Below are 53,330 nucleotides of genomic sequence, written 5' to 3' on the forward strand. Positions count from 1 at the left end.
AGGTCGCCAGCGCGCAGCAGGACGTCCAGGACGAGCGCCAGGACCTGGCCGAGGCCGAGGCTGATCGACGGGCGGACCTGAATGATGACATGGCCCTGGGTGGCTCCGGCGCGGCGGGTGCCACCGCTGCCGCGAGCAGCGTCACTGGCCGCGTGCTCTCCACCGGCAGCGATGAGCTGACCGTGGTCGACACCAGCAACAACAAGCAGATCGAGCTGAAGACGAACGACCAGACGCGCATCCTGCACAACAACCAGCCGCTGAAGCTGGATGACATCGAGGAGGGTGCCCAGGTCCGCGCCTCGTATGTCCAGGACGGTAAGGACATGGTGGTTCGCGAGCTGACCGTGACGCAGCCGGTGCAGAAGAAGAAGTAGTCAACGCGTCGAGCGCAGCGGGCGTCTCGTTTCCTCACGGACCGCTCAGGGACGGCCTCCGCTTCGGCGGGGGCCGTTTCCTTTTTTCCCTGAATCCGTGCTGGGAGGTTGGAAGGGTGTGTCGGACGTGGGTGGTAGGAGGGATGCGTGAGGTTTTCTCACGCCTTCCCAACCCAGGGGAGGACTTCCTGCCCAGGAGGCATCACCCGAGATGTCCACTCACCCCCCAGAGCCACCCGCTTCAAAGCCGTTCATCCTCTTCACAACCGGGGCCACGGCGTATGAGTTGATCCGCTACCTCGGGGCACGGGGCTCCGGAGAGCTGCTGCTCGCCCGGCGGCACTATGCGGGCGTCCCCGGCGACCTCGTGCTCATCAAACGTTTGCAGGACGTCGGCGACGCGCAGGGGCGCGCGCGCCTGCGCGAAGAGGTCAAGCTGCTGATGCGGCTCAGCCACCCGGCCATCGTGCAGGTGTTCCTGGTGCGGGTGCATGAAGGATTGCCCCACCTGGTCATGGAGCACGTAGACGGAAAGTCGCTGGAGACGCTCATCAGCTACGCGGCCCTGCGGCGCCGGCCCTTCTCGGAAGCGTTCGCCGCCTACGTGGGCGCGGAAGTGGCGGATGCGCTGCACCATGCTCATGCACTGGAAGACGCCCGGGGCCGTCCGTTGGGCATCGTCCACCGGGATGTGTCGCCGCGGAGCCTGCGTCTGGACGCGCGGGGCCATGTGAAGCTGTCTGACTTCGCCATGGCCTGGGCGAAGCTACCGGGGCGCATCGTCACGGAGACCCATGTCGTCCGGGGCGACCTGGCCTACGCCTCACCGGAAGCGCTGGCGCGAAAGCCGCTGGACGGCCGCGCCGACCTGTTCTCCCTGGGGGTGGTGCTGCTGGAGGTGCTCACCGGCTTGCACCTGTTGGATCTGGAGGACGTGGAGCGGGCCGCGCTTGCCGCGGGGCCGCTGCCTGACGCGGAGGTGCTGCTGGCGGAGGTGCCCAGCTGGCTGCCCGCGCCCTTGATGGCCGCGCGCATGGCGTGTCTGGCTCCGGCGCATGTGGAACGCGCCACCCAGGGATTGTCCCCGGCCATGCGGGCCATCCTCGGCCGGCTCTTGCGCCGGGAGCCTTCAGAGCGCTTCCAGTCCGGGCAGGAACTGGCGGACGCCCTGCGCGCCGTGTTGGCCGGTCAGGGGTACGCCTACGGACCGACCGAAGCCGCGCGGGAGGCCACCCAGGTCCGCCGCGACGCCCGCTGCCGCCGGCAGATGGCGGATGTGCTGCGCTGGGAGGACTCCGTGCGTCCGGAGGCCCCGCCGCGCACGACATCCGGGTCGGGGCCTTGAGGGAAGGCGGGGGCAAAAGGGTCGGGGCAGGGACCTTGACTGGGCACTGGGACGCGGGTGGTGCTTGTTTCGCGCACGCGGGTGGGCAGACTTGCGCGCATGGGTGACGTGAAAGAGTTCCACCAGCGGTGGTGCATCGCGGACGGCCATGCGGATTCCCTCATGTGGAACCGCGACCTGTGTGCACGCTCTGAAGAGGGCCATGTGGACTTCCCCCGCCTGCGGGAGGCGGGGGTGAAGCTGCAGTGCTTCACCATCGTCACCCGGGGCTTCCCCTTCATCGGAGGCTTCCCGGTGTTCGCAGCGTGGCGTGGGTGGCCCCGGGAGGCCCGGGCGAGCGAGTGGACCCGGGCGCTCTGGCAGATTGAACAGATGGCATCCTTCTGTGCGCGCTCCGGGGATGCCGCCCGCATCACGACCACCGGCGCCATGCTGGAGGACAACCTCGCGCAGGGGCGGCTGTCCGCGGTGCTGGGCGTGGAAGGGGGGCACGCCATCGAAGGCCAGGTGGCGCGCCTGACGGAGCTTCACCAGGGTGGGGTGCGCTTCATGGGCCTCACCCACCTGTCCAACAACGACCTGGGCGGCTCTTCCTTCCCGATGATGGGCAACCGGGGCCTCACACCGCTGGGCCGGGATGTCATGGAGGAGATGGCCCGGCTGGGCATGAGCGTGGATGTGGCGCATGCCTCGGAGTCCACCCTCAAGGACCTCTTCACCCACCCCTCGGTCCGGTTCTTCTGCTCGCACACGGGCGTTCGCGCGGCGGGCGGCGGCTGGCGCAACCTCTCCGACGAATCCCTGCGCTTCATCGCGGACCGGGGCGGGGTGGTGGGCATCATCTTCGCCCCCGTCTATCTGGGCGGTGACACCGTGGATGACGTGGTCCGGCACATCGAGCACGCCGTGGACGTCATGGGGGGGGGCGGGGTGGGGTTGGGCTCCGACTACGACGGAATGGTGCCGCTTCCCCGTGGCATGAAGGATGTCACCGGGTTGCCTTTGCTCACCGAGGCGCTGTTGCGCCGCCATCCACCGTCCTGGGTGGAACGCGTCATGGGTGGAAACTTCCGTCGTTTCTTCCAGGAGACACTGGGTGGTTGACCGGCGGCGGGACGCTCGAAATATTGGCTGGTGCCCATGAACCGCTCACTTCTCGCACTCGTCCCGTTGGTTGGCACTCTGCTCCTCGCTGGTTGTGGCCCGAGCGCGGGAGGCGACTGCGACGGAGGCGGCTTCGTTTGTCAGGAGCGGGTGCTGGCGCTGGAGTGCCGGGGCGGCACCTGGCGTGAGTTGCCCTGCCGGGGCCCGTTGGGGTGCCGTGAGTCGTCGGAGGCCGTGCGGTGTGATACGTCCAACAACGTCGCGGGGGACGCCTGTGCCTCCAGCGCCGAGGGCACGGGGCTGTGCCGCGCGGACGGCCAGGCCGTGTTGGAGTGCCGCCAGGGCGTGTTGACGGAGACGGCCACCTGCTCCGCCTGCACCGTGGAGAACAGCCAGGTGACGTGCCAGCCCTGAGGTTGGCGCTGGCCGGGGTGTCAGTCCCCTCGCCTCGAATCGTGTGGTAGCCTCGGCGCGCCGCTCGCGGGACTCCGATGCGACTTCCGATTCAAGCCTTTGGAGCCTGACCCGCGGTCGTTTCACTCTTCCCCGAGCGGCGCTTCCTTTCCCAAGCCCGGGCGCCCGGGGAGGACGTGCACACGATGGCCGCACTGGCGGAAGTCCGCGTCGAACAGGTCGCCCGCGAAGACCTGGTGATGTTCGTCAACGCCTGCTTCTCCTGCACGGGGCAGCGGGAGTTCTACGGCGACGCGCGCGGCCAGTCCGTCTCCATCGAGTTCCTGCACCAGTACATCCTGGGCAACTACCGCCGGCTCTACGCGCGAACGCTCGCGGCGGGCATCAACCACTTCAATCAAGCGCAGATCATCCTCAACCTGCTCGCCAGTGGCAGCCCAGCGGATGCCCGGGACAAGGCGGAGGAGGGCGCGCTCATCGCCGCCGCGCTGCGCGCCCTGCCGCCCCAGCGGGCCTTCCGTGTCCTGGAGTCCCTGCGCGGCCGGCGCATCAACAATCGCCGGGCGCGGGCGATTGTTCGGGACTACGTGCACGGTCGCGCCAACCTGGCCTTCGACGCCGTGAAGTACCGCTCCAAGCTGCGCGCCGCCGTGTCCCACGGACACCTGAAGCTGGAGGGAGAGCTGGGGCCGTTCCTCTTCCGTGGCTGGAAGAAGCGCTCCTTCACCCAGCCCTTGCTGGAGACCTTTCGCCGCGCGCACTACACCCACGAGGCTCTGTACGAGCTGCCCTACACGGTGGCGGAGGGCCTGGCGGTGAAGCACGGCATCTCCCGCGAGGTGTTCCTCCGGCGCATCGAGCCGCGCCTCACGGCGGCGGAGCGCCTGCGCCTGCAAGAATCCGCGGCGCGCGAGCGCGGGACTCCGCCCCCGGTGGACCTGGGGCGGGCATCCCTGACGAAGCTGGCGCTGTATGTCCTGGCCCTGTCGCTGGAGGTTCGCCGGGAGCGCCACGCGGAGCTGCACGCCGCGCTGGAGCAGGCCGCGGCCCGCGTCCTGCGCAGGGCCCCGTCGCCGTTGCAGCGGGTGGCCGCGATTCTGGACAACAGCTATTCGTCGTCCGGGTCGCTGGAGAAGCGCCGCCGTCCTCTCGGTGTGGCACTGGCCACGCACTACCTGCTGTCCGCTGCCGCCCGGGAGTACCGCGCGTGGTGGACGTGCCCGGTGGAGGAGCCGCTGCTCGTCAGTGCACGAGGGCAGACGGACATCGCCACGCCGCTGTTGGAGGCGTTGGCCTGGGGCGCCGACCTGGTGGTCATCGTCTCCGACGGCTACGACAATGATCCGCCCAAGGCGGTGGCCGAGCTGACGCGCGTGTTCCGCTCGAAGCTCGACCCGGAGCGACACACGGCACTGGTTCATGTCAATCCGGTGTTCGATTCGGAGGGGTATGCCCCCCGTTCCTTCGGTGCGGCCGTGCCCACGGTGGGTGTCCGGGACGCGGAGGACGTGCCCACGGTGCTGGGCTTCGCGCGCTTCGCGGAGGGGGTGGCGTCGCTCTCTGAGCTGGAGGCCTACCTCGCGTCGCGCGTGGGCGCGATGTTGCAGCGGGACGCCGGGGGTCGGCAGGGCCATGACGAGGGGCGCCGTCAGGATGCGCCGCCGGCGGAGGAGGGCGAATCATGACGGACGCACGGCTCATTCAACGGCTGGAGCCCGCGGGCCTGCGGTTGGCTCCGTCTCAGGTCTGGGGCGGCATCCGGTTGGTGCCAGTCTTGAGGGACGAGGTGCGTGGCGATCTCCGCATGACCTTGCGGACGTACGACGACGTGGCCGCGGTCGTCTCGGTGAAGGGTGGGCTGAAGGAGCCAGGCCTCAAGTACATCTCGTATGTTCCTCACGGCCTGGTCATGACGTGGGGAAACCGTCAGGCGGAAGCCGTCTATGGAACGCAGCTGCAAGCCGTGGACGGGAAGAGCCTGAGGGCTGGCCCCTTCTCCATCCGGCTGCTGCACCGGATGGTGCACCGAGAGGACCGCCGCCAGCTTCGGATGCTCCCGTTGCATCTGGCCATGGAGGGCTTCCTGGCCTTGCAGTTCGGCGGGCCGGAGATTGCCTGGGCCGAGTATTCACGCGAGGGCCTCTCGCGAGGCCTGGACCCGCGCTCCGAGAGCTCGGTCCCCGGGTGGGCTTCGCCCATGCTGGATGGGGCGCTGCGCACCTTCGAAATCCATCCGCGGCAGGTGGGCCTGCTGCTGTTCAACGCGGACGTGTTGCTGTCGGCCTTCGTCGTCGCGCACCCGGATGACTACCGCGCGCTCCACAGGACATTGGTGGAGGACTTCTATGGCGACCTGCTGCTCCAGTACGGATTCCTGGGGGACGCGCCCGAATTGGGGCTCACCCTGGATGACGCCCGGGTGTCCAGCTTGGAGGACTTGCGCAACGAGGTGCACCGCATGCGCCAGGACTGGGCCGACTTCCACGGCTTCATGGCCGGGAGCCTCTTCGGTGCCAGCCTGTCGTCCACCCCTGTCTACAAGGCGGGCGGTTTTCTCCTCCAGCGCTTCCACACCTCGCTGGACCCGGCAGAGGAGAACCACATCGGCGAGGCCATCGTCGGTATGGACGGCACCCTGGAGTACCTCAAGACGTATCGCTTGTCGGCGGCCCAGACGCGCCGGGCTTACCTCTTGTCACAGCTTGCCCAGTGCGACTGGCATCTGGAGGACACGGCGGAGCGTCTGCGCACCACGGCCAGCGACCTGTCCCTCCGCCTGCGAAACGCCGGATTCGGCTATCTCCTCAAGGACTCCGTCCTCGAAGCCGCCCAGCGGAAGCATCGCCGCTGAGCGCTCGCGCGGCGGTGTTACTCCTCGGGCTTCGCGGGTGGCAGCGGCGCATAGCCTGTGGCGGCCATCCGCTGCCCGCTGCGCTGATACATCTCCGCGGGCATGTCCTGCACGCCGGTGCCGTCAATCCATCGATTGTAAAAGTTGAAGAGCGCGCACACCGTCACGGTGTCGAAGAGGGCTTCGTCCGTCCACCCGGCGTCCTTCAAGCGTGCGATGTCCTCCCGTCCCACCTGCGCCGCACGGTGGTTGAGGGTGTCCACGAAGGCAAAGAGCGCCTTCTCGGCCTCGGAGATGGGGGCTGTCGCCACGTCCTCCAAGACTGCTTTCACCATGTCGGGATTGCCCAGCAGCTCCGCCGCGACCGCGGCGTGAGAGCCCGTTCAAAACAAGCATTGGTTGCCGCGCGATGTGTACGCGGCAATCAGCTCTCTCAGTCCGGGCGATAGCGGGGAAGGGCCCCGCATGACTTCATGGGTGAAGCGGGACAGGGCCTCGCCCAATCGCGGCTTGTACGCGAACAGGTGCCAGATCTGCGGGACGGGAGAGCCCACCTCTCGGGCCATGCGAATCAGCCGGCCGTAGTGGCCATCGGATTCGCGGTCCTCGACGTCCTTCAGATGCATGCGGTCCACGGCACCCTCGGCGGCAGCGGGCTGGAATGTCCAGCCCGCATGCTCGCATGGGCCACGGTGTGCCACCAGCCTTCGCTCAGGCGCTGGGCCCCTGAAGCGACGTCAGGAAGGCATCCAGCACGGCGTTGACCCGATCGGGCTGTTCCTGGTTGGCCAGGTGCCCCGCATCCGGAATGACCTCCAGCTTCGCTCCGGAGATCAATCCGGCGATTTCCTTCGCCTTGGCCAGCGGAGTGAGGGCGTCGTGCTCGCCCACGACGACCAGTGCCGGGCCCGCGTACCGCGCCAGCATGTCCTTGCTGTCCGGACGCAGGGCCATGCCGCGCAGCGCGGCCGCGACGCTCGCGGGCGAGGCCGCGCGCATCAGTGCCGCCACTTCCTGGGCCACCGGTGAGTCCGGTCCCGCGGCCACCATCTTGGGAAGCATGGCCTGGATGATGGGCTCCACGCCGGCCTCCAGCGCCTGGGTCGCGGAGGTCTCCCGGCGCGCCTTGCCCTCCGCGTCGTCCGCGGTGGCCTGCGTATCCATCAACACCAGCCCGCTGACGCGGCCCGCATCCTCGCGCAGCAGGGCCATGGCGGCGTAACCCCCCATGGACACGCCACCCACCACCACGGTGTCCAGCTTCAGCGCGTCCAGCAGCGCCAGCGCGTCACGCGCGATGCGGGACATCTCCGTGGGGCCGTCGCCCAGCGCGCTCTCACCGAAGCCTCGGATGTCCGGGATGATGAAGCGGTAGCGCCCCGACAGCGCCTTCACCTGTTTGTCGAATGTGCTGCCATTCAGCGGAAACGCATGCAGCAGCAGCACGGGCGGGCCCTTGCCCTCGTCCCGGTAGTGCAGGGGGACGCCATCCACGGCGACGGTCAGCATGTTTCCTCTCCTCGCGAAAATGTCAGAGCCACTCTTTGTGCTTGAACCAGAAGATCATCCCCACCGGCAGCGCGAGAATCGACGCCCACATCAGGTACCAGGCGCCGTTCGTGTAGAGCCGGTCGAAGTTCTGCCCGAAGAATCCGACGATGCAGGACAGCGGCAGGAAGATGGTGGCGAAGATGGTGAGCTGCTTGGAGATATCGTTCGTTTTGTTCGCCACCATGGACAGGTAGCCGTCAATCACGTTGCCGATGATGTCGCGCCCGGCATCAATCTGCTCGTACAGCCGCACCAGATGGTCGTACACGTCACGGAAGTAGAGCGTCGTCTTCTCGTGGACGTGGGGGATGCCTCGCCGGGACAGCAAGCCCACCACGTCGCGCTGGGGCGACAGCACTCGCCGGAACGTCACCAGCATCCGCTTCATGGCGAAGATGCGTTGCAGGTGGGACTTCTCCGGCTTGTCGAAGATGGCGATCTCCAGGTCCTCGAGCTCATCGCTGAACGCGTCGAGGATGGGGAACTGCGCATCCACCAAGGTGTCCGCGAGCATGTAGAAGACGAAGTCCGTCCCGCGGATGAGCGTCGCCTGCGGGTCGTCCTTCACGCGGCGCACCACGGTGTCGTGGCCAGCGAAGGGGAGCTCGTGGACGCTGATAAGCCAGTCCTTCGCCAGGAAGAAGTGGTGCTCGTGCAGCGTCAGTTCGCAGATGTCCTTGCCCGTGACGGTGAATCCCTGGAGTACGACGAACTGGTGGTTGGGGTATTCCTCCAGCTTGGGCCGCTGGTCCAGGTGGAGGCAGTCCTCCACGGCCAGCTTGTGCAGACCGAACCGCGCGGCCAGCCGGGCCAACACCTCCTCGGTCGGATGCAGGACGTCGATCCACTTCCGGCCTTCCTCGCCCAGCAGCTCTTCACCACCGGTGAGAAGTTGACCGTCCTTCACAAGACAGACCTGAATCATCCCGTAGCGCTCCCAAGCCAGCGGCATGGCCCGCATGCGAGTGCTAGAACTCCCCCGCGCGGAAGTCGAGCGCTAGAGTGTGACACCCGTGTCTGAAGCCGCTGAGACCCCCCAGGCCTCGCTGTCCGCGAGGCTCGAAGAAATCCTCCAGTCCCATCCGGATCCGGCGTTCGCCGGCCGCCTGCGCAAGGTGTACGTCGCCACCGCGCACGCCATCTCCCGGCTGAGCGACCTCGACCTGGTGCGGTACGAAACGCCCGTCGTGGATTCCTCGCCGGACCTCTCCTTGTGGGAAGAGATGGCGCCCGTCATCCGTGACACGGTGATGGACGTCAACGGCCTGCTGAACGTCATCCGGGAAGAGTTCCCCGTGCCGTCCCCGGGCGGCGCGAGCGCGCAGGCCCCCGTCGGCATCCTCCAGGATGCGATGAGCCAGATTGCCCAGGGCATCACCCAACTGGGCGAGGCCATGCGCAACCCGTCGGTCGTGAGCGACCGGTGGACGCTGCTGGCGGAGATTCAGCGCATCCGCGCGCGCTTCCGCGAGCAGATGAGCAACCTGGTGTTCGAGTCCGCGAGCCTCCTGGGCGAGGTGACGCGGGCGCAGGTGGTGCCGGGCTACGCGGCGGAGGTGAAGGCCGCGGTGACGGTCCGCGCCATCACCGCCGACCTGGGCCGCATCCTCACCGCGCGCCTGAAGAAGGTCAGGGATGCGGAGGCGCAGGACGTGCAGTGGAACGCCCAGCAGCTCCAGACGGAAATGGACGCCTTCGGGCGCACGGCCGCGTACCGGAATCTGCGCGCGCAGGACAAGCGGCACATCGTGGAGATGCGCGCCGAGGTCGGCCGCCTGGCCATCCTCCCGAACCCGTCCCGCGCGGAGCTGGTGACGGTGGTGGAGGCCCTGGACACCTTCGTCCAAGGCCTGTCCGCGGTGAACCAGCGACAGCTGCTCATCATCCATGACCGCGAGGTGTGGGCGTCGTGCGGCGTCCGGCTGGAGCGCGCCATGTCGCTGGTGGGCTCTGACCCCGCAGGCGCGGCCCGGGCCCTGGCCGAGGCGGCCGGCAGCGGCCAGTCCCTCTACGGCCGTGCGACGGAGCTGGATGCCTTCCTGCGCAAGGCGCGCAAACTCCAGGTGGGCCAGCTCCCGCCAGACGAGCTGCGGTCCACCATCGTCACCTTCCAGGGCCTGCTCGCCGGTCTGGACGTGATGTGATGAAGGCGCTCCTGAAGGCGCGAGTTCCGCGCCCGCTTCGCGAGGCCGACCTGTCCCGCGTGGAGGGCATCTTCACCGACGTGGATGGCACGCTGACCACGGGCCACAAGCTGCGCTCGGACACGGTGCGGGCGCTGGAGCGCCTGGCGTCCGCGGGCCTGCGCGTGGTGCTGGTGAGTGGCCGCCCGGCGGGCTGGGGAGAGGCTTGGGCGCGGCAGCTCCCCGTGGACGGCGTCATCGTGGAGAACGGTGGCCTGTTCTTCCTGAAGGGCGCGCATGGCCGGCTGCGGAAGGTCTACGCGGAGGCGCCGGCGGAGCGGGTGGCGAACCGGCGGAGGCTCCAGTCCGAGGTGGCCCGGGTGCTCAAGAAGGTGCCCGGCGCGCGGCTGTCCATGGACAGCGCGTACACGGAAGTGGACCTGGCGGTGGACTACAACGAGGAGGCCCGCCTGGGGGACGCGGGGGCGGACCGCATCGAGTCCCTGTTGGTTGCGCGAGGCGTGACGGCCGTGCGCTCGTCGGTCCACATCAACTGCTGGCTGGGCCGATTCGACAAGCTGAGCGCCACGCGGCGCTTCTCGCGGGCGGCGTGGGGCGAACGGCTGGACCCACGTGACGGCCGTTATGTATACGCGGGGGATTCTTTCAACGACGCCCCGATGTTCGCCGCCTTTGGACTGGGCGTGGGCGTGGCCAACGTGCGGGCCGTCCTGGACCGCATCGAGGCGCCACCTGCTTTCATCACCCGGGCGCCCGAGGGGCGGGGCTTCGAGGAACTGGCTCGCGCCATCCTGGCCCGGAGGGGCCGCGGCGCGGCCCGTGAGGAGTGACACCGTGAATGTCGTGAAGCTGGAGCTGGCGCGCGGACTGGGGCGACACCTGCGCGCGGGGCACCCGTGGGTGTTCCGCAAGGCGCTGGAGCACGTGCCGAAGATTCCGGCCGGCAGCGTGGTGGACCTGACGGAGAACGGGAAGTTCGTGGCGCGCGGGTATTACGACCCGCACTCGGCCATCGCCGTGCGCGTGCTCACGCGCGACTCGCGCGACACCGTGGATGCGGGCTTCATCACCCGGCGGGTGCGTCAGGCCCTGTCCGAGCGCACGGCCCTCATCGACCTCACCGACACGGACAGCTACCGCCTGATTCATGGCGAGGGCGACGGCCTGCCGGGCGTGGTGGTGGACCTGTACGCGGGCTGGGCGGTGATGAAGCTGTACTCTGCGGGCCTCACGCCGTACCGGCCGCTCCTCATCGAGGCGCTGAAGGCCGGCGTGCCCGGGCTCAAGGGCATCATCGGCCGTGATGAGGTCGGCCGCGACGACGTCGATGAGGACGAGGGCCGCGGCTCCGGGAAGATGCTCTACGGCCACGAGGCGCCGGAGCTGATTCCCATCCGCGAGCGCGGGGCCACCTTCCTGGTGGACGCCTGGAAGGGGCAGAAGACGGGCTTCTTCCTCGACCAGCGGGAGAACCGCTACCTCATCCGGCGGCTGGGCAAGGGCCGCGACGTGCTCAACTGCTTCAGCTTCAGCGGCGGCTTCTCCGTCAATGCGGCGCTGGGCGGGGCCAACAGCGTCTTCTCCGTGGATCAGGATCCGGACGCCATCGCCCTGGCCCGGGAGAACTTCACGCGCAACGGCATCGCCGCGGAGAAGCACGACTTCCTGGCGGCGGACGTCTTCAAGATCATCCAGTCCTTCAAGGACGAGGGCCGCACCTTCGACCTCATCATCTTGGACCCGCCCGCCTTCGCGAAGACTCAGCGCGCGGTGCAGGCGGCCATCGACGGGTACGCGTCCCTCAACCGGCAGGCGCTGGGCATCCTCCGGCCGGGCGGGCTGTTGGCCACTGCGTCGTGCTCGGCGCGCGTAAGCCCGGAGGACTTCATGGGCGCGGTGCGCGAGGCGGGCTTCAAGGCGGGCGTGGACCTGGCGCTCGTCGAGGAGCGCTACCAGCCGCCGGACCACCCGGTGCGCCTGCAGTTCCCGGAGGGGAAGTACCTCAAGTTCTACGTGCTGCAGTCCGTGTAGCCCGCCGACGAGAAGCGCGCGCTGAAACGCAAGAGGCCACGAGGTTCATCACCTCGTGGCCTCCGCTGTTTCCCGGTAGGGAAGGGTGCCTCAGAAGTTGCCGGCTCGGCCCTCTTCGAACGGGACGCGGTGGTTCAGGTACGTCTCCGTCAGCGAGTGGGCGCCGCTGAACATGCCCTTCTCGGAGAAGTGGTGGACCTGCGCGCCCTTGCCAGCGTCGCGGAACAGGTCACCCGGCGTCCAGCCCTTGCTGCCCTGGCCGAAGATGACGGGCACCGGGTCCTTGTTGTTGACGTAGTGCACGTAGTTGGGGCCGTCCGGGTAGGTGGTCGCCGCCGCGCCGAAGGTCTCCACGTTGACGCGGCTGAGCAACTGCTCCACCTGCGCCTTGGACATCCCATCTTCGATGCGCAGCCGGTTGCCGACATCCTTCAGCGCGCGCGAGGTGATGAGGCCGCCGTGGCTGTAGCCCACCAGGTGGATGTCACGACCCGCCTTCAGCTCGGAGTAGACGATGTCCGACAGCGAGTCGACCGCGGGATTCTTGCCCTTGTTCAGCTTGTCCTTCGCGGCCTGGATGACGTCCGCAATCATGCCGGACGTGGCGTTGTGCACGCCGATGGCGCGCATGCCGGTGCTGTTCGCGAGGGCCTGCAGCTCGCGCGCCTGGCCGTCCTTGTTGGTGCTGATGCCGTTGACGTAGACGACCGTCGCCGTGGCGTTCGGGTTGTTCGCCGGAACGAAGGCGGGCACCTGGTTGAGCGGCGTGTTCGGCTCGAACGTCTGGCCGCCAGCGCCCACCAGCTTGCCGTCGAAGACCTTGTCCTTGGAGCCCGCGGGCGCGGTGAAGACGCCACCGACGGCTTGCGTCTGCGCGGAGCGGCTGTCGAAGCCATCCACCACGACGCCGCGCTGAGCGGCGCCACCCGTCACGGGAGGCTGCACGGTGTTGGTGGCAGGTGAGCCACTTCCACGAACGCGGTCGGCGGTGCTGCGAGAGGTCTGCGCGATGCTGTTCCGTCCGCGCTGGATGGTGCTCATGGGGTGGGGGCTCCTGCGGAATCTGGGGGTGTTTCCGCATTGTCCTCGAATCCACCTGGAAGTTTCCTGCTGGCGAAGATTTTGCGTGAAATCGTGTGTGGGTTTCTGTCGGATGGTGCGTGTGGGCGGGTGCGCAAGGGGGTAGGGGTTAAGGTGGGGCAATGGTCCAGAAAGGTCAGTTCCTCGAACGCGCGACGCTGGTGCCGGTGGGCTCGGAGGTCATGGAGGGCACCACGCATCGGGGAAGCCGGGCGCCGCCGCTGCTCGTGATTCCGCCCCGGCCGGACGAGGGGGGCGGCATGGATCACGTCATCGCGGCAGAGCTCGTCTGGGCGGCGGCGAACGCGGGTTTTCCGACGCTGCGCTTCAACCACCGGGGGGTGGGGGCCAGCCAGGGCAAGCGGGGCAGGGACTTGGAGTTGCTGGCGGACGCGGAGGCAGCCATGCGGATGCTGCTGGAGAACGCCGGGGTCAACGCGCTGGCGGTGGCGTCACTCCACGGGGGCGCCCAGGTGGCCCTGGCGCTCCAGGCGAAGCACCCCGCCGTGGGAGGCCTGTGTCTGGTGGCCCCGGCCCTGGTGGCGCCGGAAGTTCTGTCCCGAGTGACATGCCCGCTGCTGGTGGTACAGGGCGAGGAGGACTCCCGGTTGCCTCGGGCCGCCGTCTCCGCCGCTGTCGCTCGGGCAGGAGGCGACTTAGAGGTCATCGACGATGCCGGACCTACCTTCCAGCGGAACCTTCCTCAGGTCGGCCGAGCTGTCGCGGCTTGGCTACGGCGGCTCTCCGGCGGATGACCGATGTAGCGCAAACCATCGTATTTCATCACGTTTCTCCTCCCTGCCGCCCTTGCACGCAGGGAGAGGGGACATCCAGACTGTCGGTGCAGACCCAATCGTTGCGACGTTCGTTCGTAGGGGTCTTCCAGACGCGTGTTTCGTTTCTCAAGGAGTGGCCTGATGCGGAAGGTGCGATGGACCCTGGGTGGCGCGGCGCTGGCCCTGACGCTGACGGCCGCCTGTGCGTCCGCTTCTCGTGAGCAGGACACGCCTCCCCCCGCGAATCTGCGGACGCTCGATGCCCGGGACGTGGTGGCGAGCGCCATCGTCGTGGACTTCAAGGACGGCACGACGAAGGCGGAGTTCGACGCCTGGGAGACCGACTGGGGCGTCGACCTGGAGCTCAACTCCGTGGAGAGCGCCGACGAGGCCCTCACGGTGGCGGTGGGCGTGGACGACGTGGACGGGGTGCTCGAGCGCATCCGCCAGCATCCGGCCGTGGAGGCCGCCGAGCCACTGATGGAGGTCCGCGCCAGCTTCACGCCGAACGACCCGCACTTCGCGCAGCAGTGGAACCTGCGGATGATCGACATGCCCAAGGCCTGGGAGCGAAACCGGGGCAAGGGCGTGGTGGTGGCGGTGCTGGACACCGGCATCGCGTACGAGGACCACGGCGACTTCAAGCAGGCACCGGACCTCAAGGGCGTGAAGTTCGTGAAGGGCTTCGACTTCGTCAACGACGATGAGCACGCCAACGACGACCACGGGCACGGCACGCACGTGGCGGGCACCATCGCCCAGGCCACCAACAATGGCGAAGGCGTGGCGGGCGTGGCCTTCGAGGCGACGCTGATGCCCGTCAAGGTGCTCAACCACTTCGGTGGCGGGAACACGGCGGACATCGCGGACGCCATCCGCTTCGCGGCGGACAAGGGCGCGAACGTCATCAACCTGTCCCTGGGCGGCGGGGCGTACTCGCAGGTGATGGCCAGCGCGGTGGAGTATGCGCGCAAGAAGGGCGTCACCGTGGTGGCCGCGGCTGGCAATGGCGGGCGGGCGACGGTGGAGTTCCCCGCGGCCTACCCGGGCGCGGTGGCGGTGTCGGCCGTGGGGCCGGACGGAATGCTGGCGCCGTACTCCTCCTACGGCAAGGAGCTGGATATCGCCGCGCCGGGTGGCGACAAGCGCCGGGGCGACCAGGGGGGCATCCTCCAGAACACCCTGGACCCGCGCGATGTCTCGCGCTTCGTCTACGCGTCATACCAGGGCACCAGCATGGCCACGCCGCACGTCGCGGCCGTGGCGGCGATGCTCTACGCGGCCGGCGCCAAGGGACCGGACGAGGTGGAGCAGGCCCTCTACGCGGGCGCGAAGAAGTCTGCGGACCAGGCGTGGAGCGAGCAGTACGGCCACGGCCTGCTCAACGCGGAGGCGTCGCTCGCGTCGCTTCGCGGCGGCGGCTCGGCGCAGTGGCCGCCGCTGTACTGGGCGCTGGCGCTGCTGGCGTTCGTGCTGCTGACGCTGCGAGGTCGTGCGCGGCCGGGCTACCTCAACGTGCTGGTGCGGCCCGCCTTCCTCATCCCGCTGTTGCTCTCGACGGTGGGCGCCTTCTTCCTGCGCGGCTGGTTCGGGGGCGCTGAGGGGGCCGCGGGGGACGTGGTGCAGGTGGCGTCGCTGCCCCTGCCGGACTGGGAGCGCATCATCTTCGGCCGGGGCCGGACGGTGAACCCGCTGTTCTACAGCGCGCTCATCCCGCTGCTCCTGTCGCTGCCGGCCATCAAGTGGCGTGGGCTGCGGTCGGCCATGGGGGGCCTGGCGCTCGGCTTCGCGGGCTTCCTGGCCTACACGGCCTGGGCCGGGGCGCCGGCGCTGGCGTGGCTGCCCTTCGCGTTCCTCGCCAAGCCGTGGCTGGGCTTCAACACCGTCATCTGCCTCGTCATCGCCCGCGCGATGCTCCAGAAGGAGGACGCATGAAGCTCACTGGCCGCGTCGTCTTCCGTGACATCGAAACGGGCGTCTGGGTGCTGGAGGGCGACGACGGCACCACGTACCAACTCGCTGGCGGGGACCGGAAGCTGAAGAAGGACGGTCAGCGCATCGAAGCCGAAGGCAGCGTGGACGGGGACACGCTCACCAGCGCCATGGTGGGCCCCATCTTCCACGTCAGCACGTACCGCTTCGTCTGAAGCGGCACGTCGCGGGTCAGGGCTTCAGCCCTGGCCCGGTTTGGATGCGGTGCGCGCGAATCTGCCGCTCCCGCTCCTCGTAGTAGGCCTCCATGGGTAGCTCCCCTCGGCGCGCCGAGGCGCGGAGCGCGCTCAACGCCTTGCGCTCCGCATGCAGCGCGGGGGCCTCGGGGGACTCCAGCGTCGGAAGCGGGTGCTGCGCGTCGTAGAAGTTGAGGGCCAACCCTCGCGAGTCCACGGCCACCAGCAGGCCCAGTGACACCGTGGCCCCCACCACCCAGGGCAGCAGCAGTCGCACCAGGGAAGGCGTGGGGCCGGGCTCCTGGGCCTCCTCGTCGCTGGCGCGTGCGCCGGGACCCCAGACGCCAGGCTGCCGCCGCGCGTAGGAGAGCAGGGCGCTCATGCCCGCCCAGCCCGCCGCGGCGAGCACGAGCACCAGGCGGGGGTCTGTCGCTTCAGACGTCGCTTCGGAGGCATCCGTGCCCAGTGCCTTGGCGGACAGGAAGAGCACCGAGGACACCAGGTTGTTGGCCGCGTGGGCGCCAATGGCGGGCCACAGCGAGCCGGTGCGCAGGTAGAGCCACCCGAAGAGCAGGCCCAGTTCCGTGCGAGCCAGGAATCCCACCGGGTCCAGGTGAAAGGCGCTGAACACCACGGCGGAGATGACCAGGGGCGCGGTGGTGGGCGCGGGTGCCGGTGGGGTGAGGCCTCGCTGGAAGATGCCGCGGAAGAAGAACTCCTCGCAGAAGGGCGCGGCCACCGTCACACCCGTGAGGATGATGGCCAGCTCCAGCGGCGTCTGATCCGCGAACAGCTTCGAGCTGTCGAACATCCGCGTCAGCCACTCCGGCGCCACCGACTGGGCCAGGAACTGGATGGGGACCACCACCGCGAAGAAGTTCGCCACGCCCAGGAGGAAGCCGAAGACGGTGGCCGCTCGCGGCGCTGGCAGCAGCCCCGTGTAGAGGACAGGGCGCCAGCCCGCGTTGCGCAGCATCACCCAGCCCAGGCCCAGGAACACGACCAGCTCGGTGAACCAGATGCCGAAGGCTGGGTTCGCGAGCTGGACGGTGCCGCCCACGAGGATGAACGCGCCGAGTGCAAGCGCGGCGCTCACCACCGCGAGCCATTTGGGGCTCGTGCTGAAGCGGGTGCCAGAGGGCGGCCCCGGTGGAGGGGGCGCAACGTCGCTGGGGGTGGCGTCTTCCAACGGGCTTTCTCCTATTTCTATCCTGTTCGAACCTTGACGTCCTTCATCCTGGCTCGAACAGCGCGGCGGACGTGGAGGAGTGGCTTTCGCGTCCTGGGCGTCCTGGGGGGCTTGGGGGCGGGCACGTCGCACGCGGCGGCGTTCCAGGTGGAAGCCCGCACCGAGGCGCAGGCGTACCAGATTCGCGCGTGGCGTGGCAGCACGCCGGAGAGTCCGGTGCTGTTGCCGCGGCGGCGAATCGTCCAGTACCTGGGGCTCAACGCCTTCGAACTCGTCACCGGCGAGGACATGGGCTTCGAGTCCAACCTCCGCATCTGGGCCGATTTCGGGCTGCCGCGAGGCGAGGCGGCGCTGGTGGGCGGCTGTTGCTGGAGGATCTGGGCGGCTTCAACGCGGCGGCGGGGTATCGCAAGGCGCTGATGGAGGGGAAGACGGACCTGGAGCGAGCCGCTGTCCATCCATCCCAACGACTACCTGACGCTGCATCCGGTGCAGGCTCGGACGAACTCGCCCCGCTGTGAGCGCTGCCACCGGGTGCAGTCCTTCTGCGTCGCCTGTCACGAGCGCACGGGCGTGGGCATGGATGCGACGGCTCCAGCCTGGGCGGTGTCGTGCTCACTGGTGTGGCCGCGTGCCTGGAACCAGGAGCCCCGCTCTACGCCGGCCGAGGTCCGCGCGGAGTTCATGACGCAGCCCTGATGGCCAACGGGCCCGCCGTCTCCAGGGCTTGAAGGGGACGCCAAGGTGCGCAGGGCCAGTGCACACCGGCCTACCACCTTGCCCCCCGCCCGCGGGCGCGGACGGGGCCAGTGAGGGCCTGTGGCTCAGCCGCGCTTCAGGTAGCCACGGATGTCGTCAACGAGCTGTGTGCGGGCCTGCTGCTCGCTGGCGGCGGGGCCCAGCGTCAGCTTCTTGTCTGACTCGATGAGCAGCTTCTGGTCCAGGAGGAACGCCACCGCGTTCTCCAGCGTCACCTTGGCCAGGGATTCGGAGGCGGTGATGCGGCCGGCGTGGTACTCCGCGCGGCCCGTCTCCAGGGCCATCTTCACGAAGGACTTCCGGTCCGCCGCGGCGCCGTTGGCCACGTCCTGGAGCGTCATGGCCGCCAGCAGGTAGGCCTCCAGGTAGTCGCGCAGCATGTCGGCCAGGAATTCCAGGTCCGGACGCGCGTGGGCCTCGGGGGCGACGCGAAGCGTCTCGTTCTCCTCGAGCACCAGACCCATGCGCTCCAGCCGCTCCACCGTCTCCGCGAAGATGGAGTCGAACGTGGTGCCCACCCGGTAGATGAACTCCACCTTGAAGAGGCGGGACAGGAACAGTGCGCGCTCCTTCACGGTGTCGTAGGGCGCGGGGCTCCCGCTGGCCAGCATGGCGTTGGCCACGAGGCTCCGGGAGGCCACCAGGTTCATCAGCGTGTTCTTGTAGAAGGACAGTTCCGGGCGGCGTGCCTCCTCCGCCTGGTAGATGACCTCGCCACGCGCTTCCTGGGTGCGCACCATCTCGTCGGAGATGAACGTGCGCATGGCGTCCTGGATGGGACCCATCGTCTCCGGGTTGCTGGGGGCGTTGCGCATCTCCACTGACTGCGGCGAGCCCTCCTCCACGGCGATGCGGCGCAGGATGTTGATGCGGTCCGCCATCTCCCGCTGCGTCAGGCCGCGGCGCCGGTGCGAGAGCAGGGCGGTGCTGACCAACGCGTGCGGCGTCACCGTGGACACCTTGCTGATGCCGTACATCACCCGGTTGCCCAGCGCGCGGACGAGCCCCTTCTTCTGCTCGTCCGACACCGGCTCGTCCGGGTTGATGCCGCGCGCCTGCATGAACGCGCGCAGGGAGATGGGCTCATCGAAGCCCAGGTGGATGCGGCCATATCGCGCCGCCAGCACCTTGGGCGTGCTCAACAGGGCCTTGAGGTCCTCGGGCTTCTTCTCGCCGCCGGCCAGTTCCTTCGAGTAGCTGCTGGACTCGACGACCTTCTCGTAGTCGATGGCCACCGGCACGAAGATGAGGTCATCGCGCGCGCCCTCCAGCACGGACTCCACCTGCCAGGTGAACATGCCCAGCTTGGGCAGCAGCAGCTTGCCCGTGCGCGAGCGGCCGCCTTCCGGGAAGAACTCCTGGTGGATGCCGTCGTGCACCAGCTTGCGCACGTAGGCCTTGAAGGACGCGGCGTAGACCTTGTCGCCCTTGAAGGAGCGCCGGAGGAAGAACGCGCCGCAGCGGCGGAAGAACGTGCCCAGGGGCCAGAAGGAGAGGTTGGCGCCCGCGGCCACCAGGGGCACCGCGTAGCCCCGGTTCCACAACACCCAGCTCATCACCAGGTAGTCGACGTGGCTCTTGTGGCTGGGGCACAGGACGATGGGCGCGTGGCTCGCGGCCTTGAGCGCGCGGTGGAGGCCGGCCTCGTCCACGTGCATGCCGTCGTAGATGCGGTTGAACACCCACTCCAGCACGGGGGAGGTGAACGCCAGCGCGGTGGGACTGGGCTTGGCGGCAATGGCCTCCAGGTTGCGGCGAGCCTCACGCAGGACGCTCTCCGGCTTGCGCCCGGATTCAGCCGCGCACTCCTCCACCACCTTGCGCAGGGACCTGTCGCGCAGCGTCTCGTCGATGACGCGCGAGGCGGGCTTCACGGGCGGACCGAACACGGCCCGCGTTTCGCGCGCGAGGTGGACGTGGAGACTGCTGCGCACCTTGCGGGCCAGCAGCTCATCCGAGTCGCGAGGGTTCTCCGCGACGAAGCGCTGCAGGTCGATGGGCTCGCCCACGCGGAACTGCGCGCGCTTGTAATTGCGGAAGAAGGCCAGCATCGAGTGCAGGAAGCCCGGTGCCTCCGGGCTCCCGAACACCACGTCCACCCAGTTGGGCTTCAGACGCGCGGGGCGCTTCTCCCAGACGAACAACTCCGGCACCAGGTACACCGGCTTGTCGGACTGGCGGGCCATTGCCACCAGGGCGGGGAAGGGGTCCTCGCGCGTCTCCTTGCCGGACGGACGGAGCAGAGCGGTGCGGCGCAGGAAGACCAGTCCGCTGCCCCCCGTCTGCCGGGCGTGCTCGAAGCGCTGCGTGAAGTCACCGCTCTGTTTCGCCTGTCGCCAGGGTCTGGTGAACCACGGCCGCAGGTTCACCACGGCGCGCACGGGCGGCAGCGCCCGGCGCACCATGGCCCACGTCAGGTAGAGGAAGTTCACCCAGGCGGTGGTGCGCATGACGTGCACCACGAAGCCCTTTGCGTGCAGGTTCCGGAGCTCTGTTTCGGCTTCCGGCGGGAAGTGCACGCTCTCCAGGTAGCGCGTTCCCAGCGCCCGGCCCATGGGGCCGAATTCATCCTTCAGCGAGGACGCTCCCTGATTCGCAGTCGGTGACAGCGCGGTCTCCAAGAATGCTCCCGGCTACATGTTGTCGGGCGTGGGAATGCCCAGCAGCGTCAGTCCCGCGGCGAGCGTAACCCGAGCGGCGTCAATCAGGGCGAGTCGTGCAGAACGCAGCGCGTCATCGCCTTCGACGTTGATGCGCTTGTCCCGCTCCTGGTTGCCGAGCGTGTAGTAGCGGCTGAGCGCCGAGGCTACGTCGAGCAGCAGCCGGGCCACGAGGCTGGGCTCGTACTGCTCCGCCGCGTCGCGGACCACCTCGGGCAGGCGCATGATTTCGCGCAGCAGGGCCTGCTCCTCGGGGAGTGTCAGCAGGGCCGCGTCGTAGCTGGCCGGCGCGCCACCGCCCTTGCGCAGCACGTTGACGGCGCGCGCGTGGGCGTACTGGAGATAGGGGCCGGTGTGACCCTCGAAGCTGAGCACCTCGTCCCAGTCGAAGGTGTAGTCGCTGGCGCGCTTGTGCTTGAGGTCGCCGAAGGCGATGGCGCCCAGGGCGATCTGCTCGGAGAGGGCGTCCGCGTCGTCCGTCTGGATGCGTCCGGCCTCCACGTTCTCCCGCACCTTGACGGAGACACGCTCGCGCGCCTCGTCCAGCACGTCGTTGAGCTGGACCACCTGGCCCTTGCGCGTGCTCATGCCGTGGATGCGGCCGAACGCGACGTGGACGGTGCGGTCCGCCCAGGGCAGGTCCATTTCCTTCAGCGTGCGGAACACCTGCCGGAAGTGCAGCGCCTGGTCCTGAGCGACGACGTAGAGCGACTTGTCGAACTGGAAGCGCTCGTACCGGTCCTGCGCGGCGGCCAGGTCACGCGTGGCGTACAGCGTGCTGCCGTCGTTCTTCTTCAGCAGGATGGGCGGCTCGTTCTCCGCGTAGGGCAGGTCGACGATGAGCGCGCCCTGCGACTCCTTCACGCCGGGCTTTTTCGCAATCTGGTCGATGACCGCGTCCATCTTCCCCTGGTAGCGGCTCTCTCCCTCGATGTGCTCGAACTCGATGCCCATCCGCTCGTAGATCTTCTTGAAGCCCTTGATGCTGGTGTCGCGGAACTGGTTCCAGAGCTTGAGGGCCTCTGCGTCACCGGCCTCCATGCGGCGGAAGAAGCCGCGGGCCTTCTCGTCGAACTCGGGCTCGGCCTCGGCGCGCTTGTTGGCCTTGACGTACACCTCCACCAGGTGGCCCATGTCGTCGATGCGGGCCGGGTCGCCGTACTCCTGGAAGCCCACGGCCACCAGGCCGAACTGTTTGCCCCAGTCGCCCAGGTAGTTGATGCCTTCCACCCGCCAACCCAGCGCCCGGTAGATGTTGGCGATGCAGTGGCCGAGGAACGTCGTGCGGATGTGGTGGAAGCCAATGGGCTTGGCGATGTTCGGCGACGAGTAGTCGATGGCCACCGTCTTGCCGCGGCCCGCGTCCTCGTCACCGCCATAGCGGATGCCCGCGCCGCGCGCGGCGTCGATGACCTCCGAGGTGAAGGGCAGGGCGGTGAAGCGCGCGTTGACGTACGGACCCACGGCCTTGATTTCCAGTCCGGGGACGCTGAGCGACTGCGCCAGTCCTGCGGCGATGGCGGGCGGGGCCTTCTTCTGGGCCTTGGCGAGAGGGAAGGTGGCGAAGCTGAGGTCGCCGTGCGCCGGCTCGGCGGGCTTGACCTGGGCTTCGATGTCGGCGGCCGGCACACCCAGGGCAGTGGCAAGAGCCTGGGCGAAGGCGGCGCGGTAACGGGAGTAGACGGATGTGCTCATGGGACTGCGCGGATACTAGACAAACCGAGGTGGCCTACGGCCACCTCTTGTTCGCACCCACGACGAATCCCCAACTCAAGGCACGGCGGGGGATCGTCGGCTGGGCCGGACCACCGCGGAGACGGTGTCCAGCAGCTTGGGCAGGTTGAGGGGCTTTTCGAAGAAGCCGTCAATGCGCTCCAGCCCCTGACCCGAGGTGAGTGACGCCACCTCGCTGGCTCCAGAGATGATGTACACGACGATGTCCGCCAGCGACTCGTTGCCACGGATGTAGCGGAGCACCGACTGACCGTCCTCCTCGCTCAGCCGCAGGTCGAGCAGGACCATGGCTGGCCGGATGTGGGAGAGAATGGACCGTGCCTCGGAGGCGCCCGAGGTGGCCATCACCCGGTAGCCCTCCTGCTCCAGCACCTGCTGAAGCACCTCGCGGCAGTCGGCGTCGTCCTCCACCAGCAGGATTCCGCCGGACTTGGGCGCGGCCTGGGCCATCTCCGGCGCGCTGACGGCGCCGGCGAACATGGGGAGCACCATCTGGAACGTGCTGCCCTCGCCCAGGACGCTGGCGCTCTCCATGCGTCCGCCGTGGAGGGCGACAATCTTCCCCACCAGGGGCAGCCCGAGCCCCGCACCGGGCGGCCGGGGCATGCCCGGGGTGGCGCGGTAGAAGGCGTCGAAGACGTGCTCCAGGGCCTCGCTGGACATGCCCGGACCGCTGTCCTTCACGGTCAGCATCGCCAGGCCGTCCTCGGCGGAGACGCGCACCTCGACGGTGTCGTCCGCCTCACTGTGGTGGATGCCGTTCTCCACGAGGTTGTGGATGGCCTCGGCGATGCGCTCGCGGTCTCCGCGGACGAACACCTCGGGGCAGGGGGGAATCACCACGCGCACCTTGCAGTGCTCCGCGAGCGCCCCCAGCGAGCGCACCACTTCCTCCGCCACGGCCTTGAGGCCGAAGGGACGCTGATTGAGCTGCATCTTCCCGGACTGGAGCCGGGACATGAGCAGCAAGTCATTCACCATGCGGAGCATCCGGTCCGAGTTCCGGTCGCAGATCTGCACCGCGCGGCGCTGGGCATCCGTGAGGGCCCCCAGCTTCTCGCGGCCCATCATCGCTAGGTAGGACTTGATGGTGGTGAGCGGGTTCTTCAGGTCGTGCGAGACGTTGCCCAGCAACTCCTCGCGGTTCTGTTCCAGGCTCTTGAGGCCGGCGATGGCGGTCTGCAGATCCTTGTTCCGGCGGGCGCTGTCGTCACGCAGGCGCGCCACCTCGTAGGCTGCGGTGAGCTGCGCGGCCAGTGACTGCAACAGCGTGTCGGACGGCTCGCGCCGGGAGCCCAGCACCACCAGGACGCCACCGACGCCCTGCGGGCCCTCCAGGGGCACGGCAATCGTGTCCCCATCACGCAGTAGTGCCTTCTGGGAGAAGGCCCGGCCCACCACGCCCTCACCGGGGACGGCGGCGGTGACGCGGTCGTCGTAGCGGCCTCGGACGTGCTCGACGTGGAGCTGCTCCCGGGACGGGAAGTAGCGCGCCACGTAGCAGACCTTCGGCTTGAGGAGCGTGTGGATGGTTTGCAGGTGGGAGCGGAGCGCTTCGGTGGGCCCCGCATTGTCCGTCAGGTGCCGCGACATCTCCAACAGGGCGCGGTGAGCAACATCCGCATCCACCGAGGGGAGCGGCTTCGCGGGCCGCTTCGGAGTCTTCTTGGCCGCCTTCGCAACCGGACGCAGCGGTACGACTTCCGCCAGCGTCCCCTTCTTCTTTGAGCGCACGGGTGAATCCTTGCTCAAGTTCCGCGCGCATGTGAACGGCCTCTGTCCTCCGGGGCCTTCCGGAGGACAGTGTCCATGTCGGGTGGCCGACAGCCGGGGCTCAGGCTCGGCGCTGGATGCGCTGGTCGTTGCCCAGTGCGTAGGGCTCCACCAGCAGCGGCTCCACCTTCTCCTGGTAGCCCTCCACGGAGAAGCCGCCTTCCGCCAGCGCGCTGAGCACGGACGTCTGCACCCGGCGAGCCGTCTCATCGGCGGTGAGCAGCTTCAGCATGGGCTCGCGCGCCGGCTCGTACTTGAAGGCGCCCAGCGCCTTGAGCGCGGCGATCTTCACGTCGTCCGACATGTCCTCCAGGAAGGGCACCACCGCGGGGGGGATGCGGGGATCCTGGCTGCCGGCCACGTGGTGCAGCAGCACCACCTTCTTCTCCGGGTTGCGCGTGTAGTAGGCGGACAGGTGCTGGAGCGCGCTCACGCAGGCGGTGATGGTCTCCTCCTCGGAGATCAGCTCACCGAGTAGCCGCAGGGCCCACGAGGCGGCCTGCTCGCTGGTGCGCAGGAACTCCAGGATGGGCGGCACGGCGACGTCCTTGCCGAAGCTCTTCACCAGCTCGAACGTGTGCTCCTTCTCATCCGCGTCCGTGGTGAGCGGGTCCACGGTGATGGTGAAGCGGCTGAGCAGCACGGACACGGCCTCGGGGACCTTCATCTCCCCCAGCTGTTGAATCGCCTTCTGCCGGGTCGCGGGGTCTCCGTACTTCTGGGTGACCTTGGGCTTGAGCTTGAGGGCTTTCTCGGGGCCCGAGCCGCCTGTGAAGATGTCTAAGAGGCCCATGTGCGCGTGTGCTCCGTATGGTTCGGCGGCGTGAGAAGGTGGGGCGCCGTCCGTCTATGACGGTGCGGCGCCCAGGACAAGAGGCAAGAGGCTAGAGCGTCAGCTCGCGGCGGACGTCGCCCTGATAGGCCCGGGCGAGCGCCTCGGCGGCGGCCCGGGCCTCGGCGGTGGTCTCCTCGGGAACCTTCACCTGGAGGTGGAGGTACAGGTCGCCCTGTGGTCCGCCCTTGAGCGAGGGAACGCCGCGCCCCTTCAGCCGCATGCGGCGGCCGGATTGGGAATGGGGGAGCACCTTCACGGTGACTTCCCCCTGGAACGTGGGGACGCGCACGTCGGCGCCCAGCAGGGCCTCGGAGACCGTCACGGGCAGGTCGAGGTGCAGGTCGTCGCCTTCTCGACGCACCAGGGGATGCTCGGCCACCTCGGTCTCGATGTAGAGGTCCCCTGGGGGGCCGCCCCGTGTCCCCGCCGCGCCCTGGCCGGAGAGCCGCACCTTCGAGCCGGTGTGCACGCCAGCGGGAATCTTCACCGTCAGCCGGGCCTGCTCCTCCTTCACGCCCGAGCCCCCGCACTGGGGGCAGGGCGGCGCGGCCTTGCCCGTGCCGTGGCAATTGGCGCACGCACCCGCGCTGCCGAACAGGCTTCCTGCGCGGCGGGAGCGGCCCGTGCCGTTGCAGACGGTGCAGGTGGACACCGGACCGGACGTGCCCCGGCCGTTGCACGTGGAGCACCGGCCCGGACGGTTGAAGGCCAGGGGGCGCTCGGTACCGGAGACGGCTTGGGCAAGCGTGAGCTGGACGCGGACCGTCAGGTCCTCTCCACGCTCGGGCCCGGCGTTGCGAGCGCGACGCCCGAACATCTCGCCAATGTCGAAGCCCCCCGGGGCGCCGCCCGCCGTGCCACCGCCACGGCCTCCGAACAGGTCGCCGAAAAGGTCACCCAGGTCGAAGCCCTCGGCGCCATAGGGAATGCCCCCGGCGCCGGCGCTCCCGGCCGAGGCTTTGTAGGCCCGATAGGCCTCCGCCTTCTTTTCGTCGAAGCCTATCTTCTCGGCGTCCGGGCCGAACTCGTCGTAGAGCTTGCGCTTCCGGGTGTCTGACAGCACCTCGAACGCCGCGCTCACCTGCTTGAACTTCTCCTCGGCGGCCTTGTTGCCCGGGTTGACGTCCGGGTGGTACTTGCGTGCCAGCTTGCGGTACGCCTTCTTGACGTCCTCCGCTGAAGCCGACCGATCGACGCCGAGGGTCTGGTAGTAGTCGTCCGCCATTTGTTCCCGCCGTGGTGTACCCGATTCAACGTAACCAGCCGGTAGGCACGCGCCAGCAAGGACTGTCCAGACCGTGCGAGATGTATAAAGTCGCCGGAGGATGAGGGAGCCCATGTCACCGCCTCGCTGGCTCGGCGCGGATACCCTGTGGCTTGCGGGCTGGCTCTCGCTGGCGCCAGCCGTGGGGACTGCGGCCGCCCCGCCGTCCGCCGTGGAGGGCCAGGTCGCGGACCGAGTGGTGGCCATCATCGAGGGCCAGGTGCTCACCCTGAGCGAGCTGCGCTTCGAGGCCCGGGTCGCGCTCCTCCAGCGAGGCGGCGTGCAGGCCCTGGAGCTCCCGCTCGACGAGGACACGCTCCGGGGCGCCCTGGAGCTCATCATCAACCAGCGGGTCCAGGTCCTGAACGCGGACCGGCTGCAGGCTTTCCCAGCCGAGCCCGCGGAGGTCCAGGCGCGCGTGGAGGCGTTCCAGGCGGGGCTGGGAGGGGAGGCGGCGTTGAAGCGGTTCCTCTCCCGACATGACGTGGACGTGCAGGGGCTGGAGCGGGTGCTGGCGCGGGGGCTTCGGGCCGAGCGCATCCTGGACAGCCGCATCCGTTTGCGGGCGCAGGTGGGTGAGACCGAGGTCCGCCGCCACTTCGAGCAGAACGCGGACGACTATCCGGAAGGCTACGAGGCGGCGCGCGCCGCCATCCGGGAGAAGCTGGTTCGGGAGCGGTATGGGGCGCTGGCAGCGGAAGAGCTGGCACAGGTGCGGGCCTCGGCGCAGGTGCGCCGCGTGGCGCCCTTTGCCCGGGAGGCAAGTCGATGAGGCGGATGCGCGAGGAGCCGGCGCCCGGGGCCCGGCACGGCTACACCATCCGGCAGATGATGCCGGAGGACCTGTCCGCGGTCATGCTGCTGGAGCAGGCCGCGTTCAAGAACCCCTGGTCCCAGGACCTGCTCAGGCGCGAGCTTCAACACGAATGGTCCACCATCCTCCTCGTGGAGGAGGAGCGGGAGGGGGACGCGCCGGAGCTGCTGGGCCTGGCCATCTTCTGGATCGTCCATGACGAGGTGCACGTGCTGAACGTGGCCACCGCGCCCAAGCACCGGCGCCGGGGCGTGGCGCGCGCTGTCATGGACGAGGTCCTGGCGCGGGGGATGGCGAAGCGCTGCTCCCTGGCCACCCTGGAGGTGCGCAAGAGCAATGAGGCCGCGCTCCAGCTCTACCGGGCCTTCGGCTTCCGCCCCGTCGGCATCCGGCCGAACTACTACGTCGACGAGGGCGAGGACGCCGTCGTGATGGTCCTCGACTTCTAACCGCACGCGGAGTAGAGGACCGCCCCGTTGTAGACCAGCCGTGCGCGGAAGCGCCGAGGCGGGGAATGGGACCTGGGACCCTTGCCGGTTGTAGGCAAGGGACAAGCCGTGCTTGACACGGATAGGCCCCTTCCTATACTCGCGCGCCTTTCCGTTGTCTTGTAGGTAGATATGCGCCGCCTGGTGTCTCTGGCGGCGACGAACCCGAAGAAGAGGTATCAGTGCCGACCATTAGCCAGCTGGTCCGCAAGGGCCGCGAGAAGCTCGTCGTCAAGGGCAAGAGCCCCGCGCTCAAGGAGTCCCCTCAGAAGCGTGGCGTCTGCACGCGCGTGTACACCACGACCCCGAAGAAGCCGAACTCGGCCCTCCGCAAGGTGGCCCGTGTTCGTCTGACGAACGGGATCGAGGTCACGTCCTACATCCCCGGCGTGGGTCACAACCTCCAGGAGCACTCGGTGGTGATGATTCGCGGTGGCCGTGTGAAGGACCTCCCGGGCGTCCGCTACCACATCGTCCGTGGAACGCTGGACTCCGTGGGTGTCGCGGGCCGCAAGCAGAGCCGCTCCAAGTACGGCGCGAAGCGTCCGAGCTGATCGCTCGTCACGCGGATCACCTTCTGTAGCGCAGAGTCTGGACGCATTGCCCCGCACCCTGGGGAGCGTCCTTGTGAAGTTCCTCCTGCAGTACTTGAAGCCCCGTGGATTTCTCCCAATGGGAGTGGGGCGTAAGGGAAGAGAGAAGAGATGCCTCGCCGTCGCGTAGTCGCCAAGCGCAAGATTCTTCCGGATCCGAAGTTCCAGGACCGGCTCGTCACCAAGTTCGTCAACGACCTGATGCGGAAGGGCAAGAAGTCCATCGCGGAAGGCGTTTGCTACGGCGCCTTCGCCCTCATCGAGGAGCGCGCGAAGGAAGACCCCCTCAAGACCTTCAAGAAGGCCCTCGACAACGTCAAACCGGTGCTCGAGGTCAAGAGCCGCCGCGTCGGTGGCGCCACCTACCAGGTGCCCGTCGAGGTCCGTCAGGACCGCCGCGTGGCGCTCGGCATGCGTTGGATCATCACCTACTCCAAGGCGCGTGGTGAGAAGACCATGCAGGAGAAGCTGGCCGGTGAGATCATGGACGCCGCCAACAACCGCGGCAACGCGGTGAAGAAGCGTGAAGACACGCACAAGATGGCGGAGGCCAACAAGGCCTTCGCTCACTACCGCTGGTAGGCCCTAGAGGCTTCGCGGTTGCCGCCCGGGTGCAGAGGATGCATCCGGGCGGTTTTGTTAGATGAGCAGGTTCTCTGAAATCGTCCGGCCGGCAGGTGTCGAGGCCTTGGGCCCGCCCTTGCTTCCTGGAGAGGTATTGAGTCATGGCCCGTGAGTACCCCCTCGAGCGCTACCGCAACATCGGCATCATGGCGCACATCGATGCCGGCAAGACGACGACCACGGAGCGCATTCTCTTCTACACCGGCGCCATCCATCGGATGGGCGAGGTGCACGAAGGCAACACCACCACCGACTGGATGGTCCAGGAGCGTGAGCGCGGCATCACGATCACGTCCGCCGCCATCTCCGCCTTCTGGGCCCGGCGCGACCAGCGCTACCGCGTCAACATCATCGACACGCCGGGACACGTGGACTTCACCATCGAGGTGGAGCGCAGCCTGCGCGTGCTGGACGGCGCCATCGCGGTGTTCGACGCGGTGAACGGTGTGGAGCCGCAGTCGGAGACGGTGTGGCGCCAGGCGGACAAGTACAAGGTCCCCCGCATCTGCTTCATCAACAAGATGGACCGGGTGGGCGCCGACTTCGAGATGTCCGTGGGGACCATCCGCGAGAAGCTGGGCGCGCGTGCGGTTCGCATGCAGCTGCCGCTGGGCGCGGAGGACAAGCACCGCGGCGTCATCGACCTGGTGAAGATGAAGGCCCTGGTGTTCCAGGACTCGGAGCAGGGCAGCCGCTACGACGAGACGGACATCCCCGAGGAGTTCAAGGAGGAGGCGGACGCCGCCCGCGCCGAGCTGCTCGAGGCCGCGGCCGAGCAGGACGACGCGCTGACCGAGAAGTTCCTCGAGGGCGTGGAGTTGACCGAGGACGAAGTGCGTGGCGCCATCCGCAAGGGCTGCGTGAGCCTGAAGCTGTTCCCGGTGTTCTGCGGCTCGGCCTTCCGCCACAAGGGCGTGCAGCCGCTGCTGGACGCGGTGGTGGACTACCTGCCCAGCCCGCTGGAGGTGCCGCCCATCCACGGCAAGACGCCCAACGGCGAGGACGCCGTGCGCGAAACGCGGGACGACGCGCCCTTCAGCGCGCTGGCGTTCAAGATCATGAACGACCCCTCGTTCCAGTCCCAGACGCTGACCTTCCTCCGCGTGTACTCCGGCAAGCTGGAGGCGGGTTCAGCGGTATGGAACTCGGTGAAGGGCAAGCGCGAGCGGGTCAGCCGGCTCGTGCAGATGCGCGCGGACAAGAAGGACGAAATCACCGAGTGCTACGCCGGTGATATCTGCGCCGTGGTGGGCCTGAAGCTGGCCGGCACGGGCGACACGCTCTGCGACGACAAGCAGCCCATCATCCTGGAGCGGATGGAGTTCCCCGAGCCCGTCATCGACATCGCCATCGAGCCGAAGTCGACGGCGGACCAGGACAAGATCCTCCAGTCGCTGCAGCGCCTGGCCATGGAGGACCCATCCTTCCGCGTGAGGACGAACGAGGAGACGGGTCAGACGCTCATCGCCGGCATGGGCGAGCTCCACCTGGAAATCATCGTCGACCGCCTCCTGCGTGAGTTCAAGGTCGACGCGAACATCGGCAAGCCCCAGGTGGCCTACCGTGAGACGGTCACCTCCCGGGTGGAGATGGAAGGGAAGTACATCCGCCAGACGGGCGGCCGAGGCCAGTACGGCCACATCTGGCTGCGCGTGGCCCCCAACGAGCCGGGGCAGGGGTTCTCCTTCGAGAACAAGGTCACCGGCGGCGTGGTATCCAAGGAGTTCGTCGACGCGGTGAAGGCCGGGTGCGCGGAGGCCATGCAGAACGGCCCGGTGGCCGGCTACCCCATGGTGGACGTGAAGGTTGAGGCCTTCGACGGCTCCATGCACGACGTGGACTCCAGCGAGATGGCGTTCAAGATCGCCGGCTCGCTGGCCTTCAAGGATGCCGTGCGCACGGCCACGCCCGTGCTCCTCGAGCCCATCATGAACTGCGAAATCGTCACGCCCGATGACTTCATGGGCGACGTCATTGGCGACCTGAACGGACGGCGCGGGAAGGTGCTGGGGATGATCCCCCGGCCTGGCCGCGTGCAGGCCATCCAGGCGCAGGTGCCCCTGGCGGCCATGTTCGGCTACTCGACCGACCTGCGCAGCCGCAGCCAGGGAAGGGCGACGTACACCATGCAGTTCAGCCACTACGCGCCCGCGCCCAAGACGGCGCTCAACCGCTGAGTGGCTTCGGCCCGGCCGCGGACCGGACGGGCGATTTCAGTTGACGTTGTGGCAGGTTTGGAGCAGGACGCAGCACCTTCGCAGTTGTTTTCCGCGAGTCGAGACGTGCCGGGCTTCGGACCGGCAACCCCGTGAGGAGAGGCCATGGCCAAGGAAAAGTTCGAGCGTAACAAGCCCCACGTGAACATCGGCACGATCGGACACGTGGACCACGGCAAGACGTCGCTGACGGCCGCCATCACCAAGGTGCTGGCGAAGACGGGCGGCGCCACGTTTCTGGCGTACGACTTGATTGACAAGGCGCCGGAGGAGCGTGAGCGCGGAATCACGATTTCCACCTCGCACGTCGAGTACCAGACGGCGAGCCGGCACTACGCCCACGTCGACTGCCCGGGCCACGCCGACTATGTGAAGAACATGATTACGGGCGCGGCGCAGATGGACGGCGCCATCCTGGTGGTGTCGGCCGCGGACGGCCCGATGCCGCAGACGCGTGAGCACATCCTGCTGGCGCGCCAGGTCGGCGTTCCGTACATCGTGGTCTTCCTGAACAAGGTGGACATGCTGGACGACCCCGAGCTGCGCGAGCTCGTGGAGATGGAAGTCCGCGACCTGCTGAAGAAGTACGAGTTTCCTGGCGACGACATCCCCATCGTCCCGGGCTCGGCGCTCAAGGCGCTGGAGGGTGACACCAGCGACATCGGCGAGCCGTCCATCCTGAAGCTGATGGAGGCGGTGGACAGCTACATCCCGACGCCGCAACGCGCGACGGACAAGCCCTTCCTGATGCCGGTGGAGGACGTGTTCTCCATCTCCGGCCGCGGCACGGTGGCCACGGGCCGCGTCGAGCGCGGTATCATCAAGGTCGGCGAGGAAGTGGAAGTCGTCGGTCTGCGGCCGACGCAGAAGACGGTTGTCACGGGCGTGGAGATGTTCCGCAAGCTGCTGGACATGGGCATGGCGGGCGACAACATCGGCGCGCTGGTGCGCGGCCTGAAGCGCGAGGACATGGAGCGCGGCCAGGTGCTGGCCAAGCCGGGCAGCATCACCCCGCACACCAAGTTCAAGGCGCAGATCTACGTGCTGTCGAAGGAAGAGGGCGGCCGTCACACCCCGTTCTTCAAGGGGTACCGGCCGCAGTTCTACTTCCGCACCACGGACGTGACGGGCACGGTGAAGCTGCCGGAGAACGTCGAAATGGTAATGCCGGGCGACAACATCGCCATTGAGGTGGACCTCATCACCCCCGTGGCCATGGAGAAGGAGCTGCGCTTCGCTGTTCGCGAGGGCGGCCGCACGGTGGGCGCCGGCGTTGTGGCGGAAGTCATCGAGTAGCGCAGGCCCCCAGTGGCTCCTTGAGTTCCCATTCCTGGGAATTATCAAGGAGCCGTTGGGAATCCAGTTGCACACCCTGGGGCGGGATGGTAGACACCGCGCCCCTTCGTTCTGAAGAAACGGCTCTGTGAAATCCAGGGGACGTCGGTCGTAACGCCCTCCCGCGGCAGAGGCAGAGTCCGTTCAAAGAGGTTCTTGCGAATGGCGACACAGAAGATCCGCATCCGGCTGAAGGCGTACGACTCGAAGCTCCTGGACCAGAGCGCGGGTGAGATCGTCGAGACGGCCAAGCGCACGGGCGCGAAGGTGGCCGGTCCGATCCCCCTTCCCACGCGCATCAACAAGTTCACGGTGCTGCGGTCTCCGCACGTGGACAAGAAGAGCCGTGAGCAGTTCGAGATCCGCACGCACAAGCGCCTGCTCGATATCCTCGAGCCCACGCAGCAGACGCTGGATGCGCTGATGAAGCTGGATCTGTCGGCTGGCGTTGACGTCGAGATCAAGTCCTAGGAAGCGGGTGGGCGTTCGAGTGGTTACACTCCGACCCCCGCGAGGAAAGTGCCATGGCGAAGTTTGACGTTGTCGACCTGGATTTGAAGAAGGTGTCGGAGATTGAGCTCTCCGACGATGTCTTCGGCACCGAGCCGAACGCCCACCTGTTTTACGAGGTGGCGAAGATGCAGCAGATCAACCGGCGCCGCGGCACGGTCGGGGTGAAGAACACCTCGCTGGTCAGCGGCGGCGGCAAGAAGCCCTGGAAGCAGAAGGGCACCGGCCGCGCTCGTCAGGGCTCCATCCGCGCTTCCCACTGGGTGGGCGGCGGTAAGGCGATGGCTCCCAAGGCGCGCGACTACTTCTACCGCCCGCCCCGCAAGGTGCGCCGCGGCGCCCTGAAGTCCGCGCTGTCCCTGCGGGCCCAGGAGAAGACGCTCATCATCCTGGACGGTTTCTCCCTGGATGCTCCGAAGAGCAAGCAGGCCTTCGAGGTCCTCACCAAGCGTCTGAAGCTCCAGAACGCCCTGGTGATTGACGACAAGGGCAACACCAACCTGCACCGCAGCGTGCGCAACCTGGCGAAGTTCGACGTGCTGCCGCCCGAGGGCCTGAACCTCGAGGCCGTTCTCCGGCACTCGCACCTCGTGCTCACGTCCGCGGCCGCGAAGACCCTCGAGGGGGCGCTGTCATGAATCTGAACGACGTCATCAAGGGCCCGCTCATCACCGAGAAGCTGGACAAGGCCCGCGAGAAGTTTCGCCAGTACTCGTTCATCGTCGACCGCAAGGCGACGAAGCACGACGTGGCCCGCGCGGTGGAGACGCTCTTCAAGGTCACCGTCGAGGGCGTGAACACCAACATCGTCCGCGGCAAGATCAAGCGGGTGGGTCGTAGCATCGGCAAGCGGCCCAACTTCAAGAAGGCGGTTGTGACGCTGAAGCAGGGCGACTCGATCGAACTCTTCGAGGGAGGGGCGGCCTGACGCCACGGCGTCGAGCCAGCCTGAGGAACACACCATGGGCATCAAGAAGTACAAGCCGACTAGCTCCGCCCGCCGTCTGATGACGGTGTCCGACTTCGCGGACATCACCAAGGACTCGCCCGAGAAGAGCCTCACCGAGCCGCTCAAGCGCTCCGGTGGTCGCAACGTCCACGGGCACATCACCCGCCGGCACCAGGGTGGCGGCCACAAGCGCCGCTACCGTGTCATCGACTTCAAGCGCCGGGACAAGGATGGCGTCCCCGCGAAGGTCGTGGCCGTCGAGTACGACCCCAACCGCACCGCCAACATCGCGCTGCTGCACTACGCGGACGGCGACAAGCGCTACATCCTCGCTCCGGTCGGTCTGAGCGTGGGTGACACGGTGTTCGCCGGCGAAGGCGCGGACATCCGGCCGGGCAACAGCCTGCCGCTGCAGAACATCCCGGTGGGTACGGTCATCCACAACGTGGAGCTGAAGCCGGGCCGTGGCGCCCAGGTCATCCGCTCCGCCGGCACGTCCGGACAGCTGATGGCGAAGGAGGACCGCTACGCACAGGTGCGTATGCCCTCCGGCACCGTCCGCAAGGTCCTCATCGAGTGCCGCGCCACCGTGGGCCAGGTGGGCAACATCGAGCACGAAATCATCCGTATCGGCAAGGCGGGTAAGAGCCGCTGGCTGGGCATCCGTCCCACCGTCCGCGGTCTGGCGATGAACCCGGTCGACCACCCGCACGGCGGTGGTGAAGGCAAGTCCGGTCAGGGTAACCCGCACCCTGTGTCCCCCTGGGGGAAGAAGACCAAGGGTCTCACCACGCGCACCAACAAGCGCACTGACAAGTTCATCGTGTCCGGCCGCCGCCAGGGCGCGCGCAGCCAGTAAGAGGATTCCATGGCTCGTTCGATCAAGAAGGGTCCGTTCGTCGATGACTTCCTCGTGAAGAAGATCGAGGACATGATCAAGACGAACAAGAAGGCCGTCGTAAAGACGTGGTCCCGCCGCTCCACGATTCTTCCGGAGTTCGTGGGTCACACCTTCGCGGTGCACAACGGGAAGAAGTTCATCCCGGTGTTCGTCACGGAGAACATGGTTGGCCACAAGCTCGGCGAGTTCGCCCCGACGCGTACGTTCGGCGGTCACTCGGCGGAGAAGAAGGTCGCCAAGGCCCCGGGCAAGTAGCCTGGCGCATTGCCTGAGAGCCTGAGGAGAAGACCATGGAGTCGACTGCACATCTGCGTTTCCTGCGCATGAGCCCCCGCAAGATTTCTACCGTTGCGGAGCTCATCCGGGGCAAGCCTGTTGAGGCGGCCCTCAACATCCTGAAGTTCACCAAGCGCGCCGCGGCCAAGCCGGTGGAGAAGCTCATCAAGAGCGCCGTGGCCAACGCGACTGACAAGTCCAAGGGCCAGGTCGACGTGGACACGCTCTACGTGAAGACCATCTCCGTGGACCAGGGTCCCACCCAGCGCCGGTTCATGCCGCGCGCCATGGGCCGGGCCACCCCCATCAAGAAGAAGACGGCCCACGTCCACGTGGTGCTCGCCGAGGCGAAGAAGTAGGACCCGTCGGGCCCTGCCCGGACGCTTCAAGGAGAATCACGTTGGGACAGAAAGTTCATCCGATCGGGTTCCGGCTTGGTGTCATCAAGACCTGGGACTCCAAGTGGTTCGAGCACAAGAACTACGCGCAGTGGCTCCACGAGGACATCCGCATCCGCGAGTTCGTGAAGAAGTCGCTGAACCACGCGGGCGTGTCGAAGGTGGAGATCGAGCGCGCGGCCAACAAGGTCAAGGTCAACGTCCACACTGCGCGGCCGGGCATCGTCATCGGCAAGCGTGGCGCGGGCATCGAGACGGTGAAGAAGGACCTCCAGCAGTTCACGAAGAACGAGGTCTTCCTCAACATCGTCGAGGTCCGCAAGGCCGAGACCGACGCGCAGCTGGTGGCGGAGAACATCGCCACGCAGCTCGAGCGCCGCATCGCGTTCCGCCGCGCCATGAAGAAGGCCCTGCAGACGGCGATGAAGTTCGGCGCCAAGGGCATTCGCGTGGCCTGCTCGGGCCGCCTCGGTGGCGCGGAGATGGCGCGCTACGAGTGGTACCGCGAGGGTCGCGTGCCCCTGCACACCCTGCGCGCGGACATTGACTACGGTTTCGCCGAGGCGAAGACGACCTACGGCAAGATCGGCTGCAAGGTCTGGGTCTGCAAGGGCGAGGTCCTCCCGGGCAAGGGTGGCCAGGCCCCCATGCCCTCCAACCGGTAATCAGCCCACCCGCGCCGGGCGCTCCCAAAAGGGGCGCCCGGGGCAGGGCGGCGAAGGACAGCGACGATGCTTCAGCCTGCTCGTACGAAGTACCGCAAGATGCACAAGGGCCGCATGCCTGGCAGTGCCCACCGGGGTAGCGACATGACCTACGGTGAGTACGGCCTGATGAGCCTCCAGCCGGGGTGGATCACCTCTCGGCAGATCGAGGCGGCTCGTATCGCGATGACGCGTCACGTGAAGCGTGGCGGCAAGATCTGGATCCGTATCTTCCCGGACAAGCCCATCACCAAGAAGCCCGCTGAGACCCGTATGGGTACCGGTAAGGGTGGCGTGGAGTACTACGTCGCGGTGGTGAAGCCCGGCCGCATCCTCTACGAGATGGAGGGTATGACGCCGGAAGTGGCCACCGGAGCGCTGAAGCTGGCGCAGGCGAAGCTGCCGGTGCTCACGAAGATCGTGAAGCGGGCGGACCTGAGCCTCTAAGGCACCGAGCGGCGGGAGCTGGTCCCCAGGACGGCTTCCGCTCGCATGGAGAGTGAAATGGCGACTGCGAAGGAATTGAAGGAACTGTCGGCGGACGACCTGAAGCAGCGCGCGGCCGAGCTGCGTGAGACGCTGTTCCAGGACCAGCTGAAGCGTCGGACCGGTTCGCTGGACAACCCGGCCGAGCGCACCCAGCACCGGCGGGACCTGGCGCGGGTTCTGACCGTGCTGACCCAGAAGACGAAGGCTTAAGGGCTGAACACCCACGACTCCAACCGCGCTCAGCTGATAGAGGAGCGCGTGCGGCCATCCGGGCGCCAATGCCCGGGTGCATGAGAGACAGTGAGAGAGAAGATGGCTGAAGCGACCGAGACGCAGTCTCCCGAGACTTCCACCCGTGGCCGTCCCAAGACGCGCGTGGGGATTGTCACCTCCAACAAGATGCAGAAGACGGTGGTCGTCACCGTCCAGCGCCGGGCTCCCCACCCGAAGTACGGGAAGATCATGAGCCTGCGCGAGAAGTACAAGGCGCACGTGGAGGATCACGACTACCCCAAGAAGATCACCATCAACGAGGGTGATCGGGTCCGGATCGCCGAGACCAAGCCCGCTTCGAAGGACAAGCGTTGGCGCGTGGTCGAGGTGCTGGAGAAGAGCAAGAACGTCTAGCACGCATGTCCCTTCCGCGCGGCCGTGAGGTGGCGCGGGATGGTCACCGGCGACAGGAGATTCCCAGATGATTCAGATGACGAGCGTGCTCGACGTGGCGGACAACTCGGGCGCGAAGAAGGTGTTCTGCATCAAGGTGCTCGGCGGCTCGAAGCGCAAGTATGCGTCCATCGGCGACGTGATTGTCGTCTCGGTGCGCGAGGCGCTTCCCAACTCGAAGGTGAAGAAGGGTGACGTGGCCAAGGCCGTCATCGTTCGCACCAAGCGCGAGGTGGGTCGCCCGGACGGCAGCTACATCAAGTTCGACGGCAACTCCGCGGTCCTCATCAACAAGGACATGGAGCCCATTGGTACGCGTATCTTCGGGCCGGTGGCCCGTGAGCTCCGCGCCCGCAAGTTCATGAAGATCATCTCGCTGGCGCCCGAAGTCCTCTGAGAGGACAGCAGGCCGGACGGCGAGCAGCCAGAGAGAGGAAGCCATGCAGAAGCTGAAGGTAGGAGACACGGTCCAGGTCATGGCCGGGGCCGAGGCCTCCGAGAAGAACCCGGCGACCAAGCGCGGCAAGGTACTGAAGATCGATCGCGAGGCTGAGCGCGTGACGGTCGAGGGCCTGCGCCTGGTCAAGCGTCACATGAAGAAGACGCCCCAGAGCCCGGAAGGCGGCATCGTCGAGAAGCCGGGCACGATCGCGCTGGCGAACGTGCAGGTGGTTTGCGTCAAGTGCGACAAGCCGACTCGGGTGGGCATCCGTACTGAAGGTGAAGAGGGCAAGAAGAAGCGGTTCTGCAAGAACTGCGACGCCCTGATTGACTAGGTGTCCGCGTTGGTGCATGTATGCGCGCCCTTTGCCCACCCCAGTGGTGGCGAAGGGCGGGCGTGCAGGCATGGAGGGCCCGTGGAGCAACAGGGGCCCTCGCGGTGTTTCCAGGTTCCATACGAAGGACTGATCGGGCGTGCTGGGTCCACGACGGCGCCCCGAAGCAGAGGACAGGACGATGGCTGACGAGAAGAAGGCCGAGCAGAAGGAAAAGAAGGCGAAGCGGGGCAAGAAGGAAGAGGCCAAGAAGGTTGGCTTCGCCGCCAATATCGAGGAAGGCCTGGAGTCCAAGCCTGCCCGTCTGAAGGTGCGTTTCTTCAAGGAAGGTGTTCCGTCCCTCCTGAAGGAGCTGAGCCTGAAGAACCCGATGCAGGTTCCCCGGCTGGAGAAGATCGTCGTCAACATGGGTCTGGGCGAGGCGCTCGCCAACAACAAGATCCTGGAGTCGGCGGTGGACCAGCTCGCGGCGATCACCGGCCAGAAGCCGATTGTCACGCGCGCCCGCAAGTCCATCGCGAACTTCAAGCTGCGCCAGGGGCAGGCCATTGGTGCCGCCGTCACGCTGCGCGGCGACCGTATGTACGAGTTCATGGACCGCCTCATCACCGTGGCGCTGCCGCGCGTGCGTGACTTCAAGGGCGTGTCCCCCAAGGCGTTCGACGGGAAGGGCAACTACACGCTCGGCGTGCGCGAGCAGATCATCTTCCCTGAGATCAACTACGACCAGATCGAGAAGGTGAAGGGGCTCAACATCAGCTTCGTCACCACTGCGGCCAACGACGAGCAGGGGCTGGCGCTGATGCGTCACTTCGGCATGCCGTTCCGTCAGTAAGCCCTCGAGCCAAGGACCCGACGAAACATGGCCAAGCTCTCCAAGATCGCCCAGGCAAAGCGCAAGCCGAAGTTCTCGGTGCGCCAGTACAACCGCTGCCCGCTGTGTGGCCGGCCGCGCGCGTTCCTGCGCAAGTTCAAGATGTGCCGTATCTGCCTCCGTAATCGCGCCCTCCGCGGCGAGATCACCGGCGTTACCAAGTCGTCCTGGTAGCCGGAAGGGCAGGGTGCCTGGCGGGCCTCAGCGGCCGGCCAGGCACATCGAAGTAGGAAGTTCGTAGTGGCGGTCAGCGCGAACCCCCGGGATGGGCCCGGCAGGCGCGGTGGCTGCGAACGCGAGGCGCTCGGTACGAGGCCTCGCTTTGGAAGGTACTCCATGCCGGTCAATGATCCCGTCGGCGACATGCTGACCCGCCTGCGCAACGCTTCGCGCGCGCGTCACGACAAGGTCGTCATCCCCCACTCGAAGCTCAAGCTCGAGATCATCAAGGTCCTCAAGGATGAGGGCTACATCGGTGAGTTCGTGGTCCACGAGCAGACCGTGCAGAACAAGCGCACGGTGTTCCCGGAGATCTCCGTGCAGCTGAAGTACGGTCCGGACCGTGCGCCTGCCATCACCGGTATCCGCCGCGTGTCGAAGCCGGGTCTGCGCCGCTACGCCGCCGTGCGTGAGATTCCGCAGGTGCTGGGTGGCCTGGGTATCTCCATCCTGTCCACCTCGCGCGGCATCATGGTGGATTCCGAGGCCCGCAAGCAGAAGGTCGGCGGCGAGCTGCTCTGCACCGTCTACTAGCCAGCCGCCCGGGTGCGGCGCCCCGTGAGGGAGCGCGCCCCAGGCACACAGGACCGAGGCAACCATGAGTCGGATTGGAAAACTGGCGATCAAGCTCGGCGACAAGACGAAGGCCGTCATCGCCGGCGAGCAGGTGAACTTCGAGGGCCCCAAGGGCAAGCTGTCGGTGAAGCTGCCTGGCAAGGTCAAGGTCGAGATCAAGGACGGCCAGATGACCGTGCAGCGCGAGGATGACTCGCGTGAGGCGCGCAGCCTGCACGGCCTGACCCGGACCATCCTCGCGAACGCGGCGAAGGGTGTGACCACGGGCTTCGAGAAGAAGCTGGACATCCGCGGCGTTGGTTTCCGCGCCGAGGTGAAGGGCAAGGCCATTCACTTCGCGCTGGGTTACTCGCACCCGGTGGTCTTCAACCTGCCCGAGGGCGTGACCGCCGAAGTCGACAAGGCGCCGCGCAACGAGGACAGCTTGCCTACCGTGGGCCTGACGCTCCGTTCTTCGGACAAGGAAGCGCTGGGCGCGACGGCGGTGAACATCCGCTCGCTGCGTCCGCCCGAGCCCTACAAGGGCAAGGGCATCAAGTACTCCGAGGAGCGCATCCGCCGCAAGGAGGGCAAGACCGGTACGACCTAGTCGTCCTGTCTTTCCTAAGTGTTCCAAACTCCACCGGGTCCTCAGGACCTGGTGGCATCATCCGGCGGCGGAAGGCCGCATCGCCTCCGGACGGAAAAGGAAGCAGCCATGCCTACGAAGATCGAAGCCCGTCTCAAGAGGAAGAACCGCATCCGCAAGAAGCTGTCGGGTACGACAGAGCGGCCGCGGCTCACCGTCTACAAGAGCCTCAAGCACATCTATGCGCAGGTGGTGGATGACACCACGGGCAAGACGCTTGCGTTTGCTTCGTCGCTGTCCAAGGACCTGAAGGGTCAGGACGAGGGCGACAAGAAGGCGGATGCGAAGCGTGTTGGTTCCCTGATTGCGCAGAAGTGCAAGGCCGCCAACGTCGAAGCGGTGGTGTTCGACCGCAACGGCTTCCCTTATCACGGGCGCATCGCCGCCGTGGCCGACGCCGCGCGCGAGGCCGGGCTGAAGTTCTAAGAATTCGAAAGGAATCCCCCAAGTGGCAACTCCGATCAATCCGAACGATCTGGACCTCACCGACCGCGTGGTGAATATCAACCGCGTGGCCAAGGTCGTGAAGGGCGGCCGCCGTTTCTCGTTCGCCGCCCTGGTGGTGGTGGGGGACGGCGCCGGACACGTGGGCGTCGGCCTGGGTAAGGCCAACGAAGTCCCCGAGGCCATCCGCAAGGGTGGCGAGAACGCGAAGAAGAACCTGTTCCGCGTTCCGCTCGTGGGTCACACCATTCCGCATGAGGTGCTCGGGCACTTCGGCGCTGGCTGGGTGCTGTTGAAGCCGGCCAGCCAGGGTACGGGCGTCATCGCCGGCGGCGCGGTTCGCGCGGTGCTGGAGGCGGCGGGCATCCGGAACATCCTGACCAAGAGCCAGGGCTCGCGGAACCCGCACAACGTGCTGAAGGCCACTGTCGCTGGCCTGAAGCTGCTGCGCAGCGCGGAGCAGGTTTCGCGTCTCCGTGGCAAGGACGTCGAGCCGGCGAAGCTCGCCGGGGAGCAGAGGGGCTAGCCCATGGCGCTCAAGGTGAAGCTGGTGAAGAGCTTTGCGGGTGCGTCCAGCGACATGCTGGACACCATCCGTGGGCTGGGCCTGAAGAAGTTCGGTGACGAGCGGCTCCTCAAGGACACGCCTGCGGTTCGCGGGATGGCGTTCAAGGTGAAGCACCTGGTCACCCTGGAAACCGTTTCCGGCGACGCGCCGGCGCCCAAGCGCCGCAAGCCCGCCAAGATTGCCCTGCGGGAGCGGGCGATCGCGTATCAGGCCAAGCAGAACAAGGCCTGAGTCACGAGAGGATCGAGACGATGAGCACTCTGAACAAACTGCAGCGTCCGGCGCGCTCGTGGCACCGCAAGAAGCGCGTGGGCCGCGGCCAGGGTAGTGGTCTTGGCAAGACGGCCGGCCGCGGTGGTAAGGGCCAGAAGGCCCGCAGCGGCAACATGCGGTTCGAAGGCTTCGAGGGTGGCCAGAGCCCCCTGCAGCGGCGTCTGCCGAAGTTTGGCTTCACGCCGCCGAACCGGACTGTCTACGCGGTCGTCAACCTGTCGGACCTCGAGCAGCACTTCGATGCCGGCGCCACGGCGGACGTGGAGACGCTGCGCAAGGTCGGCCTGGTCAAGGGTCGCTACCACGGTGTGAAGCTGCTGGCCCGCGGCGAGCTGACCAAGAAGGTCACCGTGGTCGTGCACAAGGCTTCTGAGGCGGCGAAGGCGGCCATCCAGAAGGCGGGCGGCGCGGTGGAAGAAATTCCGCTGGTGGCCCACAAGCCGGAGTCCGCGGCCAAGGCGCACGCTGGCAAGGGCGTCAAGGCTCCTCGGCAGCCCAAGGCCTGAGCGTGTCTAGCGCGCATCACTTGCTAGTGGTGCGCGCAGTTTCGCTTGTGTAGGCTTCTGCGCCCCTTTCCCGCTCGTGGAACAGGGGCGTTTTGTCGTCCTGGCAGAACCCTCTCGAAGAGGATGGCTACCCCGTGGCTCTGAACGCCTTCGCCAACGTCTTCCGTATCGCTGAGCTGCGCAGTCGGCTCGCGTATACGCTCGCGCTGCTCGCCGTCTATCGCATCGGCATCTTCATCAACACGCCAGGCGTGGACCGTTCGGCGATGAACGCGTTCATGGACGCCCAGAAGCAATCGGGCGGCCTCGTCTCGCTGTTCAACCTCTTCTCCGGCGGCGCGCTGGAGCAGATGTCCATCTTCGGATTGGGCATCATGCCGTACGTCAGCGCCTCCATCATCATGCAGCTGCTCGCGGTGGTCGTACCCAGCCTGGAGCGGCTGCAGAAGGAAGGCGCCGGCGGCCGGCAGAAGATCAACCAGTACACCCGCTACGGCACGATCGCGCTCTCCATCGTGCAAGGCATCGGCATCTCGCGGTGGCTGGCGTCTCTGGGCCGCTCCGACGGTGGCCAGAGCGGCTTCAACCAGGTGGTCGTCCCCGACGACAGCGTCTGGTTCACCTTCATGACGGTGGTCAGCCTCACGGCCGGCACGGCCTTCATCATGTGGCTGGGTGAGCGCATCACCGAGCGCGGCATCGGCAACGGCATCTCGCTCATCATCTTCGCCGGTATCGTGGCGGGCCTGCTCCCGGGCGCGAAGCAGCTGCTGGACCTGACCCGTCAGGACGTCATCTCGGTGGCCGAGGTGCTGGCGCTGGTCTTCTTCATGCTCGTCATCATCGCCGCGGTCGTCTATGTCGAGCGCGGCATGCGGCGCATTCCCATCCAGTATGCCAAGCGGATGGCGGGACGCCGGATGTTCGCCGGCCAGGCGACGTACTTCCCGATGAAGGTGAACACCTCGGGCGTGATTCCGCCCATCTTCGCGGGCGCGGTGCTGTCCTTCCCGGCCACGCTGGGAACCTGGTTCCCGTTCCTGCAGGGCTTCCAGCGCGCCATCGAAGGCAACCTGTGGATCTACAACGGGTTGTTCGTCCTGATGGTCATCTTCTTCGCCTACTTCTATACGGCGCTGACGTTCCGGCCGGACGACGTGGCGGACAACATCAAGAAGCAGGGTGGCTACATCCCGGGCATCCGTCCGGGCCGTCAGACGGCGGAGTTCATCGAGCGCGTGCTCAACCGGCTCACGTTCGGTGGTGCCATCTACCTGTCGGTCGTCTGCGTGATTCCGTCGGTCATCAGCGGCTTGCTGGGGGTGCGGTTCACCTTTGGCGGCACGGCGCTGCTGATCGTCGTGGGCGTGGCGCTGGATACGGTGCAGCAGATCGAGGGCCACCTCATCAGTCGTAACTACGAGGGCTTCGCCGGCCCTCGCGGCCCGCGCATCCGGGGCCGGGTGCGCGTGGCGGCCTGAGCCTCCGCGCGGGCGTTCCGGGCGCCTCTCCCCGTCGCGGGGAGGGGCGCCTCGTCGTTCCCAGGCTAGGTGTTGTTCAAGGGTATTCGCTGGTGCACACGGAGCGCGCTCGGGGGTTTGAGTCCTACGACTTCCGTGCCTTCCTTCGGAGCTGAGAGGACACATGAACCTGATCCTGTTGGGGCCGCCAAACGCGGGGAAGGGGACGCAGGCGAAGCGACTGTTCGCCGACTTCCAGATCCCCCAGATCTCCACCGGGGACATCCTCCGCAAGGCAGTCGCGGAGGGTACGGAGCTGGGCAAGGTGGCCGGCCCGCTGATGGCCGCTGGGCAGTACGTCCCGGACGACGTCGTGATTGGCATCGTCGAGGAGCGCCTCAAGGAGGCGGACGTGGCCAAGGGCTTCGTCCTGGACGGCTTTCCGCGCACGCCGGGCCAGGCCGACGCGCTGGACAAGATGCTGGGCCGCCTGGGCAAGCAGCTGAGCGCCGTCATCTCACTGGAGGTGCCGCACGCGAAGCTGGTAGAGCGCGGCTCCGGGCGGCGGGTCTGCCCGGCGGATGGCAGCGTCTACCACGTCTATCAGAGCCCCCCGAAGCGGGCGGGGTACTGTGACAAGTGCAATGCCGGGCTTGTCCAGCGCCCGGATGACATGCCCGAGGTCATCGAGAAGCGCCTGCAGAAGTACGACTCGGAGACGGCGCCGCTGAAGGCCTTCTACGAGAAGAAGGGCCTGCTCAAGAGCGTGGACGGTGTGGGGACGCCGGAGGGCATCTACGAGGAGATCAAGGCCGCCGCGGGCAAGGCCTGATCCGCCCGGAGAGGTGGGGAGACGGCCTGGTGGGTGCCTCCTCACCGGCTCGCCGCTCCAGGGACAGAGCTTGCTTCTCCCGGGCACGGGGAACTTCGGCCTGGGGGAGATCTGGACTCCCGTGAGGGGCGGGCGCAAGTTCACCCCGCAGTCAGAGCACTCGCTCCAGGTGTGGACCTTGACGAGGTCTCACCGTAGGAGTTGATTTTGTTGTGACTGCAGGTGAAATAGCCCGCCGTTATGTGGGGTTGGTAGGAATCCGAGTTTTGCAGTCGCGCGACGCTTGCCACTTGCGGACCAAAGTGCTATCCCGCCGCGCTTCCAAGAGGTTCGTGGTCCGGGGAAGAGAGTCTGACGCTTGCCGAAGGATGATTCCATCGAAGTCGAGGGGACCGTGATGGAGCCCCTCCCGAACGCGATGTTCCGCGTGGTGCTGGACAACGGCCACAAGGTGCTCGCGCACATCTCGGGCAAGATGAGGATGCACTTCATCCGCATCCTCCCGGGTGACAAGGTGAAGGTCGAACTGTCTCCATACGACCTGACGCGCGGGCGGATCACGTACCGGGCGAAGTAGTAGGGTGTCCCCGCCTGGGAATGGCGGGCCGCCCGTTGGGCTTTTCTTTAGCTGAGGAAGGAAGTTCGCTCCAATGAAGGTTCGGGCGTCCGTCAAGAAGATCTGCGACAAGTGCAAGGTTGTTCGCCGTAAGGGAATCGTGCGCGTCATTTGCGCCTCCAACCCCCGGCACAAGCAGCGCCAGGGCTAACGGCCAAGCGGCCGTTGGCTTCAGACCAACTCCACTTAAGAAGGAAGACCGAAGATGGCTCGTATCGCCGGCATCGATCTGCCGCCCAACAAGCGCGCGGTGATCTCGCTCCAGTACATCTACGGGATCGGCAACAAGTCCGCGCAAGATATCATTGCCGCGGCGGGCATCGATCCCACGACCCGGACCAAGGACCTCACCGAGGAGCAGGCCCGTAAGATCCGCGAGATCATCGAGGCCAGCTACAAGGTGGAGGGTGACCTCCGGCGTGAAGTCACCATGAACATCAAGCGGCTGATGGACCTGGGTTGCTACCGGGGCCTTCGTCACCGCAAGGGCCTGCCGGTTCGTGGCCAGCGGACCCACACCAACGCGCGTACCCGCAAGGGTCCGAAGCGTGGCATCGTTCGGGCGAAGCCGGCCGCTCCGGCCCGGTAAACGCAGCGCCGGCCCGTAAGGTGCCGGCGTCGATCACCTCCTCCCAGGAGCAGCAATTCACATGGCTGACGAGATCAATACTTCGGCTGCGGCGCCCACGGGCACCGAGGGCGAGGCCCCTGCCGCGAAGAAGTCGAAGCGCAAGGGCAAGAAGAGCATCCTCAACGGCGTGGTCCACATCCAGTCCACGTTCAACAACACCATCATCACGATCACGGACGTGTCCGGGAACGTGATCTCCTGGTCGTCCGCCGGGGCGCGTGGCTTCAAGGGAAGCCGCAAGTCCACCCCGTTCGCGGCGCAGGTGGCCGCTGGCGACGCCGCGGCGAAGGCGATGGAGCACGGCCTGAAGAACGTGTCCGTGTTCGTGAAGGGCCCGGGCGCGGGCCGCGAGTCGGCGCTGCGTGCGCTGGCCGCCGCCGGTCTGAAGATCAACCTCATCCGCGACGTGACGCCCATCCCGCACAACGGATGCCGTCAGCCCAAGCGTCGCCGCGTCTAACCCCTTCGTCAGGGCAGCCCTCACACCCTGGTGTGGGGGCGGCTCCAGATCACCTCTAAGGACCTCTCAATGGCTCGTTACACTGCCAGCGCCTGCCGCATCTGCCGGCGCGAAAACCTGAAGATGTACCTCAAGGGCGACCGTTGCTACACGGACAAGTGCGCCATTGAGCGCCGCCCCTATCCCCCGGGTCAGCACGGCCAGGGCCGCGTGAAGTTCTCCGGCTACGGCGTGCAGCTGCGCGAGAAGCAGAAGGTCAAGCGCATGTACGGCCTGCTGGAGAACCAGTTCCGCGGCTACTACCACCGCGCGTCCGCCGCCAAGGGCAAGACGGGTGAGAACCTCCTGCAGCAGCTGGAGCTCCGCCTGGACAACGTGGTGTTCCGCATGGGCTTCGCGGACACGCGCAACGAGGCGCGCCAGCTGGTGCGTCACGGTCACTTCCAGGTGAACGGCCGCAAGGTGAACATCCCCTCGTTCGCCGTGAAGCCGGGCACCGCGGTGGAGGTGGTGGAGAAGAGCCGCAAGGTGCTCCGCATCTCCGAGGCGCTGGAGACGGTGGACCGCCGTGGCGTTCCGCAGTGGATCTCCCTGGACAAGAAGGCGTTCAAGGGCACGGTCACCACGGTTCCGAACCGTGAGGACCTGACGATGCCCATCTCCGAGCAGCTCATCGTCGAGCTCTACTCGAAGTAAGTACGCTGGATGTCGCAGTGGACGCCCTGGCCGACGAGGCCGGGGCGTCTTGCTTTCAAGCAGTCGCAGTCCCGCGTGCGCATCCTCCCGCCAGGCCGGTGGGTAAGTCGGTGGTGCGGCACGAACCGAGGAGCGGTACACCATGGCTGATACGTTCGTTGCGAAGAACTGGCGTGACCTGATCAAGCCCCGTCGCATGGAGGTGGATCAGGACAGCGCGACCCCCACCTACGGCAAGTTCGTCGCGGAGCCGCTCGAGCGCGGTTTCGGTACGACGCTGGGCAACTCGCTCCGCCGGGTGCTGCTGTCGTCGCTGCAGGGCGCCGCCATCACCTCCGTGAAGATTGAAGGCGTGGACCACGAGTTCACCACCATCCCCGAGGTGTCCGAGGACGTCACGGACGTCGTGCTGAACCTGAAGGAAGTCCTCCTTCGGATGCACACGAACGAGACGAAGACGCTCCGCATCGAGGCGGAGGGCCCCAAGGAGGTCAAGGCCGGTGACATCATCACCGACCCGGACACCGAGATCCTCAACCCGGGCCACCACATCTGCACCATCTCCGAGGGTGGCAAGCTCCGCATGGAGCTGACCTGCCGCCGCGGCCGCGGTTACACGCCGGCCAACGTGAACAAGGTCGCCGGTTCGCCCATCGGTACCATCCCCATCGACTCGCTGTTCTCGCCCATCCGCAAGGTGAACTACCAAGTCACCAACGCGCGCGTCGGTCAGGTCACGGACTTCGACAAGTTGTCGCTCGAGGTCTGGACGGACGGCTCCGTGTCCCCGCAGGACGCGGTGGCGTACGCGGCGAAGATCATCAAGGAGCAGCTCACCGTCTTCGTGAACTTCGACGAGACGGAGGAGCCCGTCGTCGCCGAGGCGCCGAAGGAAGAGGCGAAGCTGAACGAGAACCTGTTCCGCTCGGTGGATGAGCTCGAGCTGTCGGTCCGCTCGGCGAACTGCCTGCAGCAGGCGAACATCAAGTCCATTGGCGACCTCGTGCAGCGCACCGAGGCCGAGATGCTCAAGACGAAGAACTTCGGCCGCAAGTCTCTGAAGGAGATCAAGGAGATCCTCGCGGAGATGGGCTTGTCGCTGGGCATGAAGCTGGAGAACTGGCCGCCGAAGCAGGCGCCGGCTCCCGCGCAGCCGAAGGCGTAGTAGGGTTCACGCAGGGCCTCCCCACGCGGCCGCGGGTACGGCGGTCAGCGGCGCGAGGGGAGGGGGCTGGGACGTCTTCCGGTCCGAATGACAGCGGCGGGCCCCGTACCGGGTCCGCCCATCCCACCCGGTACCTGATACGGCCGGAGTGGTGGAGTCCTCACCAGGACTCCGGAGCACGACGATGCGCCATAAGGTCGGACAGAGGAAGCTTCACCGCAGCACGAGCCACCGGCTCGCGATGCTCAACAACATGGTGACCTCGCTGCTGGAGCACCAGGCCATCCGCACCACGCTTCCCAAGGCCAAGGAGGCCCGGAAGATCGCGGAGCGGATCATCACCCTGGGCAAGCGTGGCGGCCTCGCCAACGTTCGCCTGGCGGCCCGTACGGTCAAGGACCGCGACGTGCTGCAGAAGGTGTTCAGCGAGTACAAGGACCGGTACGCCAGCCGTCCCGGTGGCTACACCCGCATCGTTCGGCTCGGCTTCCGCCGGGGCGACGCCGCGGAGATGGCCCTCCTGGAGCTCGTGGACCGGCCGGAGAAGGCCGCTCCCGTCGACACCGAGGCGGCTGCGCCCTCGGACGAGGCGAAGGCGGAGTAGTCCCGTACGGACTGCATACCTGGCCCCTTCGAGAGAAGGGGCTGGGGGCAACGCGAGGGCGCGCTTCCGAAAGGAAGGGCGCCCTTCGTGTTTCCACGGCGTGCTACCGCTGCGGCTTGCGAATGCGCTCCCAGGCGGCGTTGAGGTCCTCGGTGAGGTCCGCGCTGTCATCCCGGCTGCGCATCTGGATGGACTGGAAGCGGAGGTCCGCGGGCGCGGCGCCGCTGGAGCCCATCAGCTGCTTGGGGGTGATGGTGATGAACTCACCCGGGGCCACCGTCAGCACCGCCGCCTGATACTGCCCGTTGACGGTGAGGGTGACGTCGTACCAGGGCTCCTTGCTCTCGTTCCAGATGGTGACCGAGGGCCGGTCCAACCTGTCACTGAGCACCAGGCGCGCGTCCATGTCCCCCTTGCGCACCGTGCTGCCCGGGCACGCAATGGCCAGGCTCATCACCGTCATCACCAGCCAGCCGGCGATGATGGACGCCTTGTATTTGAAGAAGCGGTCGCTCCGTCGGAAATCCGCGACCAACTCCTTGAGGATGGAGAGGCCGTTGAGGAGGTGGTTCGACGCATCTCCCGCCAGGCGCTTCCCCAGCGGGCCGTCTGGCTTCTCCTTCAGCAGAGGCTCGGCGCGCGCGGCGGACATCACCCGCAGGTTGGACTGGCTGGGCGCGCGCGGCATGCCGGGGTTCGTCGGCGTGCGCGGCTGAGAGCCAGACGGAGACGCCGCCCGAGGAGGCTGCGTTCCAGGCTGAGGGGGCTTGCGACCGTCGCTCATCGGACAGCGAGTGTAGAGGGCTGGGCCCGTGGATGGCTACTGTGCCTTGAGTTGCTGAAGCGCGCGTGACGCCACCGCGTTTTCAGGCTGGGTCTCCAACACCTTCATCAGCCAGCGCTCGGCCTCACTGGCTGCGGTCTTCCGTGCCTCGGGACGCGAGGCCTTCATCGCCTGCTCGGTGTAGAGCAGCCCCAGCCGCAGGCTGAACTCCATGTTCTCCGGGTCCTTTTCGACCACGCGGCGCAGCTCGCGCTCGGCGGCGGCGAAGTCACCCTCCAGTTGGTACACGAGCGCCAGCTTGCCTCGCATCGCCACGGCTTCCGGTGCCAGGGAGGTGGCCACGGTGAAGGACTCGCGGGCGGCCGTGAGGTCCCTGCGCTCCAGGTGGATGTCACCCAGGTGGAACCACGCGGTCTCCAGCAACGGATGGAGCGCCACGGCTTTCTCGAAGGAGACACGAGCCGCGTCGGGGCGCTGGCGCGCCAGGTAGAGCTCGCCCAGATAGAAGTGGTTCTTGCCGTCGCGGGGGGCGCGTTCGATGGCCTGCTTGAACTCATCCACCGCGCGACCCGCGTCATCCAGGCGTTGGTAGGCCAGGCCCAGCAGGGCATGCACCACCGCGACGTCCGGGTAGTCGAGCAGGATTTCCTCGAAGGCGAGGATGGCGTGCTGGGGCGCATCCAGGTCCTTGAGGTAGCGCATGCCTTCTTCCAGCTTGGCCTCGGCGGCCTTGGGGAAGCCGGAGAAGGGATCCGCGATTTGCTCCATCAGTGCCCGCGCGGTGGTGACGTCGGCCGGCGTGGGCTGGCCCCGCACCACCGTGCCCAGGGCTTCCACGGCCCCGGGCGCGTCTCCCGTTCGGTGCAGCGCCTTGGCCAGCGGCAGGCGCCAGGCGGTGCGGTCTGGCGCCAACGCCGTGGCGCGCCGCAGGGGCCCGAGCGCCTCCGTGTACTGTTCGGACTCCAGCTGCGCGAGCCCCAGCCGGTAGTGGAACTCCGCGGTGTCCGGTGCCAGGGCCGTGGCGCGCTCGAAGGCGGCGACGCTGGGCGCCCCCGCATCGCGAGCGCGCGAGAAGAGGGCGAGGCCCAGCATGTACTGGTCGACCGCACGCTCACCCGCCGCGATGCGTTTCTGGAGCTCCGCGATCCACGCGTCCGTCTGCCCCGCCTTCACGTAGGCCTCGGTGAGCGAGCGCGCCACGTCCAGGTCGTCCGGCGTTTGCCGGTGCAGGTCCGTCAGCAGCCCCAGGGCCTTCGTGGGCTGATGCTCGTCCAGGTAGGCCCGCGCCTGGGAGAGCGGATCGGTGGGGCGCGCCTTGGCGGAGGTCGAGGAGGTGGTGCTGCAACCAGTCAGGAGGCCCACGCCGAGTACCGCGGCGCGAATCCAGGGACGGGAACGGAGGTGGCGAATGGTCATCTCGGAGAGGCGTCTCAGGTGGAGGAGAGGGCTCGGGCGCGCGCGTCGCTGACGCCCTCGGCGCCCGCGGCGGCCACGGCGTCATCCACGTCGCCGCCCTTGCCCCCGAGGGACAGGCTGTCCGCGATGATGACGGCGCGGACGGCTCGGGCCAGCCCTTCGCGGTCGTTCTCGGCGAACGTGGTCGTGTCGATGGGCTTGCCAATCTTCACGCGGATGGGACCGGGGGTGATGTTCCAGGTGGACTTGGGCATCAGCTCACCGGAGCCCTCGATGGTGACGGGGCAGACGGGGACGCGGGCCTTCAGCGCCAGGGCGAAGGGGCCCTTCTTGAAGGGCAGGACGCGGCCGTCCGTCGAGCGGGTGCCTTCCGGATACAGGAAGATGCTGGTGCCGCCGCGAATCTTGGCCGCTGCCGCGTTGAGCGAGGCAATGGCCTTGGAGCGGTTGGACCGGTTGATGAAGACGTGGCCCGCGAGCGCCAGGTACCAGCCGATGAGGGGCACCCACTTGAGCTGCGTCTTGGCGACGTAGCGGAAAGGGACGGGGACGGCCAGGAAGTGCGCCGGGATGTCGATGGTGGACTGGTGGTTGGCCACATAGATGGTGGGCCGATTCGGGTCCACGTTCTCCTGGCCGATGACTTCCAGCTTCGCGCCCCCTGCCCACAGCAGCACGGGCGACCAGAGCTCGCGCGCCACCCAGATGGAGCGCGATGGGTTGAGCGTGAGCAGCATCGCCAAGATGGCAAGGGGGAAACAGAAGAGCGTCCAGACGCCCGCCACGAAAATGCAAAAGAGCTTGCGCATCCCTCAGCCCGCCTCCTGGGGGCCGATGTTCAGGGCCGGAAGGTGCCCGGGCCCGCGGGCTTGCCCGCCGAAGCTCCCTGGACAGACGCTCAGGCGGCGACTCCCACGAGGGAGGACGGCGGCACCTGTCACGCGTTGAACGGGACGACGGGGGGGCATGCACTTCTTCTACCACGTCCTACCTACACGTTGTTTCTGGTGCGCGCCGCTCGGCGGGGTTACAAGCAGGGGTGGTGTGGCCAGGAAAAAGTTCATCGCCATCGCGGGCAACATCGGCGCCGGAAAGACGGAGCTGACGTCCTTCCTCTGCCGGAAGTACGGGTTGACGCCCTCCTTCGAACCCAACGACCAGAACCCCTATCTGGCAGACTTCTACAAGGACATGAAGACGTGGGCGTTCCGCTCACAGCTCTTCTTCTTGACGCACAAGTTCCGCCTGCACCGGGAGCTGGAGCGCACCTCCGGGACGGTGCTTCAGGACCGCACCCTCTATGAGGACGCGGAGATCTTCGCCAAGAACCTCCACCGGCAGCGGCTCATCGACAAGCGGGACTGGAAGACGTACTGCGAGCTGTACGAGACGATTTCGGAGTCGTTGCGCCCCCCCGACCTGATGATCTACCTCCGCTGCCCGGTGCAGACGATTCGTGAGCGCATCCGCATCCGCGGCCGGGCCATGGAGCGGGACATCCCCACCCGCTACCTGCAGCGCCTCAACGCCCTCTACGAGGAGTGGTTCGAGGGCTACCGCCTGTCGCCGGTGCTCGTGCTTCCCACGGACAAGCTCGACTATTTGACCAACTTGGTGGACCGCGTGGACCTCTTTCGGCAGATCGAGAAGCACCTGTGATGGAGGTCTACCTGCTGGCGACGGAGCAGGAGGGCCCGGCTCCGCTCGATGCACTGCGCGCGTCCTTCGCGAACGATGAGGTGGAGTTCACCCCGGACGCGGACGGCGAGGGTTTCACGCTGCGGGCGGACGGCTCCGAGGTGCTGGTGCGTCTGACGCGGGGCTCCGAGGGACTGCCGCGCTTCCGCAAGGAGGTGTTCAGCGGCAGCCCGGAGGCCTTCGAGCGGCTGGGGCGCGCCAAGGCCTACTACCATCTGTCCGTGGAGCCGGGCGGGGCGCAGCCCACGCTGCCTGTCTTCGAGGCACTGTGGGCCGTGCGCACGCTGCTGGAGCACGTGCAGGGCGTGCTGGTGGACCTCACGGCCTTCAAGCTTCATGAGCCCGACGACGTGGCGGAAATCACGGAGCTGGACTTCGACATCCGCGACCACGTCCACCTCCATGCCGTGGAGGCGACGGAGGGGGACACGCCCCTGTGGGTGCACTCGCACGGGATGGAGAAGTTCGGGGCCCGGGACCTGGAGATCTTCCACCTGGCCGAGAAGGACCTGCTGGCCGCGGAGAGCTTCCTTCACGAGCTGTGCACCGACCTGGCCTTCGGGCAGGGGCCAGCGCTGCGCACCCAGGTGGGCACCAGCGAGGGGCAGGTCTTCACGCTCGTGCCCTCGGAAGAGGCCCGCGCCAACCTGTTGGGCGTCCCCCTGGACACCTTCGAGGGCCATGAGGGGCTCTTCCTCACCGTGGTGTCCCCACTGGGCCGGCACAACACGTCCCAGTTGTTGGAACCCTATCGCGAGCGCTTCGAGAAGGAGCCGGAGGAGCAGACGCAGGCCATGCGGCGGGAGGCCCAGTTGGTGCTCCCGTCCTTCCTGGCGCGCTTCCAGCGCAAGGGCCTGATGGAGCCGCTCACCTTCCTGGTGCGTGCTCCCTTCGACACCCATCCCGAAGGGAACACCGTCACGGAGAACTTGTGGTTGGAGGTCATGGGCAGGGACGAGGGCTCCGTAGTGGGCAAGCTCGTTGATGGCGCGGTGCATACAACCGAGTGGCGCAAGGGTGCCCACGTAGAGGTCGCGGAGACCCAGGTCAACGCGCTGGCCATCAGCCGGGAAGGCCGGGCGTTGG

General features: G+C 67.3%; 64 protein-coding genes (2 of these 64 running past the window's edge). 50 read left to right on the forward strand and 14 right to left on the reverse strand.

What is annotated here, in order from left to right; all coding sequences use genetic code 11:
* From OZ403_RS16845 to OZ403_RS16870, 6 genes are all read left to right on the forward strand, one after another.
* On the forward strand, positions 1–377 hold the 3' portion of the coding sequence (locus OZ403_RS16845; protein ID WP_140791126.1) for a hypothetical protein. The gene continues 229 nt to the left of window position 1, outside the view; only the last 377 of its 606 coding nucleotides appear in the window; its start codon lies beyond the left edge, outside the window; it ends in the stop codon at positions 375–377.
* Positions 378–588: 211 nt separating this feature from the next.
* The gene (locus OZ403_RS16850) at positions 589–1,722 is read left to right on the forward strand and encodes a serine/threonine-protein kinase (RefSeq protein ID WP_140791128.1); all 1,134 of its coding nucleotides are present in this window, start codon (positions 589–591) and stop codon (positions 1,720–1,722) included.
* Between the two features lie 99 nt (positions 1,723–1,821).
* Positions 1,822–2,826, forward strand: coding sequence for a dipeptidase (locus OZ403_RS16855; RefSeq protein WP_268784611.1), 1,005 nt, complete (start codon positions 1,822–1,824; stop codon positions 2,824–2,826).
* 36 nt (positions 2,827–2,862) lie between these two features.
* Positions 2,863–3,240, forward strand: a complete 378-nt coding sequence (locus OZ403_RS16860) for a hypothetical protein (RefSeq protein WP_237081189.1) — start codon at positions 2,863–2,865, stop codon at positions 3,238–3,240.
* A gap of 185 nt (positions 3,241–3,425) precedes the next feature.
* Entirely contained in the window at positions 3,426–4,925 is a 1,500-nt protein-coding gene (locus OZ403_RS16865) for a hypothetical protein (RefSeq protein WP_140791134.1), read from the forward strand.
* Positions 4,922–6,091, forward strand: a complete 1,170-nt coding sequence (locus tag OZ403_RS16870) for an ARPP-2 domain-containing protein (protein WP_268784612.1) — start codon at positions 4,922–4,924, stop codon at positions 6,089–6,091. The genes OZ403_RS16865 and OZ403_RS16870 overlap by 4 nt, the downstream gene beginning before the upstream one ends.
* Before the next feature lie 17 nt (positions 6,092–6,108).
* Here OZ403_RS16870 and OZ403_RS16875 read toward each other — a convergent pair whose 3' ends face one another.
* From OZ403_RS16875 to OZ403_RS16890, 4 genes are all read right to left on the reverse strand, one after another.
* A complete protein-coding gene (locus OZ403_RS16875) occupies positions 6,109–6,426 on the reverse strand; it encodes a carboxymuconolactone decarboxylase family protein (RefSeq protein ID WP_268784613.1) in 318 nt (105 codons plus the stop codon).
* A gap of 48 nt (positions 6,427–6,474) precedes the next feature.
* Positions 6,475–6,717, reverse strand: coding sequence for a peroxidase (locus tag OZ403_RS16880; protein ID WP_216609412.1), 243 nt, complete (start codon positions 6,715–6,717; stop codon positions 6,475–6,477).
* An 85-nt stretch (positions 6,718–6,802) separates the two neighbouring features.
* Positions 6,803–7,600, reverse strand: coding sequence for an alpha/beta fold hydrolase (locus OZ403_RS16885; protein WP_140791138.1), 798 nt, complete (start codon positions 7,598–7,600; stop codon positions 6,803–6,805).
* Positions 7,601–7,622: 22 nt separating this feature from the next.
* Positions 7,623–8,603: a magnesium transporter CorA family protein gene (locus OZ403_RS16890; RefSeq protein ID WP_140791140.1), complete on the reverse strand. Its 981-nt coding sequence runs from the start codon at positions 8,601–8,603 to the stop codon at positions 7,623–7,625.
* Between the two features lie 43 nt (positions 8,604–8,646).
* On the opposite strand from OZ403_RS16890, the gene OZ403_RS16895 reads away from it, so the two are divergent.
* The 3 genes from OZ403_RS16895 to OZ403_RS16905 are packed head-to-tail and all read left to right on the forward strand — an operon-like array spanning position 8,647 to position 11,817.
* A complete protein-coding gene (locus tag OZ403_RS16895; protein ID WP_140791142.1) occupies positions 8,647–9,786 on the forward strand; it encodes a hypothetical protein in 1,140 nt (379 codons plus the stop codon).
* Positions 9,786–10,616 carry an HAD-IIB family hydrolase gene (locus OZ403_RS16900; RefSeq protein ID WP_174258794.1) on the forward strand — a complete coding sequence of 277 codons (831 nt, stop codon included), beginning with the start codon at positions 9,786–9,788 and terminating at the stop codon, positions 10,614–10,616. The genes OZ403_RS16895 and OZ403_RS16900 overlap by 1 nt, the downstream gene beginning before the upstream one ends.
* A 4-nt stretch (positions 10,617–10,620) precedes the next feature.
* Positions 10,621–11,817, forward strand: a complete 1,197-nt coding sequence (locus OZ403_RS16905) for a class I SAM-dependent rRNA methyltransferase (RefSeq protein ID WP_140791146.1) — start codon at positions 10,621–10,623, stop codon at positions 11,815–11,817.
* Between the two features lie 90 nt (positions 11,818–11,907).
* Here the strand turns inward: OZ403_RS16905 and OZ403_RS16910 are convergent, their stop codons facing one another.
* Positions 11,908–12,858 carry a hypothetical protein gene (locus tag OZ403_RS16910; protein WP_140791148.1) on the reverse strand — a complete coding sequence of 317 codons (951 nt, stop codon included), beginning with the start codon at positions 12,856–12,858 and terminating at the stop codon, positions 11,908–11,910.
* A 161-nt stretch (positions 12,859–13,019) separates the two neighbouring features.
* Here OZ403_RS16910 and OZ403_RS16915 point away from each other — a divergent pair, with 161 nt between their 5' ends.
* The 3 genes from OZ403_RS16915 (at position 13,020) to OZ403_RS16925 (ending at position 15,820) form a co-directional block, all read left to right on the forward strand.
* A complete protein-coding gene (locus tag OZ403_RS16915; protein WP_140791150.1) occupies positions 13,020–13,652 on the forward strand; it encodes an alpha/beta hydrolase in 633 nt (210 codons plus the stop codon).
* 162 nt (positions 13,653–13,814) lie between these two features.
* Positions 13,815–15,608, forward strand: a complete 1,794-nt coding sequence (locus tag OZ403_RS16920; RefSeq protein ID WP_140791152.1) for a S8 family serine peptidase — start codon at positions 13,815–13,817, stop codon at positions 15,606–15,608.
* The gene (locus OZ403_RS16925) at positions 15,605–15,820 is read left to right on the forward strand and encodes a DUF5818 domain-containing protein (RefSeq protein ID WP_140798334.1); all 216 of its coding nucleotides are present in this window, start codon (positions 15,605–15,607) and stop codon (positions 15,818–15,820) included. Before OZ403_RS16920 ends, OZ403_RS16925 begins: the two co-directional genes overlap by 4 nt.
* A 16-nt stretch (positions 15,821–15,836) precedes the next feature.
* On the opposite strand, the gene OZ403_RS16930 is transcribed toward OZ403_RS16925, so the two are convergent.
* The gene (locus OZ403_RS16930; RefSeq protein ID WP_237080384.1) at positions 15,837–17,030 is read right to left on the reverse strand and encodes a type II CAAX endopeptidase family protein; all 1,194 of its coding nucleotides are present in this window, start codon (positions 17,028–17,030) and stop codon (positions 15,837–15,839) included.
* A gap of 33 nt (positions 17,031–17,063) precedes the next feature.
* Here OZ403_RS16930 and OZ403_RS16935 point away from each other — a divergent pair, with 33 nt between their 5' ends.
* Positions 17,064–17,450: a hypothetical protein gene (locus OZ403_RS16935; RefSeq protein ID WP_268784614.1), complete on the forward strand. Its 387-nt coding sequence runs from the start codon at positions 17,064–17,066 to the stop codon at positions 17,448–17,450.
* A gap of 404 nt (positions 17,451–17,854) precedes the next feature.
* On the opposite strand, the gene OZ403_RS16940 is transcribed toward OZ403_RS16935, so the two are convergent.
* The 5 genes from OZ403_RS16940 to OZ403_RS16960 form a co-directional block, all read right to left on the reverse strand.
* Positions 17,855–20,410 carry a 1-acyl-sn-glycerol-3-phosphate acyltransferase gene (locus tag OZ403_RS16940; RefSeq protein WP_268784615.1) on the reverse strand — a complete coding sequence of 852 codons (2,556 nt, stop codon included), beginning with the start codon at positions 20,408–20,410 and terminating at the stop codon, positions 17,855–17,857.
* 12 nt (positions 20,411–20,422) lie between these two features.
* Positions 20,423–22,144 (reverse strand): arginine--tRNA ligase, encoded by a 1,722-nt coding sequence (gene argS / locus OZ403_RS16945; RefSeq protein ID WP_268784616.1) that lies wholly within the window; start codon positions 22,142–22,144, stop codon positions 20,423–20,425.
* 75 nt (positions 22,145–22,219) lie between these two features.
* Entirely contained in the window at positions 22,220–23,917 is a 1,698-nt protein-coding gene (locus tag OZ403_RS16950; protein WP_268784617.1) for an ATP-binding response regulator, read from the reverse strand.
* 100 nt (positions 23,918–24,017) lie between these two features.
* Positions 24,018–24,749, reverse strand: a complete 732-nt coding sequence (locus tag OZ403_RS16955; RefSeq protein ID WP_140791162.1) for a HEAT repeat domain-containing protein — start codon at positions 24,747–24,749, stop codon at positions 24,018–24,020.
* 91 nt (positions 24,750–24,840) lie between these two features.
* Entirely contained in the window at positions 24,841–26,016 is a 1,176-nt protein-coding gene (locus OZ403_RS16960) for a J domain-containing protein (RefSeq protein ID WP_268784618.1), read from the reverse strand.
* 112 nt (positions 26,017–26,128) lie between these two features.
* On the opposite strand from OZ403_RS16960, the gene OZ403_RS16965 reads away from it, so the two are divergent.
* From OZ403_RS16965 to rplQ, 35 genes are all read left to right on the forward strand, one after another.
* Entirely contained in the window at positions 26,129–26,827 is a 699-nt protein-coding gene (locus tag OZ403_RS16965; RefSeq protein WP_237081190.1) for a hypothetical protein, read from the forward strand.
* Positions 26,824–27,318 (forward strand): ribosomal protein S18-alanine N-acetyltransferase, encoded by a 495-nt coding sequence (gene rimI, locus OZ403_RS16970; protein WP_268784619.1) that lies wholly within the window; start codon positions 26,824–26,826, stop codon positions 27,316–27,318. The genes OZ403_RS16965 and rimI overlap by 4 nt, the downstream gene beginning before the upstream one ends.
* A 221-nt stretch (positions 27,319–27,539) precedes the next feature.
* Entirely contained in the window at positions 27,540–27,911 is a 372-nt protein-coding gene (gene rpsL, locus OZ403_RS16975) for a 30S ribosomal protein S12 (RefSeq protein ID WP_002637381.1), read from the forward strand.
* Between the two features lie 150 nt (positions 27,912–28,061).
* Entirely contained in the window at positions 28,062–28,532 is a 471-nt protein-coding gene (rpsG, locus tag OZ403_RS16980; protein ID WP_011553340.1) for a 30S ribosomal protein S7, read from the forward strand.
* A 143-nt stretch (positions 28,533–28,675) separates the two neighbouring features.
* Positions 28,676–30,751, forward strand: a complete 2,076-nt coding sequence (gene fusA / locus OZ403_RS16985) for an elongation factor G (RefSeq protein ID WP_140791170.1) — start codon at positions 28,676–28,678, stop codon at positions 30,749–30,751.
* A 144-nt stretch (positions 30,752–30,895) separates the two neighbouring features.
* Entirely contained in the window at positions 30,896–32,086 is a 1,191-nt protein-coding gene (gene tuf / locus OZ403_RS16990) for an elongation factor Tu (RefSeq protein WP_140791172.1), read from the forward strand.
* Between the two features lie 201 nt (positions 32,087–32,287).
* Positions 32,288–32,596: a 30S ribosomal protein S10 gene (gene rpsJ / locus OZ403_RS16995; protein ID WP_002633608.1), complete on the forward strand. Its 309-nt coding sequence runs from the start codon at positions 32,288–32,290 to the stop codon at positions 32,594–32,596.
* 53 nt (positions 32,597–32,649) lie between these two features.
* Entirely contained in the window at positions 32,650–33,273 is a 624-nt protein-coding gene (rplD, locus tag OZ403_RS17000; protein WP_002633607.1) for a 50S ribosomal protein L4, read from the forward strand.
* Positions 33,270–33,563, forward strand: coding sequence for a 50S ribosomal protein L23 (locus tag OZ403_RS17005; protein WP_002633606.1), 294 nt, complete (start codon positions 33,270–33,272; stop codon positions 33,561–33,563). The genes rplD and OZ403_RS17005 overlap by 4 nt, the downstream gene beginning before the upstream one ends.
* Before the next feature lie 34 nt (positions 33,564–33,597).
* Positions 33,598–34,443: a 50S ribosomal protein L2 gene (gene rplB, locus OZ403_RS17010; protein WP_140791174.1), complete on the forward strand. Its 846-nt coding sequence runs from the start codon at positions 33,598–33,600 to the stop codon at positions 34,441–34,443.
* A gap of 9 nt (positions 34,444–34,452) precedes the next feature.
* A complete protein-coding gene (gene rpsS / locus OZ403_RS17015) occupies positions 34,453–34,740 on the forward strand; it encodes a 30S ribosomal protein S19 (protein ID WP_002633604.1) in 288 nt (95 codons plus the stop codon).
* Between the two features lie 35 nt (positions 34,741–34,775).
* Positions 34,776–35,120, forward strand: a complete 345-nt coding sequence (rplV, locus tag OZ403_RS17020; RefSeq protein ID WP_002633603.1) for a 50S ribosomal protein L22 — start codon at positions 34,776–34,778, stop codon at positions 35,118–35,120.
* A gap of 41 nt (positions 35,121–35,161) precedes the next feature.
* Entirely contained in the window at positions 35,162–35,824 is a 663-nt protein-coding gene (gene rpsC / locus OZ403_RS17025; protein ID WP_002633602.1) for a 30S ribosomal protein S3, read from the forward strand.
* A 66-nt stretch (positions 35,825–35,890) separates the two neighbouring features.
* The gene (gene rplP / locus OZ403_RS17030) at positions 35,891–36,310 is read left to right on the forward strand and encodes a 50S ribosomal protein L16 (protein ID WP_002633601.1); all 420 of its coding nucleotides are present in this window, start codon (positions 35,891–35,893) and stop codon (positions 36,308–36,310) included.
* Positions 36,311–36,355: 45 nt separating this feature from the next.
* Positions 36,356–36,562: a 50S ribosomal protein L29 gene (rpmC, locus tag OZ403_RS17035; protein WP_011553344.1), complete on the forward strand. Its 207-nt coding sequence runs from the start codon at positions 36,356–36,358 to the stop codon at positions 36,560–36,562.
* 90 nt (positions 36,563–36,652) lie between these two features.
* The gene (gene rpsQ, locus OZ403_RS17040; protein WP_174258795.1) at positions 36,653–36,979 is read left to right on the forward strand and encodes a 30S ribosomal protein S17; all 327 of its coding nucleotides are present in this window, start codon (positions 36,653–36,655) and stop codon (positions 36,977–36,979) included.
* Between the two features lie 67 nt (positions 36,980–37,046).
* Positions 37,047–37,415: a 50S ribosomal protein L14 gene (rplN, locus tag OZ403_RS17045; RefSeq protein WP_002633598.1), complete on the forward strand. Its 369-nt coding sequence runs from the start codon at positions 37,047–37,049 to the stop codon at positions 37,413–37,415.
* A gap of 43 nt (positions 37,416–37,458) precedes the next feature.
* Positions 37,459–37,794, forward strand: a complete 336-nt coding sequence (gene rplX / locus OZ403_RS17050) for a 50S ribosomal protein L24 (RefSeq protein WP_002633597.1) — start codon at positions 37,459–37,461, stop codon at positions 37,792–37,794.
* Positions 37,795–37,975: 181 nt separating this feature from the next.
* On the forward strand, positions 37,976–38,629 hold the full coding sequence (gene rplE / locus OZ403_RS17055; RefSeq protein ID WP_140791180.1) for a 50S ribosomal protein L5: 654 nt from the start codon (positions 37,976–37,978) through the stop codon (positions 38,627–38,629).
* A 27-nt stretch (positions 38,630–38,656) separates the two neighbouring features.
* Complete coding sequence (locus tag OZ403_RS17060) at positions 38,657–38,842, forward strand: type Z 30S ribosomal protein S14 (protein ID WP_002633595.1); 186 nt, start codon at positions 38,657–38,659, stop codon at positions 38,840–38,842.
* Between the two features lie 162 nt (positions 38,843–39,004).
* The gene (gene rpsH, locus OZ403_RS17065; protein WP_140791182.1) at positions 39,005–39,421 is read left to right on the forward strand and encodes a 30S ribosomal protein S8; all 417 of its coding nucleotides are present in this window, start codon (positions 39,005–39,007) and stop codon (positions 39,419–39,421) included.
* A gap of 64 nt (positions 39,422–39,485) precedes the next feature.
* Positions 39,486–40,052: a 50S ribosomal protein L6 gene (rplF, locus tag OZ403_RS17070; protein ID WP_140791184.1), complete on the forward strand. Its 567-nt coding sequence runs from the start codon at positions 39,486–39,488 to the stop codon at positions 40,050–40,052.
* A 108-nt stretch (positions 40,053–40,160) separates the two neighbouring features.
* Positions 40,161–40,517: a 50S ribosomal protein L18 gene (gene rplR / locus OZ403_RS17075; protein ID WP_002633592.1), complete on the forward strand. Its 357-nt coding sequence runs from the start codon at positions 40,161–40,163 to the stop codon at positions 40,515–40,517.
* A 22-nt stretch (positions 40,518–40,539) separates the two neighbouring features.
* The gene (gene rpsE, locus OZ403_RS17080) at positions 40,540–41,061 is read left to right on the forward strand and encodes a 30S ribosomal protein S5 (protein ID WP_140791186.1); all 522 of its coding nucleotides are present in this window, start codon (positions 40,540–40,542) and stop codon (positions 41,059–41,061) included.
* A 3-nt stretch (positions 41,062–41,064) separates the two neighbouring features.
* Positions 41,065–41,334, forward strand: a complete 270-nt coding sequence (rpmD, locus tag OZ403_RS17085) for a 50S ribosomal protein L30 (RefSeq protein WP_011553353.1) — start codon at positions 41,065–41,067, stop codon at positions 41,332–41,334.
* A 20-nt stretch (positions 41,335–41,354) separates the two neighbouring features.
* A complete protein-coding gene (gene rplO / locus OZ403_RS17090; RefSeq protein ID WP_140791189.1) occupies positions 41,355–41,882 on the forward strand; it encodes a 50S ribosomal protein L15 in 528 nt (175 codons plus the stop codon).
* Between the two features lie 134 nt (positions 41,883–42,016).
* Entirely contained in the window at positions 42,017–43,363 is a 1,347-nt protein-coding gene (secY, locus tag OZ403_RS17095; protein ID WP_140791191.1) for a preprotein translocase subunit SecY, read from the forward strand.
* Positions 43,364–43,526: 163 nt separating this feature from the next.
* On the forward strand, positions 43,527–44,174 hold the full coding sequence (locus tag OZ403_RS17100) for an adenylate kinase (RefSeq protein WP_140791193.1): 648 nt from the start codon (positions 43,527–43,529) through the stop codon (positions 44,172–44,174).
* A gap of 397 nt (positions 44,175–44,571) precedes the next feature.
* Positions 44,572–44,751 carry a translation initiation factor IF-1 gene (gene infA / locus OZ403_RS17105; RefSeq protein ID WP_013375891.1) on the forward strand — a complete coding sequence of 60 codons (180 nt, stop codon included), beginning with the start codon at positions 44,572–44,574 and terminating at the stop codon, positions 44,749–44,751.
* A 73-nt stretch (positions 44,752–44,824) separates the two neighbouring features.
* Positions 44,825–44,941 carry a 50S ribosomal protein L36 gene (gene rpmJ / locus OZ403_RS17110; protein ID WP_002633586.1) on the forward strand — a complete coding sequence of 39 codons (117 nt, stop codon included), beginning with the start codon at positions 44,825–44,827 and terminating at the stop codon, positions 44,939–44,941.
* A gap of 54 nt (positions 44,942–44,995) precedes the next feature.
* Positions 44,996–45,379 (forward strand): 30S ribosomal protein S13, encoded by a 384-nt coding sequence (rpsM, locus tag OZ403_RS17115; protein WP_011553358.1) that lies wholly within the window; start codon positions 44,996–44,998, stop codon positions 45,377–45,379.
* Between the two features lie 61 nt (positions 45,380–45,440).
* Positions 45,441–45,881: a 30S ribosomal protein S11 gene (gene rpsK, locus OZ403_RS17120; RefSeq protein WP_140791196.1), complete on the forward strand. Its 441-nt coding sequence runs from the start codon at positions 45,441–45,443 to the stop codon at positions 45,879–45,881.
* Between the two features lie 69 nt (positions 45,882–45,950).
* Positions 45,951–46,577, forward strand: coding sequence for a 30S ribosomal protein S4 (gene rpsD, locus OZ403_RS17125; RefSeq protein WP_090491283.1), 627 nt, complete (start codon positions 45,951–45,953; stop codon positions 46,575–46,577).
* A 142-nt stretch (positions 46,578–46,719) separates the two neighbouring features.
* Entirely contained in the window at positions 46,720–47,742 is a 1,023-nt protein-coding gene (locus tag OZ403_RS17130; RefSeq protein ID WP_140791198.1) for a DNA-directed RNA polymerase subunit alpha, read from the forward strand.
* Positions 47,743–47,926: 184 nt separating this feature from the next.
* Positions 47,927–48,346 carry a 50S ribosomal protein L17 gene (gene rplQ / locus OZ403_RS17135; RefSeq protein ID WP_268784621.1) on the forward strand — a complete coding sequence of 140 codons (420 nt, stop codon included), beginning with the start codon at positions 47,927–47,929 and terminating at the stop codon, positions 48,344–48,346.
* A 103-nt stretch (positions 48,347–48,449) separates the two neighbouring features.
* On the opposite strand, the gene OZ403_RS17140 is transcribed toward rplQ, so the two are convergent.
* From OZ403_RS17140 to OZ403_RS17150, 3 genes are all read right to left on the reverse strand, one after another.
* Positions 48,450–49,034: a hypothetical protein gene (locus tag OZ403_RS17140; RefSeq protein WP_237078341.1), complete on the reverse strand. Its 585-nt coding sequence runs from the start codon at positions 49,032–49,034 to the stop codon at positions 48,450–48,452.
* A gap of 132 nt (positions 49,035–49,166) precedes the next feature.
* Positions 49,167–50,546 carry a tetratricopeptide repeat protein gene (locus tag OZ403_RS17145; protein ID WP_140874970.1) on the reverse strand — a complete coding sequence of 460 codons (1,380 nt, stop codon included), beginning with the start codon at positions 50,544–50,546 and terminating at the stop codon, positions 49,167–49,169.
* A 14-nt stretch (positions 50,547–50,560) separates the two neighbouring features.
* Positions 50,561–51,355, reverse strand: coding sequence for a lysophospholipid acyltransferase family protein (locus tag OZ403_RS17150; protein ID WP_140791206.1), 795 nt, complete (start codon positions 51,353–51,355; stop codon positions 50,561–50,563).
* A 235-nt stretch (positions 51,356–51,590) separates the two neighbouring features.
* On the opposite strand from OZ403_RS17150, the gene OZ403_RS17155 reads away from it, so the two are divergent.
* Together OZ403_RS17155 and OZ403_RS17160 are read left to right on the forward strand one after the other, a co-directional pair.
* Positions 51,591–52,205, forward strand: coding sequence for a deoxynucleoside kinase (locus OZ403_RS17155; RefSeq protein ID WP_011553366.1), 615 nt, complete (start codon positions 51,591–51,593; stop codon positions 52,203–52,205).
* A protein-coding gene (locus tag OZ403_RS17160) for a DUF2314 domain-containing protein (protein ID WP_174259283.1) crosses the window boundary here: on the forward strand, positions 52,202–53,330 show its 5' portion. It continues 47 nt past the right edge of the window; only the first 1,129 of its 1,176 coding nucleotides appear in the window; it begins with the start codon at positions 52,202–52,204; its stop codon lies off the right edge, out of view. The genes OZ403_RS17155 and OZ403_RS17160 overlap by 4 nt, the downstream gene beginning before the upstream one ends.

Source organism: Myxococcus sp. NMCA1, assembly GCF_026810205.1.
Taxonomy (GTDB): domain Bacteria; phylum Myxococcota; class Myxococcia; order Myxococcales; family Myxococcaceae; genus Myxococcus; species Myxococcus xanthus_A.

Excerpts from the sequence above, each read along its gene's own strand:
- OZ403_RS16850 (WP_140791128.1), top strand. The coding sequence starts at position 589 with ATGTCCACTCACCCCCCAGAGCCACCCGCTTCAAAGCCGTTCATCCTC.
- OZ403_RS16855 (WP_268784611.1), top strand. The coding sequence starts at position 1,822 with ATGGGTGACGTGAAAGAGTTCCACCAGCGGTGGTGCATCGCGGACGGC.
- OZ403_RS16860 (WP_237081189.1), top strand. The coding sequence starts at position 2,863 with ATGAACCGCTCACTTCTCGCACTCGTCCCGTTGGTTGGCACTCTGCTC.
- OZ403_RS16865 (WP_140791134.1), top strand. The coding sequence starts at position 3,426 with ATGGCCGCACTGGCGGAAGTCCGCGTCGAACAGGTCGCCCGCGAAGAC.
- OZ403_RS16870 (WP_268784612.1), top strand. The coding sequence starts at position 4,922 with ATGACGGACGCACGGCTCATTCAACGGCTGGAGCCCGCGGGCCTGCGG.
- OZ403_RS16875 (WP_268784613.1), bottom strand. The coding sequence starts at position 6,426 with ATGGTGAAAGCAGTCTTGGAGGACGTGGCGACAGCCCCCATCTCCGAG.
- OZ403_RS16880 (WP_216609412.1), bottom strand. The coding sequence starts at position 6,717 with ATGCATCTGAAGGACGTCGAGGACCGCGAATCCGATGGCCACTACGGC.
- OZ403_RS16885 (WP_140791138.1), bottom strand. The coding sequence starts at position 7,600 with ATGCTGACCGTCGCCGTGGATGGCGTCCCCCTGCACTACCGGGACGAG.
- OZ403_RS16890 (WP_140791140.1), bottom strand. The coding sequence starts at position 8,603 with ATGCGGGCCATGCCGCTGGCTTGGGAGCGCTACGGGATGATTCAGGTC.
- OZ403_RS16900 (WP_174258794.1), top strand. The coding sequence starts at position 9,786 with ATGAAGGCGCTCCTGAAGGCGCGAGTTCCGCGCCCGCTTCGCGAGGCC.
- OZ403_RS16910 (WP_140791148.1), bottom strand. The coding sequence starts at position 12,858 with ATGAGCACCATCCAGCGCGGACGGAACAGCATCGCGCAGACCTCTCGC.
- OZ403_RS16915 (WP_140791150.1), top strand. The coding sequence starts at position 13,020 with ATGGTCCAGAAAGGTCAGTTCCTCGAACGCGCGACGCTGGTGCCGGTG.
- OZ403_RS16920 (WP_140791152.1), top strand. The coding sequence starts at position 13,815 with ATGCGGAAGGTGCGATGGACCCTGGGTGGCGCGGCGCTGGCCCTGACG.
- OZ403_RS16925 (WP_140798334.1), top strand. The coding sequence starts at position 15,605 with ATGAAGCTCACTGGCCGCGTCGTCTTCCGTGACATCGAAACGGGCGTC.
- argS (WP_268784616.1), bottom strand. The coding sequence starts at position 22,144 with ATGAGCACATCCGTCTACTCCCGTTACCGCGCCGCCTTCGCCCAGGCT.
- OZ403_RS16955 (WP_140791162.1), bottom strand. The coding sequence starts at position 24,749 with ATGGGCCTCTTAGACATCTTCACAGGCGGCTCGGGCCCCGAGAAAGCC.
- OZ403_RS16960 (WP_268784618.1), bottom strand. The coding sequence starts at position 26,016 with ATGGCGGACGACTACTACCAGACCCTCGGCGTCGATCGGTCGGCTTCA.
- OZ403_RS16965 (WP_237081190.1), top strand. The coding sequence starts at position 26,129 with ATGTCACCGCCTCGCTGGCTCGGCGCGGATACCCTGTGGCTTGCGGGC.
- rimI (WP_268784619.1), top strand. The coding sequence starts at position 26,824 with ATGAGGCGGATGCGCGAGGAGCCGGCGCCCGGGGCCCGGCACGGCTAC.
- rpsG (WP_011553340.1), top strand. The coding sequence starts at position 28,062 with ATGCCTCGCCGTCGCGTAGTCGCCAAGCGCAAGATTCTTCCGGATCCG.
- fusA (WP_140791170.1), top strand. The coding sequence starts at position 28,676 with ATGGCCCGTGAGTACCCCCTCGAGCGCTACCGCAACATCGGCATCATG.
- tuf (WP_140791172.1), top strand. The coding sequence starts at position 30,896 with ATGGCCAAGGAAAAGTTCGAGCGTAACAAGCCCCACGTGAACATCGGC.
- rpsJ (WP_002633608.1), top strand. The coding sequence starts at position 32,288 with ATGGCGACACAGAAGATCCGCATCCGGCTGAAGGCGTACGACTCGAAG.
- rplD (WP_002633607.1), top strand. The coding sequence starts at position 32,650 with ATGGCGAAGTTTGACGTTGTCGACCTGGATTTGAAGAAGGTGTCGGAG.
- OZ403_RS17005 (WP_002633606.1), top strand. The coding sequence starts at position 33,270 with ATGAATCTGAACGACGTCATCAAGGGCCCGCTCATCACCGAGAAGCTG.
- rplB (WP_140791174.1), top strand. The coding sequence starts at position 33,598 with ATGGGCATCAAGAAGTACAAGCCGACTAGCTCCGCCCGCCGTCTGATG.
- rpsS (WP_002633604.1), top strand. The coding sequence starts at position 34,453 with ATGGCTCGTTCGATCAAGAAGGGTCCGTTCGTCGATGACTTCCTCGTG.
- rplV (WP_002633603.1), top strand. The coding sequence starts at position 34,776 with ATGGAGTCGACTGCACATCTGCGTTTCCTGCGCATGAGCCCCCGCAAG.
- rplP (WP_002633601.1), top strand. The coding sequence starts at position 35,891 with ATGCTTCAGCCTGCTCGTACGAAGTACCGCAAGATGCACAAGGGCCGC.
- rpmC (WP_011553344.1), top strand. The coding sequence starts at position 36,356 with ATGGAGAGTGAAATGGCGACTGCGAAGGAATTGAAGGAACTGTCGGCG.
- rplN (WP_002633598.1), top strand. The coding sequence starts at position 37,047 with ATGATTCAGATGACGAGCGTGCTCGACGTGGCGGACAACTCGGGCGCG.
- rplX (WP_002633597.1), top strand. The coding sequence starts at position 37,459 with ATGCAGAAGCTGAAGGTAGGAGACACGGTCCAGGTCATGGCCGGGGCC.
- rplE (WP_140791180.1), top strand. The coding sequence starts at position 37,976 with ATGGCTGACGAGAAGAAGGCCGAGCAGAAGGAAAAGAAGGCGAAGCGG.
- OZ403_RS17060 (WP_002633595.1), top strand. The coding sequence starts at position 38,657 with ATGGCCAAGCTCTCCAAGATCGCCCAGGCAAAGCGCAAGCCGAAGTTC.
- rpsH (WP_140791182.1), top strand. The coding sequence starts at position 39,005 with ATGCCGGTCAATGATCCCGTCGGCGACATGCTGACCCGCCTGCGCAAC.
- rplF (WP_140791184.1), top strand. The coding sequence starts at position 39,486 with ATGAGTCGGATTGGAAAACTGGCGATCAAGCTCGGCGACAAGACGAAG.
- rplR (WP_002633592.1), top strand. The coding sequence starts at position 40,161 with ATGCCTACGAAGATCGAAGCCCGTCTCAAGAGGAAGAACCGCATCCGC.
- rpmD (WP_011553353.1), top strand. The coding sequence starts at position 41,065 with ATGGCGCTCAAGGTGAAGCTGGTGAAGAGCTTTGCGGGTGCGTCCAGC.
- rplO (WP_140791189.1), top strand. The coding sequence starts at position 41,355 with ATGAGCACTCTGAACAAACTGCAGCGTCCGGCGCGCTCGTGGCACCGC.
- OZ403_RS17100 (WP_140791193.1), top strand. The coding sequence starts at position 43,527 with ATGAACCTGATCCTGTTGGGGCCGCCAAACGCGGGGAAGGGGACGCAG.
- infA (WP_013375891.1), top strand. The coding sequence starts at position 44,572 with ATGGAGCCCCTCCCGAACGCGATGTTCCGCGTGGTGCTGGACAACGGC.
- rpmJ (WP_002633586.1), top strand. The coding sequence starts at position 44,825 with ATGAAGGTTCGGGCGTCCGTCAAGAAGATCTGCGACAAGTGCAAGGTT.
- rpsM (WP_011553358.1), top strand. The coding sequence starts at position 44,996 with ATGGCTCGTATCGCCGGCATCGATCTGCCGCCCAACAAGCGCGCGGTG.
- rpsK (WP_140791196.1), top strand. The coding sequence starts at position 45,441 with ATGGCTGACGAGATCAATACTTCGGCTGCGGCGCCCACGGGCACCGAG.
- rpsD (WP_090491283.1), top strand. The coding sequence starts at position 45,951 with ATGGCTCGTTACACTGCCAGCGCCTGCCGCATCTGCCGGCGCGAAAAC.
- OZ403_RS17130 (WP_140791198.1), top strand. The coding sequence starts at position 46,720 with ATGGCTGATACGTTCGTTGCGAAGAACTGGCGTGACCTGATCAAGCCC.
- rplQ (WP_268784621.1), top strand. The coding sequence starts at position 47,927 with ATGCGCCATAAGGTCGGACAGAGGAAGCTTCACCGCAGCACGAGCCAC.
- OZ403_RS17140 (WP_237078341.1), bottom strand. The coding sequence starts at position 49,034 with ATGCCGCGCGCGCCCAGCCAGTCCAACCTGCGGGTGATGTCCGCCGCG.
- OZ403_RS17145 (WP_140874970.1), bottom strand. The coding sequence starts at position 50,546 with ATGACCATTCGCCACCTCCGTTCCCGTCCCTGGATTCGCGCCGCGGTA.
- OZ403_RS17150 (WP_140791206.1), bottom strand. The coding sequence starts at position 51,355 with ATGCGCAAGCTCTTTTGCATTTTCGTGGCGGGCGTCTGGACGCTCTTC.